We start from the raw sequence: 55,255 nt of genomic DNA on the forward strand, positions 1-55,255 counted from the left end.
CAACGATCGGGAAGGCGAAACCCGGCGCAGCAATTTCGAGGCGGCCTGCAACAAGATCCTGGAAGCGGGTTATCACGTGGCCTTCAGCACCAACCAGGACAACCACTGCGCCAACTGGGGTTCGGCCTACACCAACCGCACCGGCGTGCTGGTGCCAAATGGCGTGCCGCTGTCCCAGGCCAGTTTTATCGACGCGTTAAAAGCGCGGCGCGTGTTCGCGACCATGGACAAGGGCTCGCAACTGGTGCTCACGGCGAACGGCCGCATGATGGGCGAACGCTTCACCAACAACGGGTCCTTGAACCTGGTGGCGCATTTCGCCAGCACGGCAGGCAAGCAGGTCGCCTCGGTGGCGATCATGGAAGGGGTGCCGGGGCGCGGCGGGATGGTGACGCAGATGGCGGACAAGGCGAACGTCAGCTTCACGCCCTCGCTGGGCGCGCATTTTTATTATGCGAAGGTGACGCAGGCGGACGGCAACGTGCTGTGGTCGGCGCCGGTGTGGGTGACGCAGGAAGGAGAAGGGCGCTGAGCAGCGCCCATCCCCAACGGCTTACTCGGCCATCTGGCTCTGCAGGTAGTTCTGGATGCCGACCTTGACGATCAGGTCGAGCTGGGTCTCGAGCCACTCGATATGCTCCTCGGTGTCTTCGAGGATCAAGAGCAGCAAATCGCGCGAGACGTAGTCGGCAGCGGCTTCGGCGGCGGCGATGCCTTCCTTGACCGTGACCTGGGCGGCGCGCTCGAGGCGCAGGTCGGCGGCCAGCATCTCTTCGGTGTTTTCGCCGATCAGGAGCTTGTGCAGCGCCTGCAGGTTGGGCAGGCCGTCGAGCATCAGGATGCGGTCGATCAGCTTGTCGGCATGCTTCATTTCGCCGATCGACTCGTCGTATTCTTTCTTGCCGAGCTTGAAGAAGCCCCAGTGGCGGTACATCCGCGCGTGCAGGAAGTACTGGTTGACGGCGGTGAGCTCGTTGGTCAGCTGCGCGTTGAGCAGCCGGATGACGTTGGGATCGCCCTTCATGGTGTTTGCCTTGTTGTGGTTATGCGTTGCCACAATCATAGCAAGAAGGGCGAACGCGCGCGCCGCGAAGCGGCGGCGGTGGTGGCGGAGCCGGCTTTATGCGGCCTGCGTGACGCGGCGGCTCAGTTCGGTAACAACGGTCTTGCTGTCGATGGCTTCGTGCAGGACTTCGCGCGCATAGCTGATGCATTTGCCGCAGTCGGTGCCCAGGCCCAGCTCTTCGCGCAGGGCGGCGATCGAGGTGATGCCGAGGTCGACGGCCTGGCGGATTTCACGGTCAGAGATGTTGTTGCAGACACAGACGATCATCGAAGCAGCCCCGGAAGTGGTCAATACGTTGTCACTCGAATAATGAGAATCGTTCTCATTCGTGTTCTATTCTGATGAAATTTTTCGTCGAACGCAAGCGGTTTTGTCGTGTGATCGATCTGCAAATAGAAATAATTCGCATTTAGGTTTATGATGCTAGTATCTGTCTCATCAGCGCTACACCACCGGAACGCCGCCATGACTTTAGTCCCCTCATTGACCACACTCGACGCCCTCAAGGCCGGACAGAGTGCGACCGTGATCCACCTCGCGCCGCATGCACTGGGCGGCCAGGATGTGGCGCGCCGCCTGATGGAACTGGGTTTTGTCCCGGGCGAACGCATCCGCATGCTCAAACGCGGACTGCCTGGCGGCCCGGTTGCCGTCAAAGTCGGCGAATCGACTTTTGCCCTGCGCAAGTTCGAGGCGGCGCTGGTTTCCATCCAGCCGGAATAATCGATGGGTGTCATGGAACAACAGGTGGCGACGCGCTCGCCCCTGATCGCTTTACTCGGCAATCCGAACTGCGGCAAGACCGCCCTGTTCAACCGCCTCACCGGCGCGCGCCAGAAGGTCGCGAACTACGCCGGCGTCACCATCGAACGCAAAGAGGGCAGTTTTACCTCGCCGTCCGGGCGCGCCCTGCGCGTGCTCGACCTGCCGGGCGCCTACAGCCTGTCCGCGCAAACCCCCGATGAAGCCATCACGCGCGACGTGGTCGCCGGCCTGCGCGCGGGCGAACAGGCGCCGGATGCCGTCATCTGTGTCGTCAACGCCACAAACCTGCGCCTGAATTTGCGCCTGGTGCTGGAAATCCAGCGCCTCGGCCTGCCGATGCTGCTCGCGTTAAACATGGTCGACGTCGCGAAAAAGCGCGGCATCGAGATCGATACCGTCAAACTGTCGCAGGAGCTGGGCATGCCGGTCATCGAGACCGTCGCCATCCAGGCCGGCGGCGAGCAGGCGTTGCTGGACGCACTCGATTTGATGCCGTTCGAGCACGTCGAACCCCAGCCGCTGGCCGCGATCGACGCCGTGCCGGTCGAGCAGACCCAGCGCGAAGTGCGCCGCATTCTGGAAGCCAGCGTCAGCTACGCGCATGACAAGGGCAACCTGTCGGAGAAGATCGACCAGGTCGTGCTGCATCCGGTGGCCGGTCCCATCCTCCTGGCCGCGCTGATGTTCATCATCTTCCAGGCCGTGTTCAGCTGGGCCGAAGCGCCGATGGATTTCATTACCGGCAGCGTCGAGGGTATCGGCCAATGGGTCGGCGGCGCCATGGCGGACGGCCCCCTGCGCAGCCTGCTCGTGGACGGCATCATCGCCGGCGTCGGCGGCGTGCTGGTATTCCTGCCGCAGATCCTGATCCTGTTCTTCTTCATCCTGATCCTGGAAGACTGCGGCTACCTGCCGCGCGCGGCCTTCCTGCTGGATCGCATGATGGGCGGCGTGGGCCTGTCGGGCCGCGCCTTCATTCCGCTGCTGTCCTCGTTCGCCTGCGCGATCCCCGGCGTGATGGCCGCGCGCACGATCCAGAACCCGCGCGACCGCCTGGTGACGATCATGATCGCGCCTTTGATGACCTGCTCGGCGCGGCTGCCCGTGTACGCGCTGATCATCGCCGCCTTCATTCCGGCGCGCGAGATCGGCATCTTCAATTTGCAGGGCCTGGTGCTGTTCGCCTTGTACGCGCTCGGCATCGTCAGCGCGATGGGCGTGGCCTGGTACATGAAACGCCGCAGCGGCGGCGGCCAGCACCCGCTGCTGCTGGAACTGCCCGCTTACCACTGGCCGCACTTGCAGACCCTGGCCCTGGGCCTGTGGGAACGCGCCAAGATCTTCCTGATGCGCGTCGGTACCCTGATCCTCACCCTGATGGTGCTGCTCTGGTTCCTGTCGAGCTTCCCGGGCGCGCCCGAAGGCGCAACCCAGCCGCCGATCTATTACAGCGTGGCCGGCATGCTGGGCCGCGCGCTGGCCGTGATCTTCGAACCGATCGGCTTCGGCTGGCAGATCTGCATCGCCCTCGTTCCCGGCATGGCCGCGCGCGAAGTGGCAGTCGGCGCGCTGGGCACCGTGTATGCGCTGTCCGGTTCGGGCGACGAGGTGGCCAATACCCTCGGCCCCCTGATCGCCGGTTCCTGGTCGCTGGCGACCGCCTTGTCGCTGCTGGCCTGGTATGTGTACGCGCCGCAGTGCATCGCGACCCTGTCGGTGGTGCGCCGCGAAACCGGCAGCGCCAAATACGCCTGGATGATGGCCGGCTACATGTTCGCGCTGGCCTACACCGCATCCTTCATCACCTACCGGGTTGCGCTGGCGCTCGGCGGAGGCTGACATGTGGCAGGAACTGGTCGTCGCGCTGGTCGTGGTAGTCGCCGCCGTCTACGTCGGCGCCAGATACCTGCCGGCCGCCTGGCGCATCCGCATCGTCAACCGCCTCTCGCGCGGCGGCACCGACTCGACGCTGGTGCGCTGGCTCGATACGGCCGACAGCTGCGGTGGCGGGTGCAAGAGCTGTAATACCTGCGAGACGCCGGAAGAAATAACGCCGCCTGCAGGCAGCAAGCATAAGGTCATCAAGCTGCACGAGAAACACTGACGAATCGCCGCTGGCATTCTTATTTACTAATAACGGTGGCAAATCGTAGGGTGGGCACCCGTGCCCACGCGGTATCACCCTCTGCAAGCGTTATCGTGTGCTGAAGTTCCTTACCTTCGCGTCTCGATTGATGTAACGCATCCGTGGCGATACACCGCCGCACTACGATGCGGCACCATGTCACATTACCGCCGCCTTACCGAAGGCCCCACCTACTTTTTCACGGTCGTTTCATATCGGCGCCGTCCCATCTTTTGCGATGAAAAGGTTCGTGCCGCTCTTGGCCGTGCAGTGCGTGCGGTACGTGAATCGCGTCCGTTCACTGTCGACGCCTGGGTGCTGTTACCAGATCACATGCATTGCATCTGGACGCTGCACAACGGCGACCACAACTATTCTTCGCGCTGGGGCGAGATCAAACGATTGGTATCGATTGCGTGCAGAAGCGATTTTCGCGAGCCGACACTATTGACGGCGTCTGCACGCAAGCGCCGTGAGTCAACGCTTTGGCAACGCCGTTTCTGGGAACACCAGATCCGCGACGAAAACGATTTCGAGCGTCATGTCGATTACATCCACTTCAATCCGGTCAAGCACAGATACGTACAGCGTGTATGCGATTGGCCGCATTCGACATTCCATCGATACGTACGAGAGAAAATATATCCACAGGATTGGGGCGCAACACAGCATATTGCGGATTCGTATTGGGAGTAGACATTGGTGGTACGCACCAGTACGACCGCGTGGGCACGGGTGCCCACCCTACGATATTCGTATTTTCGTTCGATCGTTATGGTGCAGATACCCCACCCAGTCCCGGCGCCGCAATCAACCGCCGCCGCTGAAACGCGGCCGCGCCTTTTTGTAACGCCGCAACAATGCTAAGCTAATGCTCCTTCGTCCACCGACAGCGCGCCCATGATCATCGTCCACCACCTGAACAATTCGCGCTCGCAGCGCATCCTCTGGCTGCTCGAAGAGCTGGGCCTGCCGTACGAGATCAAGAAGTACCAGCGCGACCCGAAGACGATGCTGGCGCCGGCCGAACTGAAGGCCGTGCACCCGCTGGGTAAATCGCCCGTGATTACCGATGGCGACACCGTCGTGGCCGAATCGGGCGCGATCGTCGAATACCTCGTCGAGCGCTACGGCAACGGGCGCTTCGTCCCCGCCGCCGGCACGCCGGACAAACTGAAATACACCTTCTTCATGCACTTCGCGGAAGGCTCGGCGATGTCGCCGCTGCTGATGAAGCTCGTGTTCGACCGCATCGAAAGCGGCCCGATGCCTTTCTTTGCCAAGCCGATCGCGCGCACGATTGCGCGCAAGGTGAAGGACACGCTGGTGAACCCGAACATCAAGAACCAGCTCGACTACCTGGAAGCGGAACTGGCCACGCGCGACTGGTTCGCGGGGAGCGAGCTGACCGGCGCCGACATCCAGATGAGTTTTCCGCTGGAGGCGGCTGCCTCGCGCGCGGGCCTGGGCGAGCAGTACCCGCGCTTGTCGAACTTCCTGGCCCGCATCCACGCCCGCCCGGCTTACGCGCGCGCGCTGGAACGCGGCGGCAAATACGCTTACGCAAGGTAAAACCGCATGGCCAAGCTGCTCGCGATCGACGGACTGAACATCGTGCGCCGGGTCTACGAAGCCAGCCCGGAGCCGGACTCCGACCTGAAGGCCGGCATCGCCCTGCGCCATGCGTTTTCCTCGTTTCGCAACCTGCTCGACACGCACGCGCCCACGCACGTGCTGGCCGCCTTCGACTATGGCGGCCAGACCTGGCGCCATGCGCTCTACCCGCGCTACCGCGAGCACCGCGCGCCGATGCCGTCCGAACTGCGCGAAGCGCTGCCGGAATTCCAGGAGCGCCTGCGCACCGCCGGGGTGCCGGTGGCGATGCTGCCGGAGGTCGAAGCCGACGACGTCGTCGCCACCTGCGTCATGCGCTGGCTGAACGAAAACCGGGGGGAGGCGATCGTCGCCACCACCGACAAGGATTTACATGTCCTGATCGCGCACGGCGCCCTGGTGTGGGATCATTTCAAGAACGAGTGGCACGACGACGCCTGGGTGCGCAACAAGTTCGGGGTGGCGCCGGAACTGCTGCACGATTTGCTGGCGCTGATGGGCGACGCCACCGACGGCGTGCCGGGCGTCTCTAAAATCGGCATGAAGACGGCGGCGCGCCTGCTCACTGCCTACGGCAGCCTGGACGCGGTGATGGCAGGCGCCGGCATCCTGAAAACGCCCCTGGGCGAACGCCTGCGCGCCGAGCGCGACATCCTGTACCTGTCGCGCCAGCTGGTGCAGCTCAAAACGGACGTGCGCCTCGGCGTCACCTGGAAGTCGCTCGCTTACGATTCACATTGAAAGAGAAGGACCCGGAATGCTGAAGGCAGTGTTAGTGGACTCGAACGCGATCTCGCGCGGCCTGTTGAATACCGTGCTGACCGATGGCGGCTACGAAGTGGTCGGCCAGACCCATACCGGCCAGAGTGCGCTGGTGCTGGCCGCCAAATTCCGGCCGCAGATCATGTGCATCGCGCGCGAGCAGGTGGAAGACGGCAGCAATGTCGTCGAGCAGCTGCGCACGCACCTGCCGAAAACGATGGTCTTCATGATCTCGGGCACGCTCGATGCGCCCACCATCGAAGCGGCGCTGGCGCGCGGCGTGCATGGCTTCATCGTCAAACCGTTCAAGGCCGACACGGTCCTGAAAACCATCCGCAATACCGTCATTGCGCTGGTGCGCAAGCAGCAGGCAGGCGGCACGCCTAACGGCGCCTGATTTCCTCGGCCGCGATCGCCGTCAATTCTTCCAGCGCGCGCATCTCGCATTCGCGCAGACGGCGCGGCTCGCTGTCCATCACGCACAGGGCGCCGAGCCGGAAGCCCTGCCCGTCGACCAGCGGAAAGCCCGCATAAAAACGCAGGTGCGGTTCGCCCACCACCAGCGGGTGGTTCCGGAAGCGGGCGTCGAGCAGGGCGTCGGGCACGACCAGGGGCCCGCTTTGCTCGATCGTGTGGCCGCAAAAGGCGTCTTCGCGCGCCGTCTGCTGCAGCGCGAAGCCAACCCGTGACTTGAGCCACTGGCGGCGCGCCGTCACCAGCGACAGCAGCGCGACCGGACAATCGGTGACTTGCGCCGCGAGCCAGGTCAGGCGGTCGAACACGGCTTCGGCGGGACTGTCGACCAGTCCCGTCGCGCGCAGGGCAGCCAGGCGCGCATGCTCGCGGCCGGGCAGGGCGCAGGCGGCGTCGGGCAGGAAGTCGCCCGGAACGGCCTCGCCCGGCTGCGCACCCAGGCCGGCGCGTGCGCGCAGCAGCGCGCTGACATGGGACAGGCGCACGCGCCGGTGGCCGCCCGGCGTCTTCCAGGCCGGCAGCACCCCGTTCTCGATCCATTGCTGGGCCGTGCTGACGGCAATGCCGAGCAGCTTGGCCGCTTCACGGGTAGTGAGGATCGGGTCGTCTTCATTGTCGATGCGGGGTGCCGCCATGGTAGTTGTTCCACGTGATGAATAACTGTTCAGTATTTTACTTTAGCAACAAGTTAAAATGCCGAAATTGATGATGGCATACAACAATAACTTAGTTTCTTGTTCATAAAGGGGCGTACTTACACCTTGAGCCAGAGTAATTTAGTTGACTTGAAGAAATTCGGCGACCACAATGATCTTGTCATCATTTTCGTCATATCTTTCGGCTCTGGCCGGCAAGGACCACCACCGCCATGAGTCAACATCCGCCGGCCCAGCTGGAAGCAGCCCGTCTCGACGCACTGCGCAAACTCGACTTGCTCGATACCCCACCGAACGAAGCCTTCGACCGCATCACGCGGATGGCGGCCCAGTTGTTCGGCTTGCCCGTAGCGGCGGTGTCGCTGACTGATGTCGACCGCCAGTGGTTCAAGTCGCGCGTCGGCGTAGATACGGACCGCATGCCGCGCCACGACGCGCCTTGCGGCGAAGTCACCAGCACCAACCAGATGCTGGTGATCGACGACCTGCGCGCAAGCGCGGTATACCGCGACAGCACGCTGGCAAGTACCGGCGCCCGTTTTTACGCCGGCGCACCCTTGATGACGCGGGACGGCTATTGCCTGGGTTCGATGTGCGTCGTCGGGACTGAACCGCGTAGTATCAGCGACAGCGAACGCGCGGTCCTCGCCGACCTGGCGGCGATGATCATGGCGCAGATCGAACTGCAGCACGCGATCGGCCGCATCGATCCGGCCAGCGGCGTGCCGAACCGCCACCAGTTTGTCGACGACCTGCTCGACCTCACGATCGAGCATCCGCTCGGGGAAGCGCGCCTGGCCGCGCTGGTGAACCTGGCCAGCCCCGGGCAGATGAGCAGCGCGGTGCGCGCGATGGGCGCCGGCGTGATCGACGACATCGTCGTCGAGGCGGCGCGCATGCTGCGCGCGGCGCTGGGACCGGGGCGCAAGCTGTACCACGTGGCCCCGTTCCAGTTCGCCTTCCTGGCCGAGCCGGGGGCGGACCTGGCGCGCTTTTGCGACTGGCTCGGCGCCTGGATCGCGCTGCGCGCCGACAGCACCACCTCTCGTTTCGTCACCACGGCCACCGTCGGCGTGGCGCCGTTTGCGACCGGCCAGGCCGACCCGCTCGAGCTGCTGCGCGACATGTACAGCGCCGCCCACGACGCCATCGAAGGCTCGCACCGGGTGCGCGTGTTCTCGGCCGAGCAGAACGCCGCCTTCATGCGCCGCTTCCGGGTCGCCAACGAATTCGGCGCCGCGCTCGAAGACGACAGCCAGCTGCGCCTCGTGTTCCAGCCGAAGATCGAACTGGCGACCGGCCGCTGCATCGGCGCCGAAGCGCTCCTGCGCTGGCGCCATCCGACCCTGGGCGACATATCGCCGGGCGAATTCATTCCCGTGATCGAACAGACCTCGCTGGCGCGCAGCACCACGCGCTGGGTGCTAGAACGCGCGCTGCGCCAGCTGGCGATCTGGCAGCGCGACGGCCTGGCGACCCAGGTGGCGATCAACGTATCGGCCGTCAACCTGCTCGAGCCGGACTTCTGCGCCCACGTGCTGGCGCGCCTGCGTGCGCACGGCCTGGCGCCGGCTGCGCTGGCGATCGAAATCACCGAGAGCGCGCTGATGTCGAACCGCACCCTGGCCGCCGCCACCCTGGGCGCCTTGACGGCTGCCGGCGTGCAGCTGGCGATCGACGATTTCGGCACCGGCTACAGCAGCCTGGCCTATTTGCAGAGCGTGCCGGCGAAGGTGATCAAGATCGACCAGAGTTTCGTGCGCGATCTCGACCTGGACGAACGCAAGCGCGCGCTGGTGGCCACCATGATCAAGCTCTCGCACGACCTCGGCCAGCTGGTCGTGGCCGAAGGCGTGGAAACGGCGCCGGTGGCCCGTTTGCTCGCCGACGCCGGCTGCGACCAGGTGCAGGGCTATTTGTACGCGCGCCCGATGGCGCCGCAACAGTTCGAAGAGTGGATTTGCGCCGAGTGGACGCTGGCGCGGCCGAGGAAGGCGAGGCGGGAAGCGGAGCTGGCCTGCGCTTGAGCTGTTGATGAATTTGCAGGGGCAGGCGTGCCCGGTGAATCCGTCATTGTGGCCATTGGCCACAATGACCCCGTACCTTATTACGCCTTGCTGGCGCCGTCGATGATGCCGCCGCCCAGGCAGATATCGCCGTCATACAGCACGGCCGACTGCCCCGGCGTCACGGCCCACTGCGGCTCGGTGAAATCGAGCGCGAAGCGATCCAGCCCATCGGCGGCGACCGTGCAGGCCATGTCCGACTGCCGGTAGCGCGTCTTGGCCGACAGCAGGCCGGGCGCAGGCGGCTCGCCGGCGACCCAGCTGGCCTGGCCCGCTTCCAGCCGGTTCGACAGCAGCCACGGATGGTCGTGGCCCTGCACGATGTACAGCGTGTTGGTCTCGATATCCTTGCGCGCGACAAACCACGGCTCGCTGGTGCCGTCGGCATTGCGGTGCGATTTCAAGCCGCCGATGCCGATGCCCTTGCGTTGACCCAGCGTGTAGAAGGACAGGCCGATGTGTTCGCCCACGGTTTGCCCGTTGTCGAGCTTCATCGGGCCCGGCTTGTGCGACAGGTAGCGGTTCAGGAAGTCGCGGAACGGGCGCTCGCCGATAAAGCAGATGCCGGTCGAATCCTTCTTCGCCGCATTCGGCAGCTGTAACTTTTCCGCGATCTGGCGCACTTCGGTTTTCGGGATCTCGCCCAGGGGGAACAGCGACTTCGAGAGCTGCGCCTGGTTCAGGCGGTGCAGGAAATAGCTCTGGTCCTTGGTGTGGTCGAAGGCTTTCAGCAGCTCGAACTTGCCCACAGCATTTTCGCGCACGCGCGCGTAGTGGCCGGTGGCGATCAGGTCGGCGCCGAGCTTCATGGCGTGGTCGAGGAAGGCTTTGAATTTGATCTCGGCGTTGCACAGCACATCCGGGTTCGGCGTGCGGCCGGCCTGGTATTCGCGCAGGAATTCGGCGAACACGCGGTCCTTGTATTCGGCGGCGAAGTTCACGGCTTCGATGTCGACCCCGACCACGTCGGCCACGCTGGCCGCGTCGATCCAGTCCTGGCGCGTCGAACAGTATTCGGAATCGTCGTCGTCTTCCCAGTTCTTCATGAACAGGCCGATGACTTCATAGCCTTGTTCTTTCAGCATCCAGGCCGCGACCGAGGAGTCGACGCCGCCCGACATCCCGATCACGACTTTTTTCTTGCGCATGGTACGTCCGTTAGTTGGTCAACCCGTCTTCGAATACCGACGGGTGGGTGTAGAGCAGGGCCAGGTCGGAACGCCGGCCGGCCAGGTAATCGTCCACACATTGCAGCACGATCGGGCTGCGGTGGCGCTCGCTCGATGCGGCGATTTCGTCGCGCGTCATCCACAGCGTACGCAGGATGCCGTCGTCCAGCGGCTGGTCGAATTGCTTGCCGGCGGTGCCGCAGAAGGTGAAGCGCAAATAAGTGATGTCGGCATTGCGCGACTTCGAGTAATAACGCGACATGTACATGCCCACCAGAGCGCTCGGGATGAATTCGTGCGCGGTCTCCTCGATGGATTCGCGCATCACCGCCTGCTCGAGCGATTCGCCCGGGTCGAGGTGGCCGGCCGGCTGGTTCAGTTTGATGCCTTCGCTCGTCTCTTCCTCGATCAGGAGGAAACGGCCATCGCGTTCGATGATAGCGGCAACGGTGACTGACGGTCTGAAGGTATGGGTCATGCGCGTCCTCGACAAATGAGCCGATATTCTACAGCGGTGCGCAAAGGGTTGCTTGCAAGTACCTGTGCAGTGCAGCAAAAAAGCCGCAATCGCATCGATTTGATACAAAAAATGATGCCTTCTTCGCTCAGCTGTATCGTATTTACCCGGAAAGCATGAGACCGGCCGAGGCAGCAGCACGGAATGCCAAAAAGGCCATGTTTACGTGGTAGATTGTGTACAGAACAGAACACCAACATGAAGGAGGGATGCATGAGAATCGGCATTCCGGCCGAAACACGGCCGGGCGAGACCCGCGTAGCGGCAACTCCCGAGACAGTGAAAAAACTGTCCGGCAAACACCAGGTGATCGTGCAGTCCGGCGCCGGCCTGCATGCGGCGGTCACCGACGCGGCCTACGCCGCCGCCGGCGCCACAGTCGGCAGCGCCGAAGATGCTTTTGGCGCCGACATGGTCCTGAAAGTACGCGCCCCGAACGCGCAGGAGCGCGCCGCCATGCGTCCCGGCGCGGTGTTGGTGGGCATGCTCAATCCTTTTGATAACGACAACATCGCCGCGATGGCGCAGTCGCGCATCACTGCTTTCGCGCTGGAAGCGGCGCCGCGCATCACCCGCGCGCAGTCGATGGACGTGCTGTCGAGTCAAGCCAACATCGCCGGCTACAAGGCCGTGATGCTGGCGGCGAACACCTACCAGCGCTTCATGCCGATGCTGATGACCGCCGCCGGCACCGTGAAGGCCGCGCGCGTCCTGATCATGGGCGTCGGCGTGGCCGGCCTGCAGGCGATCGCCACGGCGAAACGCCTGGGCGCCGTGATCGAGGCGTCCGACGTGCGCCCGCCGGTGAAAGAGCAGGTCGAGTCGCTCGGCGCCAAGTTCATCGACGTGCCCTTCATCACCGACGAAGAGCGCGAGATCGCACAAGGCGTGGGCGGCTACGCGCGCTCGATGCCGGCCGACTGGATGCGCAGGCAGGGAGAGCTGGTGCACGAACGGGCCAAGCTGGCCGACATCATCATCACCACCGCCCTGATCCCGGGCCGCGCGGCGCCGACCCTGATTTCGGAGGCGACGGTGGCTGCCATGAAGCCCGGCTCCGTCATCGTCGACATGGCGATCGAGCAGGGCGGCAACTGCCCGCTGACGGAACTGGGCAAGACGGTGATCAAGCACGGCGTGTACATCATCGGCGAGCCGAACCTGGCGGCCATGGTCGCGGCCGACGCCTCGGCGCTGTACGCGCGCAATGTGCTCGACTTCCTGAAGCTCGTCATCGACAAGGACGACAAGTTCATCATCGACCGCGACGACGAAATCGTGCGCGCAACGCTGCTTTGCCTCGACGGCGAAGTCTTGCGTAAATAGGAGACGGACATGGAAATCAGCCACACCATCATCAACCTGATCATCTTCGTACTGGCGATCTACGTCGGCTACCACGTGGTCTGGACCGTCACCCCGGCGCTGCATACGCCGCTGATGGCCGTCACCAACGCCATCTCGGCCATCATCATCGTCGGCGCCATGCTGGCCGCCGGCCTCACCGAAGGCGCGCTTGGCCAGACCATGGGCACGGTCGCCGTCGCGCTGGCCGCCGTGAACGTGTTCGGCGGCTTCCTGGTCACCCAGCGCATGCTCGAGATGTTCAAGAAGAAGGAACCGAAGCGGTCCGCCGATGCGGTCAAGGCGGCAAGCAAGGAGGCTGCATGAGCTACATCAGCATGAATGTGGTCACGCTGCTTTACCTGGTGGCCTCGGTCTGCTTCATCCAGGCCTTGAAGGGGCTGTCCTCGCCCTCGTCGGCGCGCATGGGGAACACATTCGGCATGGCCGGCATGGCGATCGCGGTCGCCACCACGATCGCCCTGATCTTCAAAATGCAGGCCGAGTTTGCGGCCGCCAGAGACGCTTCACGCAGCGGCGGCATGGGCTTCCCGCTGGTGCTGCTGGGCGTGGTGGTGGGCGGCGCGGTCGGCACCTTCGCGGCCAAGAAGGTCGAGATGACCAAGATGCCGGAACTGGTCGCGGCGATGCACTCGCTGATCGGCCTGGCTGCCGTGTGCATCGCGGTGGCCGCCGTGTCCGAACCCTGGGCCTTCAATATCGCCGCGCGCGGCGGGGCGCTGCCCTTCGGGAACCGCCTGGAACTGTTCATCGGTACGTTTGTGGGCGCCGTGACCTTCTCCGGCTCCGTGATCGCCTTCGGCAAACTGTCGGGCAAGTACAAATTTCGCCTGTTCCAGGGCGCGCCGGTGCGCTTCGCCGGCCAGCACATCCTGAACCTGGTCATTGCGATCGCCCTCGTCGCGCTGGGGCTGGTGTTCTGCTTCTCGGATGCGGTGGAGCCGGCCTGGACGCCCTTCGTCATCATGACAGCGCTGGCCTTTATTCTCGGGGTGCTCATCATCATCCCGATCGGCGGCGCCGACATGCCGGTGGTGGTGTCGATGCTCAACTCCTACTCGGGCTGGGCGGCGGCGGGCATCGGCTTCTCGCTGAATAACTCGATGCTGATCATCGCCGGCTCGCTGGTGGGGTCAAGCGGCGCGATCCTCTCCTACATCATGTGCAAGGCGATGAACCGCTCGTTCTTCAACGTGATCCTGGGCGGCTTCGGCGGCGAGGCGGTAGCGGCTGTGAGCGGCTCCCAGGAACAGCGCCCGGTGAAATCCGGGTCGGCCGAAGACGCCGCTTTTATTTTGCAGAACGCGGAATCGGTCATCATCGTTCCTGGCTACGGCCTGGCCGTGGCGCGGGCCCAGCATTCGGTGAAAGAGCTGGTGGATAAACTGACCGAGCACGGCGTCAAGGTGCGCTACGCGATCCACCCGGTGGCGGGACGCATGCCGGGCCACATGAACGTGCTGCTGGCCGAAGCCGAGGTGCCTTACGACCAGGTGGCCGAGATGGAAGACATCAACGGCGAGTTCGGCCAGACCGACGTGGTACTGGTGCTGGGCGCGAACGACGTGGTGAACCCGGCGGCGAAAGATCCGAAATCGGCCATTGCCGGCATGCCGATCCTGGAAGCCTACAAGGCGAAAAGCATCATCGTCAACAAGCGCTCGATGGCGTCGGGCTATGCGGGTCTCGACAACGAGCTGTTCTACATGCCGAACACGATGATGGTGTTTGGCGACGCGAAGAAGGTGATCGAGTCGATGGTGAAGGCGGTCGATTGACGTAGGGGAGCGGCGGCCAGCGGCCGCCGCGGATTATCGCAGCCTGTGCGGCAGCAGTGCCGAGCCGCCGCGCCGCCCGTACATCATCAACTCCCCCAGCATGGTGCGCGCCGGCTGAACGACGTCGAGCGCCGCCAGTCCCAGACCCAGCACCGACTGCAGCGGCCCGCTGCCGACAAAGGCACGCGCCATGGCGTCGGTCAGCGCGATCGTCATGTTCCGGTCCTGGGCGCGCTCCTCGAGGAAGCGGCCAATGCCTTCCGGCCCCGGGCAGCGCGCCAGCAGGCGCGCCAGCACGGCCGCGTCGCGCAGGCCGAGGTTCAGGCCTTGCCCGGCCACCGGGTGCAGGGTTTGCGCGGCGTTGCCGATGGCGACCGTGCGCGTGGTGGCATGCGGTTCGGCGTTCAGGCCGAGCGGATAGGCAAAGCGCGCCGATACTTTTACAAACTTTCCGAGCCGGCCCCCGAAGGCTTCGCCGAGTTCATGTAAAAACCGTGCTTCGTCCATCGCCTGCAGCGCGTCCGCGCGCTCCGGCTTCACGCACCAGACCAGCGCATACTGAAAACCGTCGGCGCCTTCCTGCGGCAGCAGGGCCAGCGGCCCTTCGTCCGTAAAACGCTCGAAGGCGCGGTGCGCGATCGGGCTGCTGGCGGACACCCGGGCGATGACGGCGCTCTGGCCGTAATCGCGCAGGTGTTGGCCAATGCGCGCCTTGCCTTCCTGCTGCCCGAACACGCCGCCCTCGGCCCCGACCGCGACTTGCGCGGTAATCGTGCGGCCGTCGTCGAGCGAGAGCAGCACATGCTCGCCTGTCTCGTCGAGCGCAGCCACGCGTGCCGGACGAATCACCTGCACGCCCGCGCGTTCGACCGCGCGCGCCAATGCATCGACCACCTCGCCATAGCGCGTCACATAGCCGAGTGCATCGAGCTTATGTTCAGAACGGTCCAGCAAGCTGCGTCCCAGTTGCCCGCGGCGCGAGACGTGAATCGTGTGGATCGCCGTGGCAGGGAAGGGCCAGGCGCCCACTTCCTCGAGCAGCATGCGGCTGCCCCAGGCCAGCGCGATCGAGCGCGGATCCGAAATCGACTGGCCCAGTGCACGGGCGTCGATCAGGGCGATGCGCGATCCTGCGATGCCGCGCCGCGTGAGCAGGGCGGCCAGTGCCAGCCCCACCGGCCCGGCGCCGCAGATCGCGACGTCGACATTGTCATTGTGCTGTTCCATCAGCGCTCCGCCATCAGGGTTTCGATTTCCGCCACCGTCTTCGGCGCCGCACCGGACAGCACGCGTGCACCGGATTGCCCGACGATGACGTCGTCCTCGATGCGGATGCCGATGTTCCAGAACTGTTCCGGCACGCCGGGGCCGGGCCGGACATAAATGCCCGGTTCGACGGTGAGCGCCATGCCCGGCGCCAAAGGCCGCGAAGGTTTACTTTCCAAAGACAGATCGCGGTAGCTGCCGGTATCGTGCACGTCGAGCCCCAGCCAGTGGCCGGTGCCGTGCATGTAGAAGGGCGTGTAGGCGCGCTCGGCCAGCACGTTGTCGACACTGCCGTATTTGGCCTTGTCGAGCAGCTGCAGGTCGAGCATGCCTTCGGCCAGCACCGCAAGCGCCGCCTCGTGCACGTCGCTGTAGGGGCGGCCCGGGACGATCGCCTGCAAGGCCGCTTCCTGCGCGCGCAGCACCAGTTGGTACAGCAGTTTCTGTGGTTCGCTGAAGCGACCGTTGACGGGGAAGGTGCGTGTGATGTCGGAGGCGTAGCTGTCGAATTCGCAGCCGGCGTCGATCAGCACCAGGTCGCCGTCGCGCATGGGCGCATTGTTGGCGCTGTAGTGCAGGATGCAGGCATTCGCGCCGGCGGCGACGATCGGCGTGTAGGCCGGGAACTGGGCGCCGCTCTTGCGGAAGGCGTATAAAAGCTCGGCCTCGAGCTCGTACTCGAACATGCCGGGGCGCGCGGCGCGCATGGCGCGCACGTGGCCGGCGCCGGCGATCGTGGCGGCGCGCAGCATCAGCCCTTGTTCGGCGTCGTCCTTCAGCAGGCGCATCTCGTCGAGCAGGGCCAGCAGGTGGTGTGTGCGTGCAGGCGCCGTGATGCCGCTGCGCGACTGGGCGCGCACCGCCTTCAGCCAACCCGCGACCTGGGCGTCGAGCGCCGCGTTGTGGGCATGCGCATAGTAAAAGGCGGGGACGTCGGCCAGCAGGCGCGCCATCTGCGCATCGAGTTCGCCGACCGGATAGGCCTCGTCGAAGCCGAAGGCGTCCAGCGCCGCGGCCGGGCCGTAGCGAAAGCCGTCCCAGATCTCGCGCTCGACGTTTTTCTCGCGGCAGAACAGGATCGAACGCGCGGCCGTGTCGCCTTTGGCAGCGACGAGCACCAGCACGCTTTCCGGCTCCATGAAACCGGTCAGATAGTAAAAATAGCTGTCGTGCCGGTAGGGGTAGTCGCTGTCGCTGTTCCTCGCCACTTCGGGCGCCGTTGCCAGCACCGCCACCGCGCCCGGCTCCATGCTTGCCGCCAGGCGTGCGCGGCGGGCGGCAAACGGGGTCACGCGCCGGCCCTTTTGCCCATCGGCGCGTTGAGTTCCTCGAGCTGGGCGACGGTGCCGACATTGACCCAGGGGCCTTCGTAGATCTCGCCGCCGACGCGTCCTTGCGCGATGAACTTGCGCATCAGCGGGCCGAACTTGACGAACTCGCCAGGGGCAATACCGTCGAACATTTCTGGGCGGTAGACGCCGATGTTCCCGAAGTTCCACTTCGGGCTGCCTTCGTTCGAGAGCGTGTACATGTCCATGCCGAAATCGCCTTCCGGGTTGTGCCACGGGTTCGGCGTCAGGTAGAGCCAGGCGATGTCGCGCTTGTCCGCAGGGAGCGGCTGGCCGACGGCGTCATTCTCGGGCAACGCATCGAACACCTGCGAAAAGTCGAAATAGGGTGCATAGATGTCGCCCGACAGCGCCACGAAAGGCTCCTTGCCCAGCAGGTGCAGGGCATTGGCGATGCCGCCTGCCGTTTCCAGCGGCACCGGCTCGTGCGAATAGACGATGCGCGCGCCATACGCGCTGCCGTCGCCCAGCGCTTCCTCGAGCATGTGGCCGAGGTGCGAATGGTTGATCACAATCTCGGTGATGCCGGCACGCACCAGGTTCAGGATGTGCCAGACGATGAGCGGACGGCCGCGCACCTTGAGCAGGGGTTTCGGGCAGGCGTCGGTCAGTGGACGCATGCGTTCGCCGCGGCCGGCGGCCAGGATCATGGCTTTCATGGGGCTTCTCGGGAAATGTGAGCTCAGAACGTATAGCCGACCTGGGGCGCCTTGTCCTCGAAGGCGTCGAGCAGGCGGATCAGGGGCTTGAGTTCGGTGTAGCGGTTGGCGGTCTTGCGCACGTAGTCCATCACGGTCGGCAAGTCGCCCATGTAGATGGCCTTGCCGTCGCGGTAGTTCAGGCGGCAGAAGATGCCCAGGATTTTCAGGTGGCGCTGCAGGGCCATGAATTCGAAGTCGCGGTAGAAGGCGTCGATGTCCGGATTGACCGGCAGGCCGACCTGCTTGGCGCTTTGCCAGTAGCGAATCACCCAGTCGAGCACGATTTCTTCGTCCCACTGGATATAGGCGTCGCGCAGGAGCGAGCCGAGGTCGTAGGTAACGGGTCCGTACACGGCGTCCTGGAAGTCGAGCACGCCCGGGTTGCCCTGGTCGAGGAACATCAGGTTACGCGAGTGGAAGTCGCGGTGCATGAACACCTGGCTCTGGGCCAGCACATTTGAAGTGATGGCCTCGAACACCTTGTCGAGCTTGGCCTGCTGGGCCGCATCGAGCGTCACGCCCAGGTGGCGGTTGATATACCACTCCGGGAACAGGTTCATCTCGCGCAGCACGAACGCGCGGTCGAACTCGGGCAGCACGCCCGGCTGGCTGTGCAGCTGGAACTTGATCAGGGCGTCGACCGCATCCGAATACATGAAGGCGGCGTTGTCGGAATCGAGGCGAGACAGATAGGTGGTGGTGCCGAGGTCCGACAGCAGCAGGAAGCCGCGTTCGACATCGCGCGCGACGATCGCCGGCACGCTGACGCCGGCCTCATGCAGCAAGCCCTGGACGTGGATAAAGGCCGGCACGTTTTCGCGCTCGGGCGGGGCATCCATGGCAATGAGGGTATCGCCCAGTTTCGCGCGTAGCGCCTGCGCCACATCGAACCGGAAATAGCGGCGAAAGCTCGCATCGGACGAGGCCGGGCGGCGCGAACCGGCTTCCACCAGGCCGAGAGAGCTCAGCCATTCGGTGAGAAGTGCGAGGCGCGCGTCTTGCTCGGAGGAAGTGGGGGAGTTTTGATACAAAGAAGACATGAAGCGTCCAGGTAAAACCGGTTGAGGAAGGCAATTCCCATATAATAAGGGATTCAATCCAAAAAATCGCCCTTTATGGTGCAGCCACAGATTCCATGAGCTGGTTTACGGCCCTACCATTCCCGCGGCGGCGGGCAGTTGCCTTGTCCGCCCTCGTTACCGTGGCCTCGGGGCCTTTGCATGCGCAAGTTGCGCCGCCTGCGCCCCAAGCCGACGAACAATCGCTTCCCGTTACTGTGCGTGCCGAGGAGATCGGCGGCCGTCCGGACCGCGAACTCAATCTCAGCCGCGACGTCGAAATCACCCGCGGCCAGACCAAGCTGAAGGCCGACACCGCCTGCTACCTGCTGGTGGAAGACGAAGTGACGGCCACCGGCAACGTCAACATGTGGCGTTTTGGCGACCGCTACCAGGGCGATACGCTGCAGCTGAACATGTCCACCGGACGCGGCTATGTGACCAATCCGCAGTACAAGCTGCAGATGAACAATGCGCAAGGCCGCGCCGACCGCATCGATTTCCTTAGCGAAAACGAAGCGCTGGTCCAGGACGGCACCTACAGCACCTGCGAAGGGCCGAACCCCGACTGGTACCTGAAGGCGAGCACGCTGCGCCTCGATTCGGGACGCGACGTCGGCACCGCCGGCAAGACCATCATCTATTTCAAGGACGTGCCTATCCTCGGTACGCCGGCGCTGTCGTTCTCGCTCTCGGGCGCGCGCCGTTCGGGCTGGCTGCCGGCGACCGTCGGCTTCGGCTCGAAAGGCAAGTCCGAGGTGATGGTGCCGTACTACTTCAACATCGCCCCGAACCGCGACCTGACGGTTTACCCGCGCTTGATGTTCGACCGCGGCCTGCAGCTCGGCGCGACCGCCCGCTACATGGGCGAAACGGAACGTGGGCCGTATGCCGGCCAGACCCATGTGGAAGGCTTGCTCGACGACCGCATCACGAAGAGCGACCGCTGGCGGGTCGACTCCCTGCACAACCAGACGCTGGCGCCAGGCTGGACTTACGGCTGGAACCTGCATTCGGCGTCGGATGACGAATACCCGAGCGACTTTTCGCCCACCGTCGCCACCAGCGCCGAGCGCCAGCTGGTGCGCGACGTGTACACCAGTTACGGTACCCAGTACTGGAGCCTGACCGCGCGCGCGCAGAACATCCAGGTGCTGCAGGAGCCGGCGGCGGTCGCCAATCCGGCACTGTCGATTCCACGTCCCTACGACCGCCTGCCGCAGATTAACTTCCACGCCGGCCGCTATGACGTGAAGGGTTTCGACTGGGCGGTCGACGCCGAGGCGACGCGCTTTTCGCATCCGACCTTTGACAGCGGCAACCGCCTGCTGGCCGTGTCCCAGGTCAGCTATCCATGGGTACGCCCGGGCTACTACGTCACGCCCAAGCTGATGCTGCACGCGACCAAGTACAACATGCAGAGCAATGCCGGCCGTGAGACCAACCTCTCGCGCACGCTGCCGATCTTCTCGGTCGACAGCGGCATGGTGTTCGAGCGCGATACCAAATTATTCGGCAAGGCGATCACCCAGACCCTGGAGCCGCGCCTGTTCTATGTACGCACGCCCTACAAGAACCAGGACGACTTCCCGCTCTTCGACACCGGCGAATCGGGCTTCAGCTATGCCCAGCTGTTTTCAGAAAACCGCTTCGTCGGCGGCGACCGCGTCTCCGACGCAAACCAGCTGACGGCCGCCGTGGTGTCGCGCTACATCGAGTCCGACGGCGCCGAGCGCCTGCGCATGGCGGTGGGCCAGCGCATTTATTTCGAGGATCCGCGCGTGCAGCTGCCGGGCCGTACCCAGGACCGCCAGGGCCGCTCCGACCTGCTGCTGGCGGCATCGGGCCGCATCATCGATAACTGGAACTTCGACAGCAGCGTACAATACGACGCAACCAGCACCAGCCTGTATAGCCAGAACCATGGCGTACGCTGGACGCCGGGACCGATGAAAGTGCTCAATGCCGAGTACCGCTACGTGCGCAACAGCTTCCGCAATGCCGACGTATCGGCCCAGTGGCCGCTGTCGGCGCGCTGGTTTGGCGTTGGCCGCGTCAGCTATTCGCTGCGCGACCACAAGGTGCTCGAGAGCCTGATCGGTCTCGAGTACAAGGCCGATTGCTGGATTTTCCGGGCGGGCGCGCAGCGCTTCGTGACGGCAGCGCAAACGACCTCGACGCCGATGTTCTTCCAGCTCGAGCTCAACGGCCTGTCGCGCCTTGGGCTGGGCAACCCGCTGGAGTCGTTTTACAAGAGTATTCCCGGCTATACGCGGCTCAACGGCAACGTCGGCCGCCCCTAGCAAGGGCGCCCCTAACCGGGACCATGGATGATTTTTGACCTGAATGAGTGCTTCCCAGACTATGCGTACTACCAGTTTGCATCACCTTAAGCTCGCAGCGGCGCTGCTGTGCGCGCTCACGGCCAACGCCGCCCTGGCACAGGACAGCAAGGGCGCCGCGGCGCCGGCTGCGCCTGCCGCCAGCCAGCCGGGCAGCGGTTTCCTGCCGCCGGCCTCGAGCAGCGCGAACGTCATCGATTCGATCCGGGTCGTCGTCAACGACGAGGTCCTGACCAGGAACGAAGTGAGCGGCCGCGTGGCCCAGATCGTGCAGCGCCTGCGCGCCCAGAACGCCCAGCTTCCGGCCGAGGTCGACCTCGAGCGTCAGGTGATCGAATCGATGATCGTCGAGCGCGCCCAGCTGCAGCTGGCCAAGGAAATGGGCGTGCGCGTCGATGACCGCAGGCTCGACGCCGCCATCGCCCGCATCGCCGAAGGCCAGAAGATGTCGGTCCAGGACATGCGCAACCAGATGGAAAAAGAAGGCCTGACCTTCGCCGCCTTCCGCGAAGAGATCCGCAACGAGATCATGCTGCAGAACCTGCGCGAGCATGAGGTCGACAGCAAGATCCAGGTCTCGGACGCCGAGATCGACACCTATCTCGCCGCCGAAAAAGCCGCCGCGGCCGACAAGGTCGAGCTCGACATCGCCCAGATCCTGGTCAGCATCCCGGTCAACGCCACGCCCGAGCAGATCGCCGCCCGCCGCGCGCGCGCCGACGAAGTGCTGCGCCAGCTGCGCACCGGCGCCGACTTCACCAAGATCGCCGCCACCTATTCCGATGCGCCCGACGCACTCAAGGGCGGCGCCATCGGCTGGCGCGATCCGGACCGCCTGCCGCCGCTGATCGGCGAGCAGCTGCGCAAGCTGGGCGCGGGCCAGGTGACGCCTGTCATCAAGAGCAATACCGGTTTCCACATCGTCAAGGTGATCGACAAGCGCAACCTGGCGCAGGCGGCGCAGGCGCCGGAGCAGGCCCTGGTCCAGCAGACCCGCGTGCGCCAGATCCTGATGAAGGCCACGCCGGCCATGCCGGTCGCGCAAGTGAAGGCCAAACTGGCCGAGCTGAAGGCGAAAATCGAGAGCAAGTCGGCGACCTTCGAAGAACTGGCGCGCCAGAACGGCCAGGACGGCACGGCTGCCAAGGGCGGCGACCTGGGCTGGGTCACCGCCGAAGACGTGGTGCCGGAATTCGCCAGCGCGATGGATGCCCTGAAGCCGGGCCAGCTGTCGGACGTGGTCGAATCGCCTTTCGGTTTCCACCTGATCGAAGTCCTCGAGCGCAAGACCGAAGACCAGAGCCGCGAAAAAGACCGCCTGCGCGCACGCCAGGTGATCCGCGAGCGCAAACTGGGTGAAGCCTTCGAGGACTGGGCGCGCGAAGTGCGCGACCGTGCCTACGTCGAGTACCGCGAGGAGGCGTAACACCGTGGCCGCGCCGCAGACAGTGCGCCGCCCGACGCTGGCGCTCACCGTCGGCGAGCCGGCCGGCATCGGGCCCGAGATCTCGATCCGCGCCGCCTGGGCGCTGCGCGAACAGGCCAACTGCGTGCTGGTCGGCGACGCGGCTTTTCTCGCGCTCACCGCCAGCCTGATCGATCCGTCGATCCGCCTGGCGGCGCTGTCGATCCAGGCGCTGCGCAACGGCGGCCTGCCGCATTTCGGCAAAGAGCGCATCGCCGTCATCGACGTGCCGCTGGCCGCCCACGTCACGCCCGGCACGCTCGATGCCGAAAACGGGCGCGCCGTGCTGGCCACGCTCGACCTCGCGCTCGAGGGCGTGCAGGCCGGCTGGTTCGACGCCATCGTCACCGCGCCCCTGCAAAAGAGCACCATCAACCAGGCCGGCGTTGCCTTTTCCGGCCACACCGAATACCTGGCTGAAAAAACCCATACCCCGAAGGTGGTCATGATGCTGGCCGGCCAGCCCGCCGGCGGCCAGCCCTATCTGCGCGTGGCGCTGGCCACGACCCATTTGCCCCTGAAGGACGTGCCGGGCGCGATCACGGGCGCGGGCCTGGCCCAGGTGCTGGACATCCTGCACCGTGACCTGCGCGACAAGTTCGGCATCGCTGCGCCGCGCATCCTGGTCACCGGCCTGAACCCGCATGCGGGCGAAAACGGCTACCTGGGGCGCGAGGAAATCGAGGTCATCGCACCCAGCCTGGCGGCGGCGCAGGCGCGCGGCATCGATGCGCGCGGCCCGTACCCGGCCGATACGCTGTTCCAGCCTAAATATTTACAAGACGCCGACTGCGTGCTGGCCATGTACCACGACCAGGGCCTGCCCGTGCTCAAGCACGCGACCTTTGGACGCGGCATCAACGTCACGCTCGGCCTGCCCCTGATCCGCACCTCGGTCGACCACGGCACCGCGCTCGACCTGGCGGCGCAGGGGCTGGGCCTGGCCGATTGCGGCAGCATGGAAGAGGCGATCCGCGCCGCCATGGACATGGTCACGGCCAGTCAGCGCACGGCCAGCCGCACACATTCAACGAAAGATTAAATGAAACACGTAGCACGCAAACGCTTCGGCCAGAACTTCCTGACCGATAAGCTGGTCCTGACCAGCATCATCGACGCGATCGACCCGCGCCAGGGCGAGGCGATGGTCGAGATCGGCCCGGGCCTGGCGGCGATGACGGCGCTGCTATTGAAACAACTCGACCACATGCACGTGGTCGAACTCGACCGCGACCTGGTGGCGCGCCTCGAAAAAGCCTACCCGCGCGAAAAGCTGACCGTGCATTCGGCCGACGCCCTGAAATTCGATTTCGGCGCCCTGCCGGTGCCGGAAGGGCAGAAGCTGCGCATCGTCGGCAACCTGCCGTACAACATCTCGAGCCCGCTGCTGTTCCACCTGGCCGAGTTCGCGCACCTGGTCGAGGACCAGCATTTCATGCTGCAAAAGGAAGTGGTCGAGCGCATGGTGGCCGAGCCCGGCACCAAGGCCTATGGCCGCCTGTCGGTGATGCTGCAATGGCGCTACGACATGTCGCTGCTGTTCATCGTGCCGCCGACCGCCTTCGATCCGCCGCCCCAGGTCGAGTCTGCCATCGTGCGCATGATCCCGACCCGGAACAAGCTCGCCGTCGACGGCGCCACCCTGTCGGCCGTGGTGCAGAAGGCCTTCTCGCAGCGGCGCAAGGTCATTCGCAACTGCGTGGCCGGCATGTTCACCGAAGCGCAATTGGTCGAGGCCGGCATCGATCCGGGCGTGCGGCCGGAGAACGTCAGCCTGGAGCAGTACGTGGCGCTGTCGAATATCCTCAAGCCGGTGTAAGCCACACCAGGCTGGGCGCGGGGCGGGCATCGGCCCCGCTGCGCGCCCCGCAACTCATCCGTGCCGCAGCGCACAAACCCTTCATATCCCCGCTTTATGCGCTTCATCGTGCGCTTTGTGCAGTTCGTCGCAGTCCGATGGAAGGCGACAAGGGCGCTTGCTAAAGTACTCCCATCGAAAGCCGAAACGGCACATATCTCACCGAAGGGAGTCTGAAATGAACGTCCTCAAACACATGGAATCGATGTTCCTGGTCGCTGCACTGGTCGTCGGCGTGAGCACCTACGCCAGCGCCGAGAGCTACAAGGCCCAGGTCCGCGCCAGCGAAATGGTCTCGGTCGGCAACGAGAAAATGGCAATCGTGAAAGTCACCGGCAAGCGCCTCCCGGCCGCCACCAAGTTCGGTTGAGCCGGCTCCCAATAGCGCGGGCAAAAAAAAGCCCGCCGTTGCGGGCGGGCTGAAATCCAATTCTTTTCTGAGGAGAGTTGGAGGAGACAGGTGCAATTATGCTGCACCACAACATATACGTCTAATTTTCTTTAGGAATGATCGACATATATATTGTGAATGTCTCTCTGCCTCAGGTTGCGTTGGTGGTGCAGTTGATGCGAATCGACGCGATGTCCTCGTCGCCCATCTCGCCGGCACCGTTGGTGACGGTGCAGGTCTGGCCTGTTGGCTGCTGCAGGACGGTCACGCCATAGGTCGTTTTGTAGGTGACCTGTGTCGGGAACGTGAAACTGGTTGGATAAAGACCCGTCGCCGTATCCTTGGTCAGCGTCAGCTGATTGCCGCCATTGGTCAGGATCAGCGTGTCCGCTGCCAGGCCCGTGATTTGTCCGCCGATCGTATGGGTGGCCAGGTTGCATACGAACTGTGCATTGATGACGGAGAGGCGGCCAGCCGTATCTGACGTGATGTTGCCTTGCACGTCTGCAGGGCCGCACACCTGATGAGGCGGCTGCTGATAAATCGTTGTGCCGTTCTCGTTCGTGCCGATCGGCTTCAAGGTGATGCTGTAGGCGTCGCCGTAGTCCAGCTGGTTCGGGAAGGCATAGTTAATCGTCGGCACGAGCTTGCCGCTGCCGTCAGTTTGCGGCTGAATGGCGACTTCCATGCCGTTCGTCACAAGGACCAGCGGGCCGTACTGCAGGTTGGTGACCGTTCCGCCAACCGTATATTTCGACGTGCCGCCACCACAGGCCGCAAGGCCCGCTGCCAGGGTCAGCGCGCACAGCGCCAGGATCGATTTTTTCAAATGAGTCTCCACGAAATGATTAAGCGCAGCGCACGACGACGTTGTTGATGTCGGTATCGCGCATGGTGGCGCTTGCGTTCTCGACCGTACAGGTGCGGCCTTCCGGCTGGCGCAGGATGGTGACGCCGTAAGCCAGGTCTTCCGTCACCGGCGCCATGTTGAAGTTGAAGTCGAGGGGGTTGTCGGAACCGGATGGCGCGATCTCCTTGCGGTCGATGCCGTTCACGAGCACCAGGCCGGTCGCGTTGCCGAGGCCGAGGATCTTGCCGCCCAGCGCATGCGTGCGGATCGTGCACGACACGACGACGGTCTCGATGGTGAAGACGGCCTTGCCCGAGCCACTCGAGACAGCGCAATTTTTGATCCCGTCGACATTCGGCGGGACGCTTTTCACCTCGACGTTGTAGCCGGAATCGGTTTCGACGCGGGTCGGGAAGAAAAATCGGCCGGGCGCGTTGACGGCGAGATCGTCGCGGCCATTGTTCGTCAGGACCAGGCCAGGCTTGGTGACGCCGAACGCCGTGCCGCCGACATAGACATCACCGTCGCCGCCGCCGCAGGCGGACAGGCTGAGCGCGCATGCGAGCGCGAGGCCGGCACGCAGGGGGGAACGAATCATAATTTCTCCAAAAAAGGGGAGGGACAAGGCGCGCAAATCGTGAGGCGCCGGACAGCATGGTAGAAGTTTGCCCATCATTTTAGAGCATTTGACAAGGGCCGGGCTCATTAGGCTTTGTATCACGGTGTAACGGGTGGCGTCGGCCTCGCGTCAGCCGCGCACGTTTGCATTTCGCCGCTGGCCTCGCTATGCTGGATCCATCCTCACGACCGCCTGCGATGAAGCCTTCCAACCGCCGCCCCTGGCCCAAAGCCATCCTGTTCGACCTCGACGATACGCTGTGGCCGATCGCGCCCGTCATCGTGCAGGCCGAACAGACCCTGTTCGCGTGGCTTGCCAACAACGCGCCGCGCGTGGCCGAACGCTTCAGCATCGACAGCCTGCGCCAGGCGCGTCTCGAGCTGCTCGCGCGCCGTCCCGAATTCCAGCTCGACCTGGGCGCACTGCGCCGCGCCGGCCTGATCGCCGCCTTCGAGCAGGCCGGAGAAGACGCGGACAAGGTCGAACTGGCCATGACCGAATTCTTCGCCGCCCGCAATGCCGTGATTCCCTACGACGACGTGCTGCCCGGGCTCCTGCGCCTGAAGGGGCGGGTGCTGGTCGGGTCGGTCACGAACGGCAATGCCGACCTGCAGACGATCGGCCTGTCCAACCATTTCCATGTCTCGGTGGCGGCCCCGAGTTTCGGCCGGGCGAAACCGGATGCGTCGATTTTCCACGCTGCCTGCGACGCGCTCGGCGTGGCCGCGCACGACGCCGTCCACGTCGGCGACGACCTGCTGCTCGACGTCCAGGGCGCCCAGCGCGCCGGCCTGCGCGCCGTGTGGATGAACCGCACCGCCAGCCGGCGCCACCTGGAAGAGGGCGTGCAGCCGGATGCGATCGTGGCGAACATGGATGGATTGCTCGACTGGCTCAAGCGCGAACATCGATGAGTGCGCGTTCCGCACAGGGCGTGCCTGAGGGTGCATAATAGACACGCAACCATTCTGCGCGCCTCCACTTCCCATGCAACTTGAACCCCGAGCCCAAACCCTGCTGAAAGCCCTCGTCGAGCGCTATATCGCCGACGGCCAGCCGGTCGGGTCGCGTGCGCTCTCGAAAATTTCCGGCCTCGACCTGTCGCCGGCCACGATCCGCAACATCATGGCCGACCTCGAGGAAATGGGCTATGTCGCCAGTCCCCATACCTCGGCCGGCCGGGTGCCGACGCCGCGCGGCTACCGCCTGTTCGTCGACACGCTGCTGACGGTGCAGCACCTCGACGGCCAGCACGGCGTCGACGCCGGCAGCATGCGCCTGCCGCTCCAGCAGCCGCAAAAAATCATCGCCAACGCGGCGCAGATGCTGTCCTCGCTGACCCAGTTTGCCGGCGTCGTGCAAAGTCCGCGGCGCGAATCGGTGTTCCAGCAAATCGAATTCCTGCGCCTGTCCGAAAAGCGCATCCTGCTCGTCATCGTCGACCCGCGCGGCGACGTCCAGAACCGCCTGCTGCTCACCGAGGTCGACTACACGCCGACCCAGCTGATCCAGTCGGCCAACTACCTGAACCAGAATTTCGCCGGCCTGACCTTCGACGAAGTGCGCATGCGCCTGACGGGAGAATTGCGCCAGCTGCAGGAAAATATCGGCGGCCTGATGCAGACGGCGGTGGAGGCGGGCAGCGAAATGGCCGAGGGCAACAACGAGATGGTCATCTCGGGCGAGCGCAATTTGCTGTCGGTCTCGGACCTGTCCTCGAACATGACTTCGCTGCGCCAGATGTTCGAGATGTTCGAGCAAAAGACCGGCCTCATGCAGCTGCTCGACATGTCGAGCAAGGCCGGCGGCGTGCAGATTTTCATCGGCGGCGAATCGAAGCTGGTGCCGATGGACGAGATGAGCGTGGTCACCGCGCCCTACGAGGTGAACGGCAAGATCGTCGGCACCCTGGGCGTCATCGGCCCGACCCGCATGGCCTACGAGCGGGTGATCCCGATTGTCGACATCACCGCGAAATTACTGTCGAATGCGCTGAGCCATCCCTAGGCCGAGGACCTGCCGTACGATCGCACCAATAAGAAACGGCGCCGCGGCGCCGTTTGTTATTGCGGATGCAAACTGTTCTTAGCTGCCGCTGCCGCCGCGGTGCGGACAGGCCGGCTTGATGCAATGGCCGTAGATTGCCAGCGCATGCTCGGCGATCTTGAAACCGCGTTCGGCGGCGATCCTGTTTTGGCGCGACTCAATTTCTTCGTCGAAGAATTCTTCGACGTGGCCGCAATCGAGGCAGACCAGGTGGTCGTGGTGCGAGCCGGCGTTCAGTTCGTAGATCGCCTTGCCGGTTTCGAAGTGGTTGCGGTTCAAGAGGCCCGCCTGCTCGAACTGGGTCAGCACCCGGTAGACGGTCGCCAGGCCGACGTCCATGTTTTCGGCCAGCAGGATTTTGTAGACGTCTTCCGCCGTCAGGTGCCGCACTTCGCTGTTCTGGAAAATTTCGAGGATCTTCAGGCGCGGCAGGGTCGCCTTCAGGCCGCTCGCCTTCAGGTCGGTAGGACTGTTACTCATGTTTGTTACTCGTAGATGGGCGGAGTGCTTTATGATATAGCGTTTTGGAAGCTCCCGCTTAAACGTTTTGAGGTTACTTATGCGTCTCTTTGATGCCGTTGTTCATCGCGCCAAGGCCCGGGGCACGCTCGCCGCCGCCCTTGCCTGCACGCTTGTATTGTCCGGCTGCGCATCCTGGCGCAACCAGACCAAACCGGCCGCACCGGTGAATACGTCCGCCGCCGCCCTGCAGTCCGACGCCGGCATCTCGGCATCGCTGGCCAATGCTGGTGCGCAAACGACCCAGGGCACGAAACTGCAGAAATTCCTGTGGATCTTCTCGCCTTACCGCCCGGACATCCAGCAAGGCAACTTCGTCTCGGCAGAAATGCTGAGCCAGCTGAAAGTGGGACAAACCCGCGAACAGGTGCGCTTCCTGCTCGGCACGCCGATGCTGATGGACATGTTCCACGCCGACCGCTGGGACTATCCGTTCTACCTCGCGCGCGGCAATGGCGAGCTGACCACCAGCCGCGTCACCATCTATTTCAAGGATGACGTCGTCGAGCGCTTCGAAGGCGGCAACCTGCCGACCGAGCGCGAATACATCGACCGCATCGCCGGTCCCGCCAGGAAGGTCGCCAAGGACGCGAAAAAAGCCGAGGCCATTTCCCGTCCGGTCGAGCCGTCGACCGCGGCCACGCCCGCCACTTCCTCGAACACGCCCTGAGACTGTCATGACGCAACTGAAAATTGCGGTCGCCGGCGCCAGTGGGCGCATGGGCCGCATGCTGATCGAAGCGATCGGCGCCGCTCCCGATGCCGTGCTCGCGGGCGCCCTCGACGTCGCAGATTCTCCCTTCGTCGGCCAGGATGCCGGCGCCTTCTCGGGCCAGCTCACCGGCGTGACGATCGAGTCCGACCTGGCGCGCGCGCTGGGCGACGCCGACTGCCTGATCGATTTCACGCGTCCGGAAGGCACGCTTGAACACCTGGCCTTCTGCGCGGCGAACAATGTCAAGATCGTGATCGGCACCACCGGCTTCGACGACGCCGGGAAAGCGGCCATTGCCGCCGCCGCCGAAAAAATCGCGGTGGTCTTCGCCCCGAACATGAGCGTGGGCGTCAACGTCACCTTGAAACTGCTGGAGATGGCGGCGAAAAGCTTCAATGAAGGCTACGACATCGAGATCATCGAGGCGCACCACCGTCACAAGGTCGATGCCCCGTCCGGCACCGCCCTGAAAATGGGCGAGGTCATCGCCGACGCACTCGGGCGCGACCTGAAGGACTGCGCCGTGTACGGGCGCGAAGGCGTGACCGGCGAGCGCGACCCGTCGACCATCGGCTTTGCCACCGTGCGTGGCGGCGACATCGTCGGCGACCATACGGTACTCTTTGCCGGCACCGGCGAGCGCATCGAAATCACCCATAAATCGAGCAGCCGCGTGACCTACGCACACGGCGCCCTGCGCGGCGCGCGTTTTATTGCGGACAAGGCCAACGGCCTGTACGACATGCAGGACGTGTTGTCCCTGAAAGGATGATCCCATGGCAGTGGCAGAACTGAACGGCGCGGCAATCCTCAACGAAGCGACCTTCTTCGCCGAGAGCCGCAACGCTTTCGGCTTTCACACGGCCTCGGGCGACACGATCGACACCTGGGTCGATTGCCTGAGCTACCTGCGCGACGAAGAAAACATGACCAAGTTCCGGCTGCAGCCGAACGAAGTCCTGGAAATCGTCATCACCGACAGCGCCGCCCTGCGCAAGCGCCTGCCGGACCTGATCGACGAGATCGTCTTCTGCGTCGGCGGCATCAACGAGCGCTACGAAGACTACGGCGAGAAGCCGGCGCTGGAACTGGTGCTGCGCTAACCGGGTTTCGCCTTTTGCCCGCAAACGGCCTGCGGCGCCTCCGCCTTTTGCATGCAAGCGGCCCGCGGCAATGCCCGTACGGGGGCATTGAGGCCAATGGCCTCAATGACGGGTTCACCGGGCTCTCCGAGCCCACGCGGATCATGCGCACCACTAACAGCGCAGCAGCAGCTCCACCAACCCATGCATGCCCGAGATGGACATGACTCCAGACGACCTTCTACCGGCGAAAACGTCCTCCTCGGCCGCCGCAAGGTGGCGGAGCACATGAACCTGGCCGAGATCGACAGCATCCTCGTCATCGGCAAAGTCTGCGCCATGCGCCGCTACCTGATGACCCTGGCCCGCCACTGGCCCGGCATCGCCGTCTCGGCCTGCGCCATTAACTACTTCGGCCTGCCGGCTGAACGCTGGCACGAGCACGATGAATTCCGCGCACGCGTGCTGAACGAGTACCACAAGATCCCGCACTACCTGGCGCAGGACTTCCTGCGCGAGCTGGATGGGCATGCGCCGTATCCGCTGCTCGCTACCGTCCCATGAGGCGGCTCGGCAAGGCGCTGCTCGCAATCGCCACACTGGTATTGGTCTATCTCGCCGTCGTGGCCGGGTGGGCAGCGGCCTCGGTCGACACCCTGCTGGCCCGGCATCCGGCCACGCAGGAGTCGCCCCTGTCGCCACGCCAGCTTGCCATCCTGCTGAAGATCGAAGACCCCACCTTCTTGACGCACCATGGCCTGAGCCTGGCCGACGGCCAGGGCGTCGCGACGATTTCTTCGGCAGTGGCGCGCGAGCTGTTCCTGTACGACGTGCCGATGACGGGTGTGAGCGGCGCACTGCAGCGCTTCTACCGCGCCGTCTTCGAGTGCTGCAAGAAGGTCGATCTCGGCCGCGACACCATGGCGCTGGTGCTCGACGCCAGCGCATCGAAAGAGCGCCAATTGGCGCTCTACACCGCGACCGTCTACATGGGCCGGCATGAAGGACGGCAGGTGAGGGGACTCACGGCCGCCGCCCAGGCCTATCTGGGCAAGCCGCTGGCAGCAGTACACGATGACGAGATGGCAGGGCTGGTCGCCATGATCAAGGCGCCGAACGAATTTCACCCCACCCGCAACCGGGACGCTTACCAGCTGCGCCTGGCGCGGGTGCGCGCCGTGCTGGCCGGACGCTGCCGGCCCGACGGCTGGCTCGACACGACCTACGCGCACTGCGGCCGCTAAAAACTGCTGGGGTCAGGTCTGACATTCGGACACGGACGCTACCTTAGTCCACTGAGTTCACCTTCTCAAAAGCAGCAACAGCCCGGCTGACTGTTTTGGCCGATACACCGAAAGCGCATGCAATCTGGGGCATTGTGAACGCGGTCGACAGGTAGGCGCGTGCCATTGCTTCGCTTCTGTCGGCGTACCTAGCCTGATACGCGGCAAGCGTAAGCGCCACTGCACGCCGCTCTGTCCTGGCAACTTCCACGAGTTCTTCGGACCGTTGCATTTGCTGGTGGTGCGACACAAAATTATCGTCGCCCAACAAGATCTGGTGACGGGTGGCAGCGAGCGGGCTGGCTTTGCTAATTCCTGCCAGGACAAATGCCCGATAAGCAGCGACGGCTGCCGCGTGAGCAGTGCCGAACCGGCCGAGTAGCCAATCACGCTCGAGCCAACTCAGAGAGTGTTCCTGGCTGACAAAATAATGGCTACTCCACTGCCAATCGTCCAGGGACGACACCAGTTTTGCGCGCAATGGATTCAGCACGATGTACCGGGACAATTCCAAAAGATAACTTTCTTTCTGCACCAAAATGGCTTTGTAACGCCCTTGGAACAGGTGCCCGACAAGGCCGTGCCGCCAATTGAAACGTTGGGTGTACAAGCCATTGAGTTGGCGCATGCCCTGCGAAAGATTCCCCTCCACTGTTTCGACCAGCAGGTGATAGTGATTCGTCATCTGGCAAAAGCTGTGGACGACGAAGTGGTGGCGTTCGCACACCCGTCCAAGTATGTCCAGCCAGGCACGGCGATCGCCATCGTCCCGATAGATTGGATTACGCCGGTTGCCGCGCGCCGTGACATGGTAGAGGGCGCCGGGAAATTCGAGTCGGAGTGGTCGCGTCATACCCGTAACGGTACTGGCTGCTTGCTCCGTAGCGCTGAGATTGCGCAGTTGTCTGCCGGGCAGGCCTGAATATGTAGTTGAGCTCGTGTCCGAATGTCAGACCTGACCCCAGCTCTTTCCAGATGAACCAGTATAATGTTCTGCTCCACCCTCCCACATTCCGTCCGCAGAACATCATGCAAGATAAATATAGTCCAGCCGAAGTTGAACAGGCCGCGCAGGCGTACTGGAAGTCGATCGATGCCTATAAGGCCGTCGAGCACGACCCACGTTTCCCGAAGGGCAAGTACTACGCCTGTTCGATGCTGCCTTACCCATCCGGCAAGCTGCACATGGGCCATGTGCGCAACTATACGATCAATGACGTGATGTACCGCTACCTGCGGATGAACGGCTACAACGTGCTCATGCCGATGGGCTGGGACGCCTTCGGCATGCCGGCCGAAAATGCGGCGATGGCGAACAATGTGCCGCCGGCCGAGTGGACCTATTCGAACATCGCCCACATGCGCGGGCAGATGGAGTCGATGGGCCTGGCCATCGACTGGTCGCGCGAAATGACGGCCTGCAAGCCCGAGTACTACAAGTGGAACCAGTGGATGTTCCTCAAGATGCTGGAAAAAGGGATCATCTACCAGAAGACCGGTACCGTGAACTGGGACCCGGTCGACCAGACCGTGCTCGCCAACGAGCAGGTCGTCGACGGCAAGGGCTGGCGTTCGGGCGCGCCGATCGAGAAGCGCGAGATCCCGATGTACTACATCCGCATCACGGATTACGCCGACGAACTGCTCGACTATGTCGACAACAAGCTGCCGGGCTGGCCGGAACGCGTGCGTACCATGCAGGCCAACTGGATCGGCAAGTCGGTCGGCGTGCGCTTCGCCTTCCCGCACGTGATCATGGACGACGCCGGTGAACTGATCAACGACGGCAAACTGTACGTCTTCACCACCCGCGCCGACACCATCATGGGCGTGACCTTCTGCGCCGTGGCGGCCGAACACCCGCTGGCCCAGCACGCCGCACAGAACAATCCGGAGCTGGCGGCCTTCATCGCCGAGTGCAAACTCGGTTCCGTCATCGAAGCCGACATGGCGACGATGGAAAAGAAGGGCATGCCGACGGGTCTGTTCGTCACGCACCCGGTCACCGGCGAGCAGGTGCCGCTCTGGGTCGGCAACTACGTCCTGATCACCTATGGCGACGGCGCCGTGATGGGCGTGCCGGGCCACGACGAGCGCGATTTCGAATTCGCCAAAAAATACAATTTGCCGATCAAGCAGGTGGTCGAAGTCGAAGGCAAGGAATATTCGCTGGATGCCTGGCAGGAGTGGTACGGCGACAAGGAGCACGGCCGCACCATCAACTCGGGCAAGTACGACGGCCTCGATTACACCTCGGCCGTCAACGCCGTGTCGGGCGACCTCGCCGCCCAGGGGCTGGGTGACAAGAAGGTCACCTTCCGCCTGCGCGACTGGGGCATCTCGCGCCAGCGCTACTGGGGCACGCCGATCCCGATGATCCACTGCGCCGAGTGCGGCGTGGTGCCGGTGCCGGAAGCCGACCTGCCGGTCGTGCTGCCCGAGCACCTGGTCCCGGACGGCACCGGCAACCCGCTGAACAAGGACGAAGCATTCCTGGCCTGCACTTGTCCGAAGTGCGGCAAGCCGGCGCGCCGCGAGACCGACACGATGGACACCTTTATCGATTCGTCCTGGTACTACATGCGCTATACCTCGCCTGGCTCGAACGATGCCATGGTCGACGCGCGCAACGATTACTGGATGCCGATGGACCAGTACATCGGCGGCATCGAACACGCCGTCATGCACCTGCTGTACGCGCGCTTCTGGACCAAGGTCATGCGCGACTTCGGCCTCGTGAAATTCGACGAGCCCTTCGTGAACCTGCTGACCCAGGGCATGGTCCTGAACGAGACCTATTACCGCGTCGACGCGTCGGGTAAAAAGACCTGGTTCAACCCGGCCGACGTGGAACTCGTTTTCGACGACAAGGGCCGTCCGCAGAGCGCGACCCTGAAGCTTGACGGCCAGCCAGTCGAAATCGGCGGCACCGAGAAGATGTCGAAGTCGAAGAACAACGGCATCGATCCTGCAGCGCAGATCGAGCAATACGGCGCCGACACCGCGCGCCTGTTTACGATGTTCGCTTCGCCGCCGGAGCAAACCCTGGAATGGTCGGACAGCGGCGTCGAAGGCGCAAGCCGCTTCCTGCGCCGCGTCTGGGCCTATGGTTACGCGCAGCGCGAACGCATCGCGGCGGCCCTGGCTGGCCAGCAGCAAGGCACCCTTGAAGAAGCGCATAAAACCCTGCGCCGCGAAGTGCACAAGATCCTGCAGCAGGCCGATTACGACCTGAAGCGCATCCAGTACAACACGGTGGTCTCGGCCTGCATGAAGATGCTCAACACGATCGAGCAAGCCAAGCTGCCCGAAGGCGTGGCGGGCGACGCGGTCGTGGCCGAAGGCCTGTCGATCTTCCTGCGCATGCTCAACCCGGTGGCGCCGCACATCACCCACGCGCTGTGGCAGGAACTGGGCTTTGCCGGCGTCTACGGCGGCATCCTCGACGTGCAGTGGCCTGAAGTCGACCCGCAAGCGCTGGAGCAGGCCGAGATCGAGATGATGATCCAGGTGAACGGCAAGCTGCGCGGCTCGGTGAAGGTGGCGAAAGACGCCGACAAGGCCTCGATCGAAGCGGCCGCGCTGGCGTCCGAATCGGTCCAGAAGTTCATCGAAGGCACGCCGAAGAAGATCATCGTCGTACCCGGCAAACTCGTCAACATCGTGGTGTAAGGCATGCGCGCTCAAACCTCCTTCCTTGCGCGCGCCTGTGCGGCGCTGCTGCTCGTTACCACGCTGTCGGCCTGCGGCTTCCACCTGCGCGGCTCGAACGGCGCTTACACCATGCCGTTTACCAGCATCTACCTGGCCTTCCCGGACACTTCGCCGCTCGGCAATGAGCTCAAGCGCAACCTGCGCGCCGGCGACCGGGTCGTCATCGCGAGCAAGCCGCAGGATGCGCAGGCCCGCTTCGAAGTGCTCTCCGAAGCGCGCAACAAGACGATCCTGTCGCTGAACAACCTGGGCCGCGTGCGCGAATACCTGCTCGGCTACACGCTGGTATTCCAGGTGCGCGACGCCACCGGCAACCTGCTGCTGGGCCCGACCGAGATCACGCTGCGCCGCAACCTCGCCTTCAGCGAAGAAGCCCTGCTGGCCAAGGAAGGCGAAGAAGCGCTGCTGTACCGCGACATGCAATCCGACCTGGTGCAGCAGATCATGCGCCGCCTGGCGGCGCTGAAGCCACCAGCAGCGCAGTGAGACGGTAATGCAATTAAGGCCTGAGGCGCTCGAGCCCCATCTGGCAAAGGGGCTGGCGCTGCTGTACGTCATCACCAGCGACGAACACCTGCTGGCGCTGGAAGCGGCCGATAAAATCCGCCGCGCCGCGCGCGCGGCCGGCCATACCGAGCGCGACGTGCTCACCGTCGAGCGTACCTTCAAATGGGGCGAACTGCTGGCGGCGAACCAGGCGCTGTCCCTGTTCGGCGATAAAAAACTGATCGAGCTGCGCATCCCGAGCGGCAAGCCCGGCAAGGACGGCAGCGCCGCCCTGCAGGCCTATGCGAAGGACCTCAGCCCCGACAACCTGACCCTGATCACGCTGCCCAAGCTCGACTGGCAGACGGCCAAGGCCTCCTGGGTGGCCTCGCTGCAGCAGGCCGCGGTCTATATCGAGATCCCGAGCGTGGAGCGCGCGCAGCTGCCGAACTGGATCGGGCAGCGCCTGGCCGCGCAAGGGCAGAGCGCCGACCGCACCGCGCTCGACTTCATCGCCGACCGCGTCGAGGGCAATTTGCTGGCCGCGCACCAGGAAATCCAGAAGCTGGGCCTGCTGCACGAACCGGGCAAGCTGAGCTACGAGCAGGTGCAGGACGCGGTGCTGAACGTGGCGCGCTACGACGTGTTCAAATTGTCGGAGGCGATGCTGATGGGCGACCCGGCACGCCTGGCGCGCATGCTCGAGGGGCTCAAGGGCGAGGGCGAGGCGCTGCCGCTGGTCTTGTGGGCCGTCTCCGAAGAAATCCGCACGCTGTTAAAATTGAAGTCCGGGATGGCGCAGGGAAGGCCGCTCGGGGCGCTGCTCAAGGAATACCGCATCTGGGGACCACGCGAACGGATGATGGATCCGGCTTTGCGCCGCATTTCCTTGCCTACGCTGGAAGCGGCGCTGCAGGAGGCGGCGCAGGTCGACAAGATGGTCAAGGGATTACGGGCCAAGGCGTTCGCGGGGGATGCGTGGGATGCGATGCTGCAGCTGGCCATGAAGGTGGCGCGGTAGATAACGGACCTGCAGGTGCGCCGTTATTGGTGCGCATGATCCGCGTGGGCACGGAGTGCCCGGTGAACCCGTCATTGAGGCCATTGGCCTCAATGACCCCGTACGGGATACCTCATCGACCCAGCATGCAGCAACCCGTAGGGTGGGCGGGTCTCCCGCCCACGCGTTCAACGCACGCTCGCACATCGAAACGCCTCGATATCTAATGCCTCAACGCTAATTGGAATCAACCATGGACATCACCGACTACATGCACACGCTGGGCCGCAACGCCCGCGCTGCCTCGCGTGCGATGGCGCGCGCCGATGGGGCGACGCGTAACCGCGCGCTGCTCCTGATTGCCGAGGCCATCGAACGCGATGCGGCGCAGCTGGCGGCGGCCAATGCGCTCGACCTCGACGCCGCGCGCGCGGGCGGACTGGCGCCGGCCCTGCTCGACCGCCTGGCCCTGTCGCCCGCCGCCATCACCACCATGGTCGAAGGCCTGCGCCAGATCGCGGCCTTGCCCGATCCGATCGGCGAAATCTCGAACATGAAGTCGCGCCCGAGCGGCATCCAGGTCGGCCAGATGCGGGTACCGCTGGGCGTCATCGGCATCATCTATGAAGCGCGCCCGAACGTGACGGTCGACGCGGCGGGCCTGTGCATCAAGAGCGGCAATGCGGCGATCCTGCGCGGCGGCTCGGAAGCGATCCACTGCAACCGCGCGCTGGCCAAGCTCGTCACCGAAGGCCTCACCAGGGCCGGCCTGCCGCTGGACGCCGTGCAGGTGGTCGATACCGTCGACCGCGCCGCGGTCGGCACCCTGATCACGATGCCGCAGTATGTCGACGTCATCGTCCCGCGCGGCGGCAAGGGGCTGATTGCGCGCCTGATCGAGGAAGCGACGGTCCCGATGATCAAGCACCTGGACGGCATCTGCCACGTCTACATCGACGACAAGGCCGATATTGCAAAGGCGCTGCCGATTGCCTTCAACGCCAAATGCCACCGCTACGGCACCTGCAACACGATGGAAACGCTGCTGGTGGCGCGTTCGGTGGCTGCGGCCGTGCTGCCGCAGCTGGCGGAGCTCTACAAGACGAAAGAAGTCGAGCTGCGCGCTGACGAAGAAGCGCAGGCGATCCTGGCCGGCTATCCGCACCTGGCCGCCGCCGTCGAAGAAGACTGGAGCACCGAATACCTGGCCCCGATCCTGGCCGTCAAGGTGGTGGCCGGCATCGAGGAAGCGATGGACCACATCGACCGTTATTCGTCCAAGCACACGGAAGCCATCATTACCGAAGACTACAGCGCGGCGCTGCGTTTCCTGCGCGAGGTCGACTCGGCCTCGGTAATGGTCAACGCCTCTACCCGCTTTGCCGACGGTTTCGAGTACGGCCTGGGCGCGGAGATCGGCATCTCGAACGACAAGCTGCACGCGCGCGGCCCGGTCGGGCTGGAAGGACTCACTTCACTCAAGTACGTCGTGTTCGGTCACGGCGAAATACGCAGTTAATAATACGCAGCTAATAACAAGGAACCCATGTACCTCTGGATCAAAGCCTTCCACATCATCTTCATCGCCTCCTGGTTCGCCGGCCTGTTCTACCTGCCGCGTATCTACGTCAACCTGGCGCAGGAAACCGATCCTGCGGCCACCACCCGCCTGCTCGGCATGGCGCGCCGGCTGTTCCGGTTCACCACGATCCTCGCCGTTCCGGCGCTGCTGCTGGGCCTCTGGTTATGGCTGGGTTTCGACATCAAGGGCGGCTGGCTGCACGCGAAACTGGCGCTGGTGCTGCTGGCGATCGGCTACCATCATGCCTGCGGCTCGATCCTGAAGAAATTCGAGGGCGGCGTGAACAAGCGCAGCCACACCTGGTTCCGCTGGTTTAACGAAGTGCCGGTCGTGCTGCTGATGCTGATCGTGATCCTGGTCGTCGTCAAACCGTTTTAATTTGCATTCCCGGCCGGGTGCGCAGGCGCGCCCGGCCACACTATTTTTCACTTACGGACAAAGGGTACCCCCATGACCTCCTATTTTTGCCCCTGCCCGCGCGGCATGGAAGCGGCGCTCGCCGAAGAACTCACTGAAATCGCCGCGGCGCACAGTCCGACGCTGAAGGTTCACAACCAGGTTCCCGGCGGCGTGCACTGCTCGGGCACCCTGGTCGACGCGTATCGCGTCAACCTGCATTCGCGCATCGCTTCGCGTGTGCTCATGCGCATGGGCCAGCGCAGCTACAACAACGAAAACGACATCTACGACCTGGTGCTCGAGCAGCCGTGGGAAGACTGGTTCGGCGTCGACCACACGATCCGCGTCGACGTCACGGCCGTCAAGTCGCCACTCAAAAGCCTCGAGTTCACGACCCTGAAAATCAAGGACGCGATCTGCGACCGCTTCCGCGACATGTTCAACAAGCGTCCTTCGGTCGACACGCGCGAGCCGGACATGCGCATCGTCGGCTTCCTCGACGCGCGCAACTTCATCATCTACCTCGACACCTCGGGCGAAGCGCTGTTCAAGCGCGGCTGGCGCGAAGAGACGGGCGACGCGCCGCTGCGCGAGAACCTGGCCGCCGGCATGCTGCGCGTGTCGGGCTGGAAGCCGGGCACGCCCCTGTTCGACCCGATGTGCGGTTCGGGAACGATCCTGGTCGAGGCGGCGCAGATGGTGCAGGGCATTCCGCCCGGTGCACGCCGCCGCTTCGCCTTCGAAAAGTTCGCCGACTTCGAGCGCGAAGCCTGGCAAGAGATGAAAGCCGCGATCAAGGCCAATCCGCTGCCGGCGGAACCGACGATCTTCGGCTCCGACATCTCCGGCGACATGGTCGAGATGACGCGCCATAACCTGAAAATCGCCGGCATCCAGTTCGAGGTCCCCTTGAAACAGATCGAGGCCCAGCATGTGTCGCCGCCAGTCGACGGCCCCGGCATCCTGCTGACCAACCCGCCCTACGGCGAGCGGATCGGCGTGCGCGGCGACTCGACCATGGCGCCGGACGAGATGGCGGTGTCCTTCTATTCCGCGCTCGGCACCACATTGAAACAGCGCTTCGCCGGCTGGACCGTATTCCTGTTCACGGCCGACCTGTCGCTGCCCAAGCTGCTGCGCCTGAAAGAAGCGCGCAAGACGCCGTTCTTCAACGGCGCCCTGGAATGCCGCCTGTTCCGCTTCGACATGGTGGCCGGCTATAACCGCCGCGAGGAAGCCAAGCCGAAGACCGACTTGCCGACCGACGCGAACTGATCCGCCATGCTGCCACCGAGCGACCCCGACCAGCTGCCCAAGGATCCTGTCATCCCGGTGCCTTTGCCGGCGCCGCACAAGATCGTCATGCTGTCGGCCGGTGGGCTGGCAACCCTGCTGGCCGGGTTGGCGATGCTCGGACCGTTCTCGATCGACGCGTATCTGCCGGCCTTCCCGCTGATCATGGCGAACCTGCATGCCTCGTCGATCGAGGTGCAGCAGACCCTGACGGCCTATATGCTGGCCTTTGCCGCGATGGTGCTCTGGCATGGCGCGCTGTCGGACGCCTTCGGGCGGCGCAACGTCATCCTGGTGTCGCTGGTCGTGTTCGCGATCGGCACCTTCGGCTGCGCGGCCGCGTCCACCGTTCATTACCTGTGGGTGTTCCGCATCATGCAGGGGGTCTCGGCCGGGGCGGGGGTGGTCGTCGGGCGCGCCATCATCCGCGACCTGTATGCGGGCGCGCCGGCCGCGCGATTGCTGTCGATGGTGACGATGATCTTCTCGATCGCACCGGCCCTGGCGCCCGTGCTGGGCGGCTGGATCGTCACCTGGTTCGACTGGCGCGCGATCTTCCTTGCGCTGTCGGCCTATACGGTGGTGCTGGGCTGGGTGTGCTGGAAGCACCTGCCCGAAACCGTGCCGCCGGCGCAGCGCCAGCCCTTCAATCCGCGCTTCCTGGCGCAGAGCTATGGCGCGATCTTCAGTTCCTTCCTGTTCCACATGAAGGCGGGCGTCACGGCCCTGAACTTCGCCGGCCTGTTCCTCTACATTACCGCCTCGCCGGTGCTGCTGCCGGTGCACCTCAAGCTTGGCCCGTCCGACTTCGCCTGGCTGTTCGTGCCGACCGTGGGCGGGATCTTCCTCGGCTCGATGGCAGCCAACCGCCTGGCCGGCAAGTACAGTTTCGCGCGCCAGATCGGGATCGGCTTCGCCTTCATGCTCAGCGCCGTCACCTTCAATGTCGGCTACCACCTGTTCCTGCCGCCGGCGCTGCCGTGGACCGTGCTGCCGATGTTCTTCTTCACCTTCGGCAGCGCACTCATTTCACCGGGCGCCACGCTGCTCGCGCTCGACCTGTTCCCGCATATCCGCGGCACGGCCGCCTCCTGCCAGTCCTTCCTGGTCACCCTGCTGGGCGCGATCGTCGCCGGGGTCATCGCTCCGGCCCTGTCGCACTCGGTGCTGGCGCTGGCGCTCGGCCAGGCCGGCTTCACGATCCTGGCGCTCGGGTTCTGGCTGACCTCACGCCAGTACCGTAAAATCCTGGCCCGCAAGCCTTGAATCGCAAACAGCAGGTTTATGGGCGTAGTTTTGTTTCAAATTGTCAATACATTCATGCAAAAAGCATCATTCTTAAGCGGGAAAATCACACTTTTAACAGAAAGTATTGTTCCCAATCAGAAATGTATATATGCTAAGACGGCTTTTTGATCTGGATCAACACCAAGAATTGCCTTCTTATCCAGAGATTACATGAACGTCTGTCGTGGTAGCCCGGTCCGGGAATGCCACCCCAAAAACTTCGTACCGTGGCGTCGCTCGAGACAATGCAACAACCAGACCAGGATATCCGTAATCGCCTGCTGATTGCCCGGCTCCCGGCGATGCCGCAGATACTCATCAAGCTGATCGGGCATCTGCAGGCCGACGACCTTGGCATGCCTGAACTGGCCGCCCTGATCGCCAACGATGCGGGCATGACCGGCAAGCTGCTCGCCGTGGCCAGCAGCTCGGCCTACCACCGCAACCAGCGCGGCGTGAACCTCGAGCAGTCCCTCGTCGCCCTCGGCACGGACATGATCAAGACGCTGGTGATCAGCGATTCGGTATTCCAGACCTTTAACAGCTTCCCCCATTCGGGCAGTACCGACCTGCGCGCCTTCTGGAAGCGCTCGCTCAGCGCGGCCGTCATTGCGCGCGACATCGCGCAGCGCATCGACTACCCGCACCTGGAAGAAGCCTACCTGGCGGGCCTGCTGCACAATGTCGGGCGCCTGGCCTTGCTGGCCACCGCACCGAAGGAATACGCTTTCAACTTTACCGCGCTCGACGACGAGGACCTGTGCGCCGTCGAGCAGCGCACGCTCCAGATCACCCACGCTGAAGCCGGCGCCTGGCTGATCGAGCGCTGGCAGCTCGATTCCTTCCTGGCCGACGCGGTGCTGTACCACCACGAGTCGAGCGAACGCCTCGAGTCGGCCCATCCCCTGATCCGCATCGTGCGCCTGGCGCACCTAATGTCGAGCCACCCGGACGACAAGGCCGCTCTCGACGACGGCGCCGCCCTGTGCGGCCTCGATGCCGGCGAACTCGGTCCGATGCTGGCCAGCGCCGCGCGCCAGGTCGACAAGGCCGCGATCCACCTCGGCATCGACCTGGCCGGCGCCGACGACATCCCGGCGCCGCCGGCGTACGCGGCGCCCTTGATCGATCCGATCCAGCAGCGCCTGTCGGAAGAAGTACGCAACCTGGTGCTGGTGTCCGAAGTGGGGCAGACCTTCGCGCGCCAGCAGGGCGAGTCCGACCTGCTCGAATCGATGACGCGTTCGGCGCGCATCCTGTTCGACTTCGATAACACCGTGATCCTGCTGGAGAACCCGACCGGCCAGATGCTGATCGGCGCCCCCGGCGGCACGACCCAGCGCATCGCCGAATTCGCCATCCCGCTCAATAAAGGCGGGCTGGTCGCCGGCGCCGCCCTGCAGCGCCGCACTGCATACATCGGGCGCGAAGGCCAGCCCCTGAGCCTGGCCGAAGAGCAGCTGTTCCGCATGCTCGGCACCGACAGCCTGGTCTGCCTGCCGCTGGTGGCCGGCGACCGCTGCCTGGGCGTGATGGTGGGCGGCGTGGCGGCCTGGCAGGTGGCGGGCTGCCAGAAGCGCGAGCGCTTCCTGCAGTCCTTCGGCGCCCAGGCCGCCGCCGCGCTCGAGACGGCCTTGTCGGAGCGCGGCAACGCGCGCCGCCAGCTCGCCAGCGTGGCCGAGGAATACCGCGAAGCCTCGCGCCGCGTGGTGCACGAGGTGAACAACCCGCTGTCGATCATCAAGAATTACCTGAGTGTCCTCGACAGCAAGCTGGCGCGCCAGGAACCGGTCGCCACCGAGATGTCGGTGCTGAACGAAGAGATCGACCGCGTCGGCCAGCTGATCGGCACCCTGGCCGACATCAAGCCCCAGGAAAGCGGCCCGCGTCCGCTCGACGTGGCCAAGGTCGTCGACGACGTGGTGCGCCTGTTCCGCGCCGGCCAGTTCGTGCCGAACAGCGTCCAGATCGCCACCGCCATGGGCGGCGACGCGCGCCTGGTCGAGGGCGATGCCGACCTGCTCAAGCAGATCCTGGTCAACCTGGTCAAGAACGCGGTCGAGGCGCTGGCCGACAGCGGCGGCGGGCGCATCGAAATCGTCAACCGCGGCAGCGTCCACCGCGAGCGCCAGCTCTACGTCGAACTGGCCGTGACCGACACCGGGCCGGGCCTGTCGCCGGACGTGATGGCGAACCTGTTCTCGGTTGTACGCAGCACCAAGGATGGCACGCACCGGGGCCTGGGCCTGTCGATCGTGCACGGCCTCGTGAAGAAAATGAACGGCCAGATCGCCTGCCGCAGCGGCAGGGGCGGCACCGCATTCGAAATTCTGCTGCCGGCTTGGTCCGGCGCCAGCGCTGCGCCGGCATTGACGGCACGCGCACTAGGTTCAGTTTAAGGTCATGATGAACGAGTATCGTAACGGTGGGGATCCGGCCTTCCCCGCCCAGCATGCAGACACCGCTCCGCAGCCGCGCCTCCTGCTCGTCGACGACGAGCCGCGCCTGCTCGCCTCGCTCTACGAACTGCTGCGCGACCGCGGCTTCGACCTGACCACCGCCAGCTCCGGCAGCGAGGCCATCGCCCACCTGTCGCGCAGCCGCTTCGACCTGGTCCTGCTCGACCTGCGCCTGCCCGACATCGGCGGCCACGAGATCATGGACTTCATGAACGAACGCGGCCTCGACGCCGACGTGATCGTGATGAGCGGCGAAGTGGGCATCGATGCAGCCATCGGCGCCCTGAAACGCGGTGCCTACGACTACCTGCGCAAGCCCTACAGCCGCGAAGAGCTGATGAAAACGGTGGGCAATGCGCTCGAGCAGCGCCGCCTGGCCGTGGCCAACACGCTCATGGCGCAGCAGCTGGAAAACTCCGAAAAGATGTACCGCTACCTGGTCGACAGCTCGCCGGACATCATCTATACGCTGAACCACGAAGGCCGCTTCACTTTTGTGAACGACCGCGCCTACCAGCTGCTGGGTTTTTCGCGCGATGAACTGATCGGCAAGCACTATTCGATCCTGGTGCACGACGAAGACCTGGAGCGTGCGCGCTACGTCTTCAACGAGCGCCGCGTCGACGAGCGCGCTTCGCGCAACGTCGAATTGCGCCTGAAGTGCCGCGGCGCCAAGAGCAACAGCGGCGACCGCACCTTCAACAACACCTTGATGACGATCTCGCTGAACTCGATCGGCATGCACGTGCCCGACAGCGAAGTGCAGAAGCTCGAGTTCTTCGGCACCTACGGCGTCGCACGCGACATCACGGATCGCAAGCGCGCCGAGGAAGTCATTTCCTACCAGGCCTACCACGACATCCTGACCGACCTGCCGAACCGCATCCTGTTCAAGGACCGCCTGGGCCTGGCCGTGATCCAGGCCAAGCGCAAGCTGACCGAATTGGCCGTGATGTTCATCGACCTGGACCGGTTCAAACTGGTCAACGACACGCTCGGCCACGTCAAGGGCGACGAGCTGCTGCAGCAGGTCGCGGTGCGTTTGAAGGACTGCCTGCGCAAGGGCGACACGCTGGCGCGCCAGGGCGGCGACGAATTCACCATCGTGCTGCCGGAACTGCGCGACCGCGACGACGCCCGCGTCATCGCCGACAAATTCCTGGAAAGCCTGCACCGGCCCTTCGACCTGGACGGCCACGAAGTGCACATCTCGGCCTCGATCGGCATCGCCATCTATCCGGGCGACGGCGAATCGATCGACGAGCTGCTGCGCCACGCGGATATCGCGATGTACCAGGTCAAGGCGCTGGGCAAGAACGGCCACAGTTTTTACCATGACTCGATGCTCGACGTGTCGCACCAGAAGATCGCGCTCGAGCAATCGCTGCGCCGCGCGCTCGAGCATGGCGAGCTGGAGATGTATTACCAACCGCAGATCGATTCGGGCAGCGGGCGTATTGTAGGCGCCGAAGCGCTGATGCGCTGGAACCACCCGACGCGCGGCCTGCTGTCCGCAGGCGAGTTCCTGCCCTTCGCCGAAGAGAATGGCCTGATGCTGCCGATCTCGGATTGGATGATCGGCGCGCTGTGCCGCGATATGCTGCAATGGAACATGGCCAGCGGCCAGGCGGTGCGCCTGTCCCTGAACCTGTCGCCGCAATACCTCGACCGCGGCGACTTCTTCGAAAAGATGCGCGGCGCGCTGGTGCGCTACGGGATTTCGCCGGCCCAGATCGAGGTCGAGATCACCGAGAACATCTGCATCCGCAATCCGCAGTACGCGATCGAGCAGCTGAACAAACTGTGCCAGCTCGGGGTGTCGGTCGCGATCGACGACTTCGGCACCGGCTATTCGTCGCTGTCTTACCTGCACCGCTTCCCGATCCACACGATGAAGATCGACCAGTCCTTCGTCAAGGAGATCCACGACGCGAACGGGCACTATCCGGTGATCCTGGCGATCATCTCGATCGCGCGCGGCCTGAACCTGCACCTGGTGGCCGAAGGCGTCGAGACCGAAACCCAAGCGGACTACCTGCGCTCGAACGGCTGCGAGACGATGCAGGGCTATCTTTTCCACCGCCCAATCTCTCTGTCGAACTTCATCGGCGTGCTGCGCGCCCAGGCGCCGCTGGCAGGCGCCGTGCCGGGCGTGATGCAGCCCATCGTCTTCCCCACGCCGCTCGCGCGGCGTGCTTGACCGTTCGTGATGGACCGGGCCACGCCAGGCAGCGCGACCGTGCTTGAGGACGGCCCGGGAGAGCGCCACACGGCCGAATTCCTGCGCGTCAAAGGCCTCGCCGAGCGCGGCCTGGCCAGCGCCCAGCACCAGCTCGGCTTCATGTACGTCAACGGCCAGGCCGTGGCGCGCGACTACGAACTGGCCGTGGCCTGGTACCGCAAGGCCGCAGCGGCCGGCCTGGAGCAGGCCCAGTACAACCTCGGCGTCATGTACCAGAAGGGCCAGGGCGTTGCCCAGGACCACGCGCAGGCGCTGTACTGGTACCGCTGCGCGGCCGAGCAGGGCTATGCACCGGCCCAGTACAACCTTGGCTGGATGTTCGCCAAGGGGCAGGGCGCTCCTGTCGACGTGGCCGAAGCACTGCACTGGTTCAGCCAGGCGGCCGGCCAGGGCGACGCCGGCGCCCAGCACAACCTCGGCATGATGTTCGATGGCGGCAAGGGCGTGGCCCAGGATACCGATGCCGCCATCGACTGGTACCGCCGCGCGGCCGAACAGGGCTATGCGCGCTCGCAGTTCGCACTGGCGCTGCGCTACGACAGCGGCCAGGGCGTCGCGCGCGACCCTGCCCAGGCGCTCGACTGGCTGCGCCGCGCCGCCCAGCAGGACCACGCGCCGGCCCAGTTCAACCTCGCGCTGCGCTTCGACAAGGGCCAGGACCTGGCCCAGGACAGCGTGCAGGCGGTGCACTGGTACGAGCGCGCCGCGCAGCAGGGCCACGCCAGTTCCCAGTTCAACCTCGCGCTGATCTACGACAGCGGCCACGGCGTGCCGCGCGACGAAGCCGCCGCCCTGACCTGGTACCGGCGCGCCGCCGAACAGGGCCACGCCGCCGCCCAGGACAACCTCGGCCTGCGCTGCGAACATGGCCAGGGCGTGGAGCGCGATCCGGTGCGGGCCGCGCACTGGTACCGCCAGGCCGCCGCGCAGGGCTTGCCGTCCGCCCAGTATCACCTGGGCCAGCTCTACGACAACGGCAATGGCGTCGAACACGATCCGGCGCAGGCGGTGCACTGGTACGCCCAGGCGGCGGAACAAGGCCATTTGCGCGCCCAGTTCGACCTGGGCCTGCGTTACGAAAGTGGCGCGGGCGTGGCGCAGGATGCGGCGCGCGCCCTCGGCTGGTACCGGCGCGCGGCCGACCAGGAATACGCACCGGCCCAGCACATGGTGGGCGTGCTCCTCGACCGCATCGAGACGGGCGACCCGCGCGAAGCGGCGCACTGGTACCGCAAGGCGGCCGACCAGGGCCACGCGCTGGCCCAGTTCGCGCTGGCGCTGCGCTTCGACAGCGCCCACGGCGTCGCCCGCGACTACGAGGCTGCCCACTTCTGGTACCTGTGCGCCGCGCGCCAGGGCCATGCGCGCGCCCAGTTCAACCTGGGCGTGATGTATGCGGCCGGGCAGGGCACGCAGCGCGATTTACTCGAGGCCCATGGCTGGCTGGCGCGGGCGGCCGGCGGCGGCATTCCGGGCGCGGGACCGTACCTGAAGCGGATCACGTCGCGCATGGAGGCGGGGCAGCTGGCGATGCTGCAGGGGCATGAAGCGGCGTAGGATGGGCACTCTGTGCCCATGCGGTTGCATGCGTCGCGTCGTCGCAATTCAATACGCAGCCACTCCTTATCATCACAGGGGATAATCGCGTTTCGTTAGCGCATCGTTCCGCATGGGCACGGAGTGCCCATCCTACGAACCGCCTTTGTCCCGCCGCCGACTGCGCGCGCGCGTCGACCCTCCCCGGGCTGGTTTATACTGTGCACCCATACAGTTTCTCCATTCCGATGAAACTTTCCGACAAGCTCGAAATCCTGGCGGACGCCGCCAAATACGATGCCTCCTGCGCCAGCAGCGGGGCGCCCAAGCGTGCGTCCGATGGCAGCGACGGCGGTATCGGCGCGACCACGGGCATGGGTATCTGCCACAGCTATACGCCGGACGGGCGCTGCGTCTCGCTGCTGAAGATCCTGCTCACCAATTTCTGCGTCTACGACTGCCAGTACTGCGTCAACCGCCGTACCTCGAATGTCCCGCGTGCCCGCTTCTCGGTGGCGGAAGTGGTGAAACTCACCCACGATTTCTACCTGCGCAATTACATCGACGGCCTCTTCCTCAGTTCCGGCATCATCCAGTCGAGCGACTACACGATGGAGCAGCTCGTCGCCGTCGCGCGCACGCTGCGTGAAGTGCACAACTTCAAGGGCTACATCCACCTCAAGACGATTCCCGATGCCGACCCGCTGCTGATCGCCGAAGCGGGCCTGTATGCCGACCGCTTGTCCGTGAACATCGAGCTGCCGACCCACGACAGCGTGACGCGCCTGGCGCCGGAAAAGAACGTCCACACCATCAAACTGGCGATGGGGTCCATCCGGCGCAAGCTTGACGAAAAGGCCGAGGAGCCAAAAGCGCCGGCCTTCGCCCCGGCCGGGCAGAGCACGCAAATGATCGTCGGCGCCGACGCCAGCGACGACCAGACCATCCTGAACACGGCCGAGACCCTGTACGGCAGCTATAAACTCAAGCGCGTGTACTACTCGGCCTTCAGCCCGATTCCGCAGAGCCCCGACAGCGTGCCGCTGGCGCCGCCGCCGCTCTTGCGCGAGCACCGCCTGTACCAGGCCGATTTCCTCTTGCGCAGCTATGGTTTTACGGCGGGCGAACTGCTGCCGGCGGCCGGCAACCTGGCGCTCGACGTCGATCCGAAACTGGCCTGGGCGCTGAGTAACCGCGACCACTTCCCGATGGACCTGAACCGCGCCGACGCCGAAATGATCGCGCGCGTGCCCGGCATCGGCCTGCGCAATGCGAAACGCATCGTCGACCTGCGCCGGCTGCGCCGCATCCGCTGGGAAGATTTATCGCGCCTGCGCTGCAGCATGAAGAAGATCGCGCCCTTCGTCGTCACCGCCGACTACAAGCCGGCCCAGGGCCTGGCCAGTTCCGACCTGCTGCGGCGCCATCTGGGCGCGCCGGCGGAGCAGATGAACCTCTGGCCGGAACTCCAGGCGGCGTGAACATGGCGGCCGGTGCTGCTGCGATCGTTGCCGCCGGCCGGACGCTGGTGGTCTCCAGCTTTCCCGAGTGGCGCACGGCTGCGCGTGACCTGCTGATGCACGAGGTGGCGCCGGAACTGGTGACCTGGAACGAAGCCGGCACGCTGGGCGCCGACCTGTTCTCGGGTGCGCCCGCGCTGGATGCTTCTGACGATAATGTGCCTGCCGGGCCGGCCCCGGTGAAACCCGCACCGCACATTCCACGCGCCTTCATGGACATGCTGCAATCGGCCGCCTGCTGCCGCGTCCCCGACCGCTGGGCCTTCCTGTACCGGGTGATCTGGCGCTGGGTGCACGGCGAGCACGACGTGCAGTCGCCGGCCGACGTCGACGGCGTCAAGCTCGCGGCGATGGTGAAAGCGGTGCGCCGCGAGGAGCACGACATGCATGCTTACGTCCGTTTCCGCGAGCGCCCCGAGGAGCTCGGCCCGCCGCGCTTTGCCGCCTGGTTCGAGCCGCGCCACGACGTGCTGCCCCAGGTGGCCGAGCATTTCAAAAACCGCATGGGCGGCGTCACCTGGATGATCGGCACGCCCGAGGCGAGCGTGATGTGGGACGGCGCCACGCTGCATCACACGGGGCCATTGATGACCAGCGCGGCCGACCTGATTGATACCGGCGAAGCGCTCTGGCTGACCTATTACCGCAGCATTTTTAATCCAGCGCGCGTCAACGCCCAGCTGCTGCAAAGCCATATTCCGTCGCGCTTCTGGAAGAACCTGCCCGAGGGCGCGATCGTGCCGAACATGGTCAGCAATGCGGAACTCGGCGCGCGCAGCACCGGCCAGGCGCAAGCGGTCGGCCGCAAGAGCGGTTTTACCATCCCGATCGCCCCGGCCGATGCCCAGCCCGAGCGCCAGCAACCTTCGAAACTCGACGAATGCCGGCGCTGCGACCTGTGGCAGCACGCGACCCAGGCCGTGGGCGGAGAAGGGCCGAAGAAGGCGCAGATCATGCTGGTGGGCGAGCAGCCGGGCGACCAGGAAGACCTGGCCGGCAAGGCCTTTATCGGCCCCGCCGGCAAGCTGCTGGACCGGGTGTTTGCGGCGGCTGGTTTGGAACGGCGCGAGATCTATCTGACCAACGCCGTCAAACATTTTAAATGGGAGCCACGCGGCAAGCGGCGCCTGCACAAGACGCCGGCGCAGAAGGAAGTCGAGGCCTGCGGCTATTGGCTGGAGAAAGAACTGGCGGCAGTCCAACCGAAGGTCATCGTGGCGCTGGGCGCGACGGCCTTGAAAGCGGTGCTGGGGAGTGGCAGTGCCAAGCTGGGCGAGTCGATCGGCAAGGCGATCCGGCACGGGGAACACTGGGTCGTCACCGTCTACCACCCGTCCTACATCCTGCGCGTGCCGGATGAAGAAACCAAGCACCAGGCCTTCAATGTGATGGTCGAGGGCTTCAAGTTGGCGCAGCAGCTCCTGGCACGGCCGCCGGAAGAACCGCCGGCGTAAATCACCGGCCCGGCATCACCGCCACATCGAAGCGCACCATGTCCCCGGCGCTGACCTGGCGCGCAAGCGCCGGCGGCGTCACGGTCCCGATCGCAAAGCCCGGCTGCACCTGCACCACCGTCAGCGTGCCGACCGGCGACTCCACCGCCCCGAGCGGCACCAGTGGGTCAAGGCCATACACCTGCTGGCGCGCTTCCTGGCGGTAGATCACGAGCTGGTCTCCCGGCGCGACCGAGGAGGTGCTGCCGGCGTCGATGAAAATGCGCTCGCCCTGCACCTGCACCACGCGCGCCATGAAGGGCAGCGCCGCGATATCGGCCGAGATGGCGGCGATGCCCTGGTCGAGCGCGCGCAGGATGGCGCCGCCAAAGGGCGTGGCGGCGAAGCTGGCGCTGCCGAAGGGTTTGTCGCGCCCGACGCGGCGCTCGCCCACCTGCTCAACCAGCGCCGTGCGCCGTGCCAGCAGCACGCCGCTCAAGCCGTCGTGCACGTAGAAGGCGATCTCGATGCGGCGCGCGTCTTTCTTGACCAGGCCGTAGTAGGCCGGCTGCTCGAAATTGCCGGCGTCGAGGATCTCGCCCGAGACCACGAACTGGCTCTCGTACATCGTCGCGATGCGGCGCACTGCAACCGTGTCCGCGCTCGGCCCTTTGGCGCCGGGCGAAATCACATACGCGCTTTCCTTGCCGATGAATTTGCCGCTCGCGCTCATCCGGCGCAGCAGCTCTTGCGGCAGGCGGATGGCGATGTCGTCGACGTCGTCCAGCTGCGGCGAGCGGCGCAGGTGGAAGGGGGTGACGACGATTTTCTTCTTGTAGGCGAGGTTGACGCTGCCGCGCGGGCGCGCGTCTTCTTCCTTGACGGCGATGCGCACGTGCAGCAGCTGGCCGGTCTGCCATTCGCGCAGCACGGTGTAGCGCTCGAAATCGAAGGCCGGCTGCACGCGGCTGCTTTCCAGGGTCCGGCCGCGGGTCGAGGCGCCGCCGGCGGCGTCGACGCGGGCGCCGCTGCGTAGACCCAGCTGCTCGAGCGCGTCGCGGATGGCATTCTCGCGTGCGCGCGCCATGCCGCCCTCGGCGATCGCGGCGACGCCTTCGGCCTCGATCGGGGCCGCGCTGGCGGGAAGAGAAAAGGTCAGGAGCAGCGCCAGCATGGCGCCGCAGGCACGCCGCAAGTTAGCGGGCATGGTAGAACGAGGCGCCGTAGGCAGCGCCGGGACCGGCGTTGCCCACCATGCTGCGCGCGTTCTTCGCCACTGCCGGGGCAGCGTGCGGGGAAGGGGCTGGGGACTGGGCCGCATTGGTGTCGAAATCCATCTCCACGGTCGTCTCGTAGGTGCCGTCTTCGCGCTGGGCGACCTTGGTCACGCGCGCGCCACGGATGAAGGCGTCAATATACACCTTGAAACTGTCGTCCTTCAGCGCGAGCGAGCCAACCGTGCTGCCGCCTTCGACGCGCAGGCCGTACACCTGTTCGGCCATGGCGCGGTAGGCGTCCAGGCGCGCGGCGCGCATGGCCAGCAGCTTGCGCTGGGCCGGCGCGACGCGGTCGCACTGGCCTTCGCAGGACGCCATGTTGACGGCGCCGTAGCCGGTGGCGTTCAGGGTGACGATTGTCGATGGCGCAGCCGGGGCGGGCGTGGTGGTGATGCGCACGGTGCCGCATGCAGACAGCAGCGAGGCGGCGGCAAGGACGAGGGCAGCAACGAGTTTCATGACGGGTCCGGTAATCAAAGTGCAGGCGCGCGGAAAGGCGCGCTATCCTTCTGGATAACGGCCGCGGCCGCCGGATCTTGATGGACGTACGGAAATATTTATCCTGTAAATCCGCAAAATCGCTACTGGATTAGCGGCGTGTCAAGGTTTTCGAAGCTGCTTTGACAAGCTTTCGGTTCAGGACGAGGACAGCACGAACTGGTTACCGTCCGGGTCCTTCATGATCGCGAACTCGCCCCAGGGCTGCTTTTGCGGCGGCGAGACGAATTCGACGCCGCGGGCCGAGAGCTGGCGGTAGGTCGCCTCGACGTCGTCGCAGGCGAGCGAACCGTTGAACTGGCTGCCGATGCGCTCTTCCTGGCCGGGCGGCGTGAACAGCACGAAGCGCGTTTCCGAGGAACCGACGCGCAGTTCGATCCAGCGCTGCGGGCCGAAGGGCTGGTCGGTGATCACGCGAAAGCCCAGCTTCTCGGTATAGAAGGCGAGCGCCACGTCCTGGTCGCGGGTCGGGATGCTGACGAATTTGATGTGGGTGATCATGGGTGCTCCATAAGTGAATGGCGGCATTCTCGCACGGCGCCTGCCTCACCTATAATCACCATGACTATACTCTTGGTGATGCCAGTGACGACCTTCGATCCCTATGTGCTTGACGTCTTGATGCCCGACCTGGTCGGCCACGAACATTCTCCTTCCTCCTTTCTGATCTACGTTTATCTGTCGCACCGGATCGAGGCCGCGGGCGGACGCGCCGTGCAGCTCAGCTATGCGACGATGGCGCTCGATACCGGGCTGTCGCGCATCACCGCGCAGCGCGCCATCGCCTTGCTGTTGCGCCGGCAACTGCTCAGCGCCACGAGCGTGTCGCGCACCTCGGTGCCAAGCTATCTGGTGCTGCGTCCCTGGGCGGCGCGCAAGCGACCCGCTGACGCTACCCGGGACGCATGAGTTATCAGGCATGCATATGGCTCTTGTAACATCTTGTTTCTTGCTTATATCGCTTAACGGCAACACAATATCCTTCAGCTAATAACCAGAAGGATGTCGCCATGTTGAAACGCATCGTCTCCGCAGTGATCCTGTGCGGCCTGAGCATGCCTGCCTGGTCGCAGACCGAGGCACCCGCCACCGCGCAGGCGGAGGCGCCCGAGATCGTGGAGGAAGTGCCGCAGACGGTGCTGGTTTCCGGCAGCCGCCCGGGTCCGGGCCTGTGGAAGGTATCGAAAGGCGACAACGTGATGTGGGTGTTCGGCGCCTACTCTCCGCTGCCAAGCAAGATGGAATGGCGTTCGCGCGACATCGAGAAGATCATCGCCAATTCCCAGGAATACCTGAAGGCGCCGGGGGCGAGCTTCGGCGTCGGCTGGGGCGCCATCACCGCCTTGCCCTTCCTGATCGGTATCAAGAAAAATCCCGATGGTGAACTGAAGAATCTGGTGTCGCCGGAGGTGTATGCACGCTGGCAACCGATGAAGCAAAAGTATTTTGACGGCGACGACGGCGTCGAGCGCGATCGCCCGTCCATCATTGCCGCCCAGCTGACGAGCCGCGCCCTGAAAGAGGCGGGCTTGACCGGTGGCAGCGAGCTCATCAAGACAATCGACAAGATCGCCGAAAAACACGGGGTCAAGGTCACCAACGCCTCGGTGCAACTTCAGATCAAGGACCCGGTCAGTGCGGTGCGCGAATTCAAGAAGTCGCCCATGGATGACGTGCCGTGCCTGGTCAAGACGATCGAGCGCCTGGAAACTGAACTGGACCTGATGCGCGCACGCGCGAATGCCTGGGCCGTCGGCGAGATCGACGAGATCCGCAAACTGAACTACGAAGACCGCGCCGCCTGCCAGCAGGCATTGACCAGCAGTTCGCTTGCCAGGAACCAGCCCGAATTCAAGACCTTGTCCGAACGCGCAACGACCGCCTGGGTAGCCGCCGCCGAAAAGGCGCTGGCCGCGAATGCCAGCACCTTCGCGGTGGTGCAAATCCGCGAGATTTTCGACCCGAAAGGCGTGATTGCCACGCTGCAGGCCAAAGGGTATACCGTGGAAGCACCGAAATAAGGAAGCCGACGATGTTCAAGCACGTATTACCTGTCCTCACCCTGGTTTGCCTGGGCCTGCCCGCCTGGGCACAGACCGAAGCGCCCGCCGCGCCGGCAACCGCGGCAAGCGCGCCCGCCGCGCCGACGATGGACGATGGCGAGGCGATCCCGCAAACCATCCTCGTGTCCGGCAGCCGCCCGGGGCCGGGCTTGTGGAAGGTCTCGAAGGACGGTCACGTCATGTGGGTATTCGGCGTGTATTCGCCGCTCCCGGCGAAGATGGAGTGGCGCTCCAGCAAGGTAGAGAAGGCGATCGCATCCTCGCAGGAATACCTGAAGCCGCCGGGCGTCTCGCTCGAGGTCGGCTTTGGCGCCATTACTGCGGTACCCTTCCTGATCGGCATCAAGAAAAATCCGGACGGCGCCGAGCTGAAAGACGTGCTGCCGCCGGAGCTGTACGCGCGCTGGCAGCCTTTGAAGGAAAAATACTTCAGCAATGACAGCGGCATCGAGCGCGAGCGTCCCACCTTCGTCGCCGGCGAACTGTACAGCCGCGCGCTGAAGCAGGCCGGGCTCTCGGGCGGCGACGAGGTGCGCATCAAGGTCGGCAAGCTCGCCGAAAAGCA

At 64.6% G+C, this 55,255-nt stretch carries 55 protein-coding genes (2 of these 55 running past the window's edge); 39 read left to right on the forward strand and 16 right to left on the reverse strand.

Features of this window, described 5'->3' with window-relative positions; translation table 11 throughout:
• A protein-coding gene (locus tag NMB41_RS01545; protein WP_494380736.1) for a CehA/McbA family metallohydrolase crosses the window boundary here: on the forward strand, positions 1–532 show its end. 1,127 nt of this gene lie to the left of the window's left edge; only the last 532 of its 1,659 coding nucleotides appear in the window; the start codon falls outside the window, past its left edge; its stop codon occupies positions 530–532.
• A 21-nt stretch (positions 533–553) separates the two neighbouring features.
• Here the strand turns inward: NMB41_RS01545 and bfr are convergent, their stop codons facing one another.
• The gene (gene bfr, locus NMB41_RS01550; protein WP_494380737.1) at positions 554–1,024 is read right to left on the reverse strand and encodes a bacterioferritin; all 471 of its coding nucleotides are present in this window, start codon (positions 1,022–1,024) and stop codon (positions 554–556) included.
• 96 nt (positions 1,025–1,120) lie between these two features.
• Positions 1,121–1,333 (reverse strand): (2Fe-2S)-binding protein, encoded by a 213-nt coding sequence (locus NMB41_RS01555; RefSeq protein ID WP_494382914.1) that lies wholly within the window; start codon positions 1,331–1,333, stop codon positions 1,121–1,123.
• Between the two features lie 198 nt (positions 1,334–1,531).
• Between NMB41_RS01555 and NMB41_RS01560 the strand changes: the two genes are divergently transcribed.
• The 7 genes from NMB41_RS01560 to NMB41_RS01590 all read left to right on the forward strand — a co-directional run bounded on the left by NMB41_RS01560 (position 1,532) and on the right by NMB41_RS01590 (position 6,729).
• On the forward strand, positions 1,532–1,789 hold the full coding sequence (locus tag NMB41_RS01560) for a FeoA family protein (RefSeq protein WP_494380738.1): 258 nt from the start codon (positions 1,532–1,534) through the stop codon (positions 1,787–1,789).
• Between the two features lie 3 nt (positions 1,790–1,792).
• The gene (gene feoB / locus NMB41_RS01565; protein WP_494380739.1) at positions 1,793–3,670 is read left to right on the forward strand and encodes a ferrous iron transporter B; all 1,878 of its coding nucleotides are present in this window, start codon (positions 1,793–1,795) and stop codon (positions 3,668–3,670) included.
• 1 nt (position 3,671) lies between these two features.
• Positions 3,672–3,935 (forward strand): DUF6587 family protein, encoded by a 264-nt coding sequence (locus NMB41_RS01570; protein WP_494380740.1) that lies wholly within the window; start codon positions 3,672–3,674, stop codon positions 3,933–3,935.
• 177 nt (positions 3,936–4,112) lie between these two features.
• Complete coding sequence (locus NMB41_RS01575; protein ID WP_494380741.1) at positions 4,113–4,652, forward strand: REP-associated tyrosine transposase; 540 nt, start codon at positions 4,113–4,115, stop codon at positions 4,650–4,652.
• Positions 4,653–4,856: 204 nt separating this feature from the next.
• Positions 4,857–5,528, forward strand: a complete 672-nt coding sequence (locus tag NMB41_RS01580) for a glutathione S-transferase (protein WP_494380742.1) — start codon at positions 4,857–4,859, stop codon at positions 5,526–5,528.
• A 6-nt stretch (positions 5,529–5,534) separates the two neighbouring features.
• Positions 5,535–6,311, forward strand: coding sequence for a 5'-3' exonuclease (locus NMB41_RS01585; RefSeq protein WP_494380743.1), 777 nt, complete (start codon positions 5,535–5,537; stop codon positions 6,309–6,311).
• Between the two features lie 16 nt (positions 6,312–6,327).
• Positions 6,328–6,729 (forward strand): ANTAR domain-containing response regulator, encoded by a 402-nt coding sequence (locus NMB41_RS01590; RefSeq protein WP_494380744.1) that lies wholly within the window; start codon positions 6,328–6,330, stop codon positions 6,727–6,729.
• Here NMB41_RS01590 and NMB41_RS01595 read toward each other — a convergent pair.
• Positions 6,716–7,441, reverse strand: coding sequence for a GAF domain-containing protein (locus tag NMB41_RS01595; RefSeq protein ID WP_494380745.1), 726 nt, complete (start codon positions 7,439–7,441; stop codon positions 6,716–6,718). The genes NMB41_RS01590 and NMB41_RS01595 overlap by 14 nt on opposite strands.
• A 233-nt stretch (positions 7,442–7,674) precedes the next feature.
• Between NMB41_RS01595 and NMB41_RS01600 the strand changes: the two genes are divergently transcribed.
• A complete protein-coding gene (locus NMB41_RS01600; protein ID WP_494380746.1) occupies positions 7,675–9,489 on the forward strand; it encodes a sensor domain-containing phosphodiesterase in 1,815 nt (604 codons plus the stop codon).
• A gap of 80 nt (positions 9,490–9,569) precedes the next feature.
• Here the strand turns inward: NMB41_RS01600 and mnmA are convergent, their stop codons facing one another.
• The gene (gene mnmA, locus NMB41_RS01605; protein WP_494380747.1) at positions 9,570–10,676 is read right to left on the reverse strand and encodes a tRNA 2-thiouridine(34) synthase MnmA; all 1,107 of its coding nucleotides are present in this window, start codon (positions 10,674–10,676) and stop codon (positions 9,570–9,572) included.
• Between the two features lie 10 nt (positions 10,677–10,686).
• Positions 10,687–11,175 (reverse strand): NUDIX hydrolase, encoded by a 489-nt coding sequence (locus NMB41_RS01610; RefSeq protein ID WP_494380748.1) that lies wholly within the window; start codon positions 11,173–11,175, stop codon positions 10,687–10,689.
• Positions 11,176–11,427: 252 nt separating this feature from the next.
• Here NMB41_RS01610 and NMB41_RS01615 point away from each other — a divergent pair, with 252 nt between their 5' ends.
• The 3 genes from NMB41_RS01615 to NMB41_RS01625 are packed head-to-tail and all read left to right on the forward strand — an operon-like array spanning position 11,428 to position 14,357.
• On the forward strand, positions 11,428–12,540 hold the full coding sequence (locus tag NMB41_RS01615; protein WP_494380749.1) for a Re/Si-specific NAD(P)(+) transhydrogenase subunit alpha: 1,113 nt from the start codon (positions 11,428–11,430) through the stop codon (positions 12,538–12,540).
• A gap of 9 nt (positions 12,541–12,549) precedes the next feature.
• Positions 12,550–12,885, forward strand: a complete 336-nt coding sequence (locus tag NMB41_RS01620; RefSeq protein WP_494380750.1) for an NAD(P) transhydrogenase subunit alpha part 2 — start codon at positions 12,550–12,552, stop codon at positions 12,883–12,885.
• Positions 12,882–14,357 carry an NAD(P)(+) transhydrogenase (Re/Si-specific) subunit beta gene (locus tag NMB41_RS01625; RefSeq protein WP_494380751.1) on the forward strand — a complete coding sequence of 492 codons (1,476 nt, stop codon included), beginning with the start codon at positions 12,882–12,884 and terminating at the stop codon, positions 14,355–14,357. The genes NMB41_RS01620 and NMB41_RS01625 overlap by 4 nt, the downstream gene beginning before the upstream one ends.
• Positions 14,358–14,390: 33 nt before the next feature.
• On the opposite strand, the gene NMB41_RS01630 is transcribed toward NMB41_RS01625, so the two are convergent.
• The 4 genes from NMB41_RS01630 to NMB41_RS01645 are packed head-to-tail and all read right to left on the reverse strand — an operon-like array spanning position 14,391 to position 18,713.
• Positions 14,391–15,584 carry an FAD-dependent monooxygenase gene (locus tag NMB41_RS01630; protein WP_494380752.1) on the reverse strand — a complete coding sequence of 398 codons (1,194 nt, stop codon included), beginning with the start codon at positions 15,582–15,584 and terminating at the stop codon, positions 14,391–14,393.
• Positions 15,584–16,915, reverse strand: coding sequence for an aminopeptidase P N-terminal domain-containing protein (locus tag NMB41_RS01635; RefSeq protein WP_494380753.1), 1,332 nt, complete (start codon positions 16,913–16,915; stop codon positions 15,584–15,586). Before NMB41_RS01635 ends, NMB41_RS01630 begins: the two co-directional genes overlap by 1 nt.
• Positions 16,912–17,631 carry an N-acetylmuramate alpha-1-phosphate uridylyltransferase MurU gene (gene murU, locus NMB41_RS01640; protein WP_494380754.1) on the reverse strand — a complete coding sequence of 240 codons (720 nt, stop codon included), beginning with the start codon at positions 17,629–17,631 and terminating at the stop codon, positions 16,912–16,914. Before murU ends, NMB41_RS01635 begins: the two co-directional genes overlap by 4 nt.
• Before the next feature lie 23 nt (positions 17,632–17,654).
• Positions 17,655–18,713 carry an aminoglycoside phosphotransferase family protein gene (locus NMB41_RS01645; protein WP_494380755.1) on the reverse strand — a complete coding sequence of 353 codons (1,059 nt, stop codon included), beginning with the start codon at positions 18,711–18,713 and terminating at the stop codon, positions 17,655–17,657.
• A gap of 95 nt (positions 18,714–18,808) precedes the next feature.
• On the opposite strand from NMB41_RS01645, the gene NMB41_RS01650 reads away from it, so the two are divergent.
• The 5 genes from NMB41_RS01650 to NMB41_RS01670 all read left to right on the forward strand — a co-directional run bounded on the left by NMB41_RS01650 (position 18,809) and on the right by NMB41_RS01670 (position 24,766).
• On the forward strand, positions 18,809–21,034 hold the full coding sequence (locus tag NMB41_RS01650; protein WP_494380756.1) for an LPS-assembly protein LptD: 2,226 nt from the start codon (positions 18,809–18,811) through the stop codon (positions 21,032–21,034).
• Positions 21,035–21,095: 61 nt separating this feature from the next.
• Positions 21,096–22,499 carry a peptidylprolyl isomerase gene (locus tag NMB41_RS01655; protein WP_494380757.1) on the forward strand — a complete coding sequence of 468 codons (1,404 nt, stop codon included), beginning with the start codon at positions 21,096–21,098 and terminating at the stop codon, positions 22,497–22,499.
• A gap of 4 nt (positions 22,500–22,503) precedes the next feature.
• Positions 22,504–23,580 (forward strand): 4-hydroxythreonine-4-phosphate dehydrogenase PdxA, encoded by a 1,077-nt coding sequence (pdxA, locus tag NMB41_RS01660; RefSeq protein WP_494380758.1) that lies wholly within the window; start codon positions 22,504–22,506, stop codon positions 23,578–23,580.
• Positions 23,581–24,357, forward strand: coding sequence for a 16S rRNA (adenine(1518)-N(6)/adenine(1519)-N(6))-dimethyltransferase RsmA (rsmA, locus tag NMB41_RS01665; RefSeq protein WP_494380759.1), 777 nt, complete (start codon positions 23,581–23,583; stop codon positions 24,355–24,357). It begins immediately after the preceding gene.
• 217 nt (positions 24,358–24,574) lie between these two features.
• Positions 24,575–24,766, forward strand: a complete 192-nt coding sequence (locus NMB41_RS01670; RefSeq protein ID WP_494380760.1) for a hypothetical protein — start codon at positions 24,575–24,577, stop codon at positions 24,764–24,766.
• Between the two features lie 172 nt (positions 24,767–24,938).
• Here NMB41_RS01670 and NMB41_RS01675 read toward each other — a convergent pair whose 3' ends face one another.
• Both NMB41_RS01675 and NMB41_RS01680 read right to left on the reverse strand, forming a co-directional pair.
• Positions 24,939–25,616 carry a hypothetical protein gene (locus NMB41_RS01675; protein ID WP_494380761.1) on the reverse strand — a complete coding sequence of 226 codons (678 nt, stop codon included), beginning with the start codon at positions 25,614–25,616 and terminating at the stop codon, positions 24,939–24,941.
• A gap of 19 nt (positions 25,617–25,635) precedes the next feature.
• Complete coding sequence (locus tag NMB41_RS01680) at positions 25,636–26,235, reverse strand: hypothetical protein (RefSeq protein ID WP_494380762.1); 600 nt, start codon at positions 26,233–26,235, stop codon at positions 25,636–25,638.
• Between the two features lie 218 nt (positions 26,236–26,453).
• Between NMB41_RS01680 and NMB41_RS01685 the strand changes: the two genes are divergently transcribed.
• A complete protein-coding gene (locus tag NMB41_RS01685) occupies positions 26,454–27,170 on the forward strand; it encodes an HAD family hydrolase (RefSeq protein ID WP_494380763.1) in 717 nt (238 codons plus the stop codon).
• A gap of 73 nt (positions 27,171–27,243) precedes the next feature.
• Positions 27,244–28,263: a heat-inducible transcriptional repressor HrcA gene (hrcA, locus tag NMB41_RS01690; protein WP_494380764.1), complete on the forward strand. Its 1,020-nt coding sequence runs from the start codon at positions 27,244–27,246 to the stop codon at positions 28,261–28,263.
• A 78-nt stretch (positions 28,264–28,341) separates the two neighbouring features.
• On the opposite strand, the gene fur is transcribed toward hrcA, so the two are convergent.
• Entirely contained in the window at positions 28,342–28,782 is a 441-nt protein-coding gene (gene fur, locus NMB41_RS01695) for a ferric iron uptake transcriptional regulator (RefSeq protein ID WP_494380765.1), read from the reverse strand.
• A gap of 79 nt (positions 28,783–28,861) precedes the next feature.
• Here fur and NMB41_RS01700 point away from each other — a divergent pair, with 79 nt between their 5' ends.
• From NMB41_RS01700 to NMB41_RS01720, 5 genes are all read left to right on the forward strand, one after another.
• Positions 28,862–29,491, forward strand: coding sequence for an outer membrane protein assembly factor BamE (locus NMB41_RS01700; protein WP_494380766.1), 630 nt, complete (start codon positions 28,862–28,864; stop codon positions 29,489–29,491).
• Between the two features lie 7 nt (positions 29,492–29,498).
• The gene (gene dapB / locus NMB41_RS01705; protein ID WP_494380767.1) at positions 29,499–30,308 is read left to right on the forward strand and encodes a 4-hydroxy-tetrahydrodipicolinate reductase; all 810 of its coding nucleotides are present in this window, start codon (positions 29,499–29,501) and stop codon (positions 30,306–30,308) included.
• A gap of 4 nt (positions 30,309–30,312) precedes the next feature.
• Positions 30,313–30,639 carry a barstar family protein gene (locus NMB41_RS01710; protein ID WP_494380768.1) on the forward strand — a complete coding sequence of 109 codons (327 nt, stop codon included), beginning with the start codon at positions 30,313–30,315 and terminating at the stop codon, positions 30,637–30,639.
• 267 nt (positions 30,640–30,906) lie between these two features.
• The gene (locus NMB41_RS01715; protein ID WP_494380769.1) at positions 30,907–31,182 is read left to right on the forward strand and encodes a hypothetical protein; all 276 of its coding nucleotides are present in this window, start codon (positions 30,907–30,909) and stop codon (positions 31,180–31,182) included.
• Complete coding sequence (locus NMB41_RS01720) at positions 31,179–31,862, forward strand: transglycosylase domain-containing protein (protein WP_494380770.1); 684 nt, start codon at positions 31,179–31,181, stop codon at positions 31,860–31,862. The genes NMB41_RS01715 and NMB41_RS01720 overlap by 4 nt, the downstream gene beginning before the upstream one ends.
• A 43-nt stretch (positions 31,863–31,905) precedes the next feature.
• On the opposite strand, the gene NMB41_RS01725 is transcribed toward NMB41_RS01720, so the two are convergent.
• A complete protein-coding gene (locus tag NMB41_RS01725) occupies positions 31,906–32,754 on the reverse strand; it encodes a transposase (protein ID WP_494380771.1) in 849 nt (282 codons plus the stop codon).
• A 176-nt stretch (positions 32,755–32,930) separates the two neighbouring features.
• On the opposite strand from NMB41_RS01725, the gene leuS reads away from it, so the two are divergent.
• The 12 genes from leuS (at position 32,931) to NMB41_RS01785 (ending at position 50,873) form a co-directional block, all read left to right on the forward strand.
• Positions 32,931–35,573 carry a leucine--tRNA ligase gene (leuS, locus tag NMB41_RS01730; RefSeq protein WP_494380772.1) on the forward strand — a complete coding sequence of 881 codons (2,643 nt, stop codon included), beginning with the start codon at positions 32,931–32,933 and terminating at the stop codon, positions 35,571–35,573.
• Positions 35,574–35,576: 3 nt separating this feature from the next.
• Entirely contained in the window at positions 35,577–36,101 is a 525-nt protein-coding gene (locus NMB41_RS01735; RefSeq protein WP_494380773.1) for an LPS-assembly lipoprotein LptE, read from the forward strand.
• 7 nt (positions 36,102–36,108) lie between these two features.
• On the forward strand, positions 36,109–37,122 hold the full coding sequence (holA, locus tag NMB41_RS01740) for a DNA polymerase III subunit delta (RefSeq protein ID WP_494380774.1): 1,014 nt from the start codon (positions 36,109–36,111) through the stop codon (positions 37,120–37,122).
• A gap of 232 nt (positions 37,123–37,354) precedes the next feature.
• Positions 37,355–38,620, forward strand: coding sequence for a glutamate-5-semialdehyde dehydrogenase (locus tag NMB41_RS01745; RefSeq protein ID WP_494380775.1), 1,266 nt, complete (start codon positions 37,355–37,357; stop codon positions 38,618–38,620).
• A gap of 27 nt (positions 38,621–38,647) precedes the next feature.
• The gene (locus tag NMB41_RS01750) at positions 38,648–39,061 is read left to right on the forward strand and encodes a CopD family protein (protein ID WP_494380776.1); all 414 of its coding nucleotides are present in this window, start codon (positions 38,648–38,650) and stop codon (positions 39,059–39,061) included.
• Positions 39,062–39,166: 105 nt separating this feature from the next.
• Positions 39,167–40,357, forward strand: coding sequence for a THUMP domain-containing class I SAM-dependent RNA methyltransferase (locus NMB41_RS01755; protein WP_494382915.1), 1,191 nt, complete (start codon positions 39,167–39,169; stop codon positions 40,355–40,357).
• 6 nt (positions 40,358–40,363) lie between these two features.
• Positions 40,364–41,641, forward strand: a complete 1,278-nt coding sequence (locus tag NMB41_RS01760; protein WP_494380777.1) for a multidrug effflux MFS transporter — start codon at positions 40,364–40,366, stop codon at positions 41,639–41,641.
• 266 nt (positions 41,642–41,907) lie between these two features.
• On the forward strand, positions 41,908–44,061 hold the full coding sequence (locus tag NMB41_RS01765; RefSeq protein ID WP_494380778.1) for an HDOD domain-containing protein: 2,154 nt from the start codon (positions 41,908–41,910) through the stop codon (positions 44,059–44,061).
• Between the two features lie 7 nt (positions 44,062–44,068).
• Positions 44,069–46,321, forward strand: coding sequence for an EAL domain-containing response regulator (locus NMB41_RS01770; RefSeq protein WP_494380779.1), 2,253 nt, complete (start codon positions 44,069–44,071; stop codon positions 46,319–46,321).
• A 9-nt stretch (positions 46,322–46,330) separates the two neighbouring features.
• Positions 46,331–47,920: an SEL1-like repeat protein gene (locus NMB41_RS01775; RefSeq protein ID WP_494380780.1), complete on the forward strand. Its 1,590-nt coding sequence runs from the start codon at positions 46,331–46,333 to the stop codon at positions 47,918–47,920.
• Between the two features lie 227 nt (positions 47,921–48,147).
• Positions 48,148–49,380: a putative DNA modification/repair radical SAM protein gene (locus NMB41_RS01780; protein WP_494380781.1), complete on the forward strand. Its 1,233-nt coding sequence runs from the start codon at positions 48,148–48,150 to the stop codon at positions 49,378–49,380.
• Between the two features lie 2 nt (positions 49,381–49,382).
• On the forward strand, positions 49,383–50,873 hold the full coding sequence (locus tag NMB41_RS01785) for a UdgX family uracil-DNA binding protein (RefSeq protein ID WP_494380782.1): 1,491 nt from the start codon (positions 49,383–49,385) through the stop codon (positions 50,871–50,873).
• A gap of 1 nt (position 50,874) precedes the next feature.
• Here the strand turns inward: NMB41_RS01785 and NMB41_RS01790 are convergent, their stop codons facing one another.
• The 3 genes from NMB41_RS01790 to NMB41_RS01800 form a co-directional block, all read right to left on the reverse strand.
• On the reverse strand, positions 50,875–52,059 hold the full coding sequence (locus NMB41_RS01790; protein WP_494380783.1) for a flagellar assembly protein T N-terminal domain-containing protein: 1,185 nt from the start codon (positions 52,057–52,059) through the stop codon (positions 50,875–50,877).
• On the reverse strand, positions 52,049–52,588 hold the full coding sequence (locus tag NMB41_RS01795; protein ID WP_494380784.1) for an LPP20 family lipoprotein: 540 nt from the start codon (positions 52,586–52,588) through the stop codon (positions 52,049–52,051). Before NMB41_RS01795 ends, NMB41_RS01790 begins: the two co-directional genes overlap by 11 nt.
• 177 nt (positions 52,589–52,765) lie before the next feature.
• Positions 52,766–53,128 (reverse strand): VOC family protein, encoded by a 363-nt coding sequence (locus tag NMB41_RS01800; protein WP_494380785.1) that lies wholly within the window; start codon positions 53,126–53,128, stop codon positions 52,766–52,768.
• A gap of 60 nt (positions 53,129–53,188) precedes the next feature.
• Here NMB41_RS01800 and NMB41_RS01805 point away from each other — a divergent pair, with 60 nt between their 5' ends.
• The 3 genes from NMB41_RS01805 to NMB41_RS01815 all read left to right on the forward strand — a co-directional run.
• On the forward strand, positions 53,189–53,536 hold the full coding sequence (locus tag NMB41_RS01805) for a hypothetical protein (protein WP_494380786.1): 348 nt from the start codon (positions 53,189–53,191) through the stop codon (positions 53,534–53,536).
• A gap of 101 nt (positions 53,537–53,637) precedes the next feature.
• Positions 53,638–54,648 (forward strand): TraB/GumN family protein, encoded by a 1,011-nt coding sequence (locus NMB41_RS01810; RefSeq protein WP_494380787.1) that lies wholly within the window; start codon positions 53,638–53,640, stop codon positions 54,646–54,648.
• Between the two features lie 11 nt (positions 54,649–54,659).
• Positions 54,660–55,255: the 5' portion of a TraB/GumN family protein gene (locus NMB41_RS01815; RefSeq protein ID WP_494380788.1), read on the forward strand. It continues 442 nt past the right edge of the window; the window shows 596 of its 1,038 coding nt (coding positions 1–596); the start codon lies at positions 54,660–54,662; its stop codon lies off the right edge, out of view.

The organism is Massilia sp. FBCC-B171, from assembly GCF_059134155.1.

What these genes read in the sequence shown, in the direction of transcription:
- bfr (WP_494380737.1), bottom strand. Translation starts at nt 1,024, where the DNA reads ATGAAGGGCGATCCCAACGTCATCCGGCTGCTCAACGCGCAGCTGACC.
- NMB41_RS01630 (WP_494380752.1), bottom strand. Translation starts at nt 15,584, where the DNA reads ATGGAACAGCACAATGACAATGTCGACGTCGCGATCTGCGGCGCCGGG.
- NMB41_RS01780 (WP_494380781.1), top strand. Translation starts at nt 48,148, where the DNA reads ATGAAACTTTCCGACAAGCTCGAAATCCTGGCGGACGCCGCCAAATAC.
- NMB41_RS01575 (WP_494380741.1), top strand. Translation starts at nt 4,113, where the DNA reads ATGTCACATTACCGCCGCCTTACCGAAGGCCCCACCTACTTTTTCACG.
- leuS (WP_494380772.1), top strand. Translation starts at nt 32,931, where the DNA reads ATGCAAGATAAATATAGTCCAGCCGAAGTTGAACAGGCCGCGCAGGCG.
- NMB41_RS01770 (WP_494380779.1), top strand. Translation starts at nt 44,069, where the DNA reads ATGAACGAGTATCGTAACGGTGGGGATCCGGCCTTCCCCGCCCAGCAT.
- NMB41_RS01710 (WP_494380768.1), top strand. Translation starts at nt 30,313, where the DNA reads ATGGCAGTGGCAGAACTGAACGGCGCGGCAATCCTCAACGAAGCGACC.
- NMB41_RS01685 (WP_494380763.1), top strand. Translation starts at nt 26,454, where the DNA reads ATGAAGCCTTCCAACCGCCGCCCCTGGCCCAAAGCCATCCTGTTCGAC.
- NMB41_RS01615 (WP_494380749.1), top strand. Translation starts at nt 11,428, where the DNA reads ATGAGAATCGGCATTCCGGCCGAAACACGGCCGGGCGAGACCCGCGTA.
- rsmA (WP_494380759.1), top strand. Translation starts at nt 23,581, where the DNA reads ATGAAACACGTAGCACGCAAACGCTTCGGCCAGAACTTCCTGACCGAT.
- NMB41_RS01735 (WP_494380773.1), top strand. Translation starts at nt 35,577, where the DNA reads ATGCGCGCTCAAACCTCCTTCCTTGCGCGCGCCTGTGCGGCGCTGCTG.
- NMB41_RS01645 (WP_494380755.1), bottom strand. Translation starts at nt 18,713, where the DNA reads ATGTCTTCTTTGTATCAAAACTCCCCCACTTCCTCCGAGCAAGACGCG.
- NMB41_RS01600 (WP_494380746.1), top strand. Translation starts at nt 7,675, where the DNA reads ATGAGTCAACATCCGCCGGCCCAGCTGGAAGCAGCCCGTCTCGACGCA.
- NMB41_RS01720 (WP_494380770.1), top strand. Translation starts at nt 31,179, where the DNA reads ATGAGGCGGCTCGGCAAGGCGCTGCTCGCAATCGCCACACTGGTATTG.
- NMB41_RS01765 (WP_494380778.1), top strand. Translation starts at nt 41,908, where the DNA reads ATGCAACAACCAGACCAGGATATCCGTAATCGCCTGCTGATTGCCCGG.
- NMB41_RS01595 (WP_494380745.1), bottom strand. Translation starts at nt 7,441, where the DNA reads ATGGCGGCACCCCGCATCGACAATGAAGACGACCCGATCCTCACTACC.
- NMB41_RS01810 (WP_494380787.1), top strand. Translation starts at nt 53,638, where the DNA reads ATGTTGAAACGCATCGTCTCCGCAGTGATCCTGTGCGGCCTGAGCATG.
- NMB41_RS01670 (WP_494380760.1), top strand. Translation starts at nt 24,575, where the DNA reads ATGAACGTCCTCAAACACATGGAATCGATGTTCCTGGTCGCTGCACTG.
- NMB41_RS01760 (WP_494380777.1), top strand. Translation starts at nt 40,364, where the DNA reads ATGCTGCCACCGAGCGACCCCGACCAGCTGCCCAAGGATCCTGTCATC.
- NMB41_RS01555 (WP_494382914.1), bottom strand. Translation starts at nt 1,333, where the DNA reads ATGATCGTCTGTGTCTGCAACAACATCTCTGACCGTGAAATCCGCCAG.
- hrcA (WP_494380764.1), top strand. Translation starts at nt 27,244, where the DNA reads ATGCAACTTGAACCCCGAGCCCAAACCCTGCTGAAAGCCCTCGTCGAG.
- feoB (WP_494380739.1), top strand. Translation starts at nt 1,793, where the DNA reads ATGGGTGTCATGGAACAACAGGTGGCGACGCGCTCGCCCCTGATCGCT.
- dapB (WP_494380767.1), top strand. Translation starts at nt 29,499, where the DNA reads ATGACGCAACTGAAAATTGCGGTCGCCGGCGCCAGTGGGCGCATGGGC.
- holA (WP_494380774.1), top strand. Translation starts at nt 36,109, where the DNA reads ATGCAATTAAGGCCTGAGGCGCTCGAGCCCCATCTGGCAAAGGGGCTG.
- NMB41_RS01610 (WP_494380748.1), bottom strand. Translation starts at nt 11,175, where the DNA reads ATGACCCATACCTTCAGACCGTCAGTCACCGTTGCCGCTATCATCGAA.
- NMB41_RS01580 (WP_494380742.1), top strand. Translation starts at nt 4,857, where the DNA reads ATGATCATCGTCCACCACCTGAACAATTCGCGCTCGCAGCGCATCCTC.
- mnmA (WP_494380747.1), bottom strand. Translation starts at nt 10,676, where the DNA reads ATGCGCAAGAAAAAAGTCGTGATCGGGATGTCGGGCGGCGTCGACTCC.
- NMB41_RS01700 (WP_494380766.1), top strand. Translation starts at nt 28,862, where the DNA reads ATGCGTCTCTTTGATGCCGTTGTTCATCGCGCCAAGGCCCGGGGCACG.
- NMB41_RS01560 (WP_494380738.1), top strand. Translation starts at nt 1,532, where the DNA reads ATGACTTTAGTCCCCTCATTGACCACACTCGACGCCCTCAAGGCCGGA.
- NMB41_RS01750 (WP_494380776.1), top strand. Translation starts at nt 38,648, where the DNA reads ATGTACCTCTGGATCAAAGCCTTCCACATCATCTTCATCGCCTCCTGG.
- NMB41_RS01805 (WP_494380786.1), top strand. Translation starts at nt 53,189, where the DNA reads ATGACTATACTCTTGGTGATGCCAGTGACGACCTTCGATCCCTATGTG.
- murU (WP_494380754.1), bottom strand. Translation starts at nt 17,631, where the DNA reads ATGAAAGCCATGATCCTGGCCGCCGGCCGCGGCGAACGCATGCGTCCA.
- NMB41_RS01725 (WP_494380771.1), bottom strand. Translation starts at nt 32,754, where the DNA reads ATGACGCGACCACTCCGACTCGAATTTCCCGGCGCCCTCTACCATGTC.
- NMB41_RS01785 (WP_494380782.1), top strand. Translation starts at nt 49,383, where the DNA reads ATGGCGGCCGGTGCTGCTGCGATCGTTGCCGCCGGCCGGACGCTGGTG.
- NMB41_RS01795 (WP_494380784.1), bottom strand. Translation starts at nt 52,588, where the DNA reads ATGAAACTCGTTGCTGCCCTCGTCCTTGCCGCCGCCTCGCTGCTGTCT.
- fur (WP_494380765.1), bottom strand. Translation starts at nt 28,782, where the DNA reads ATGAGTAACAGTCCTACCGACCTGAAGGCGAGCGGCCTGAAGGCGACC.
- NMB41_RS01775 (WP_494380780.1), top strand. Translation starts at nt 46,331, where the DNA reads ATGGACCGGGCCACGCCAGGCAGCGCGACCGTGCTTGAGGACGGCCCG.
- NMB41_RS01650 (WP_494380756.1), top strand. Translation starts at nt 18,809, where the DNA reads ATGAGCTGGTTTACGGCCCTACCATTCCCGCGGCGGCGGGCAGTTGCC.
- NMB41_RS01680 (WP_494380762.1), bottom strand. Translation starts at nt 26,235, where the DNA reads ATGATTCGTTCCCCCCTGCGTGCCGGCCTCGCGCTCGCATGCGCGCTC.
- NMB41_RS01570 (WP_494380740.1), top strand. Translation starts at nt 3,672, where the DNA reads ATGTGGCAGGAACTGGTCGTCGCGCTGGTCGTGGTAGTCGCCGCCGTC.
- NMB41_RS01745 (WP_494380775.1), top strand. Translation starts at nt 37,355, where the DNA reads ATGGACATCACCGACTACATGCACACGCTGGGCCGCAACGCCCGCGCT.
- NMB41_RS01755 (WP_494382915.1), top strand. Translation starts at nt 39,167, where the DNA reads ATGGAAGCGGCGCTCGCCGAAGAACTCACTGAAATCGCCGCGGCGCAC.
- NMB41_RS01790 (WP_494380783.1), bottom strand. Translation starts at nt 52,059, where the DNA reads ATGCCCGCTAACTTGCGGCGTGCCTGCGGCGCCATGCTGGCGCTGCTC.
- NMB41_RS01590 (WP_494380744.1), top strand. Translation starts at nt 6,328, where the DNA reads ATGCTGAAGGCAGTGTTAGTGGACTCGAACGCGATCTCGCGCGGCCTG.
- NMB41_RS01625 (WP_494380751.1), top strand. Translation starts at nt 12,882, where the DNA reads ATGAGCTACATCAGCATGAATGTGGTCACGCTGCTTTACCTGGTGGCC.
- NMB41_RS01620 (WP_494380750.1), top strand. Translation starts at nt 12,550, where the DNA reads ATGGAAATCAGCCACACCATCATCAACCTGATCATCTTCGTACTGGCG.
- NMB41_RS01715 (WP_494380769.1), top strand. Translation starts at nt 30,907, where the DNA reads ATGAACCTGGCCGAGATCGACAGCATCCTCGTCATCGGCAAAGTCTGC.
- NMB41_RS01800 (WP_494380785.1), bottom strand. Translation starts at nt 53,128, where the DNA reads ATGATCACCCACATCAAATTCGTCAGCATCCCGACCCGCGACCAGGAC.
- NMB41_RS01585 (WP_494380743.1), top strand. Translation starts at nt 5,535, where the DNA reads ATGGCCAAGCTGCTCGCGATCGACGGACTGAACATCGTGCGCCGGGTC.
- NMB41_RS01655 (WP_494380757.1), top strand. Translation starts at nt 21,096, where the DNA reads ATGCGTACTACCAGTTTGCATCACCTTAAGCTCGCAGCGGCGCTGCTG.